The organism is Actibacterium ureilyticum, from assembly GCF_002285435.1.
In the GTDB taxonomy this organism is placed as follows: Bacteria; Pseudomonadota; Alphaproteobacteria; order Rhodobacterales; family Rhodobacteraceae; genus Actibacterium_C; species Actibacterium_C ureilyticum.
Window position 1 is genome coordinate 1 of the sequence record NZ_NSBT01000038.1, and the last position, 46,992, is coordinate 46,992.

44 protein-coding genes are annotated in these 46,992 nt (G+C 65.4%); 21 read left to right on the forward strand and 23 right to left on the reverse strand.

All coding sequences use genetic code 11. The features are described 5' to 3' along the window. Positions 1–645, forward strand: a 645-nt coding sequence (locus CLM60_RS19315; RefSeq protein WP_095590799.1) for a ferredoxin--NADP reductase, incomplete at its 5' end; no start/stop codon positions are given. A gap of 153 nt (positions 646–798) precedes the next feature. Here CLM60_RS19315 and CLM60_RS19320 read toward each other — a convergent pair. Beyond that, a complete protein-coding gene (locus CLM60_RS19320) occupies positions 799–1,638 on the reverse strand; it encodes a 2-dehydro-3-deoxygalactonokinase (protein ID WP_176473936.1) in 840 nt (279 codons plus the stop codon). 154 nt (positions 1,639–1,792) lie between these two features. Here CLM60_RS19320 and CLM60_RS19325 point away from each other — a divergent pair, with 154 nt between their 5' ends. Then, a complete protein-coding gene (locus tag CLM60_RS19325) occupies positions 1,793–2,230 on the forward strand; it encodes an RrF2 family transcriptional regulator (RefSeq protein WP_095590801.1) in 438 nt (145 codons plus the stop codon). A 5-nt stretch (positions 2,231–2,235) separates the two neighbouring features. On the opposite strand, the gene CLM60_RS19330 is transcribed toward CLM60_RS19325, so the two are convergent. The 3 genes from CLM60_RS19330 to xylF form a co-directional block, all read right to left on the reverse strand. Further along, the gene (locus CLM60_RS19330) at positions 2,236–3,018 is read right to left on the reverse strand and encodes an ATP-binding cassette domain-containing protein (protein ID WP_095590802.1); all 783 of its coding nucleotides are present in this window, start codon (positions 3,016–3,018) and stop codon (positions 2,236–2,238) included. Beyond that, a complete protein-coding gene (locus tag CLM60_RS19335) occupies positions 3,015–4,304 on the reverse strand; it encodes a sugar ABC transporter permease (RefSeq protein WP_095590803.1) in 1,290 nt (429 codons plus the stop codon). The genes CLM60_RS19330 and CLM60_RS19335 overlap by 4 nt, the downstream gene beginning before the upstream one ends. Before the next feature lie 79 nt (positions 4,305–4,383). Continuing rightward, a complete protein-coding gene (gene xylF / locus CLM60_RS19340; RefSeq protein WP_095590804.1) occupies positions 4,384–5,409 on the reverse strand; it encodes a D-xylose ABC transporter substrate-binding protein in 1,026 nt (341 codons plus the stop codon). A 235-nt stretch (positions 5,410–5,644) separates the two neighbouring features. On the opposite strand from xylF, the gene CLM60_RS19345 reads away from it, so the two are divergent. Both CLM60_RS19345 and CLM60_RS19350 read left to right on the forward strand, forming a co-directional pair. Then, the gene (locus CLM60_RS19345) at positions 5,645–6,847 is read left to right on the forward strand and encodes an ROK family protein (protein WP_095590805.1); all 1,203 of its coding nucleotides are present in this window, start codon (positions 5,645–5,647) and stop codon (positions 6,845–6,847) included. Then, the gene (locus tag CLM60_RS19350; protein ID WP_095590806.1) at positions 6,837–8,381 is read left to right on the forward strand and encodes a CRTAC1 family protein; all 1,545 of its coding nucleotides are present in this window, start codon (positions 6,837–6,839) and stop codon (positions 8,379–8,381) included. The genes CLM60_RS19345 and CLM60_RS19350 overlap by 11 nt, the downstream gene beginning before the upstream one ends. Here CLM60_RS19350 and CLM60_RS19355 read toward each other — a convergent pair. The 4 genes from CLM60_RS19355 to xylB are packed head-to-tail and all read right to left on the reverse strand — an operon-like array spanning position 8,378 to position 13,431. Further along, positions 8,378–9,679 carry a cytochrome-c peroxidase gene (locus CLM60_RS19355; RefSeq protein ID WP_095590807.1) on the reverse strand — a complete coding sequence of 434 codons (1,302 nt, stop codon included), beginning with the start codon at positions 9,677–9,679 and terminating at the stop codon, positions 8,378–8,380. The two genes, CLM60_RS19350 and CLM60_RS19355, sit on opposite strands and share 4 nt — an antisense overlap. Next, positions 9,676–10,617 carry an aldose epimerase family protein gene (locus tag CLM60_RS19360; RefSeq protein WP_141246563.1) on the reverse strand — a complete coding sequence of 314 codons (942 nt, stop codon included), beginning with the start codon at positions 10,615–10,617 and terminating at the stop codon, positions 9,676–9,678. Before CLM60_RS19360 ends, CLM60_RS19355 begins: the two co-directional genes overlap by 4 nt. A gap of 52 nt (positions 10,618–10,669) precedes the next feature. Continuing rightward, a complete protein-coding gene (xylA, locus tag CLM60_RS19365; RefSeq protein ID WP_095590809.1) occupies positions 10,670–11,983 on the reverse strand; it encodes a xylose isomerase in 1,314 nt (437 codons plus the stop codon). Beyond that, entirely contained in the window at positions 11,980–13,431 is a 1,452-nt protein-coding gene (gene xylB / locus CLM60_RS19370) for a xylulokinase (RefSeq protein ID WP_095590810.1), read from the reverse strand. The genes xylA and xylB overlap by 4 nt, the downstream gene beginning before the upstream one ends. A gap of 235 nt (positions 13,432–13,666) precedes the next feature. Here xylB and CLM60_RS19375 point away from each other — a divergent pair, with 235 nt between their 5' ends. Then, on the forward strand, positions 13,667–14,404 hold the full coding sequence (locus CLM60_RS19375; RefSeq protein ID WP_095590811.1) for a glutamine amidotransferase: 738 nt from the start codon (positions 13,667–13,669) through the stop codon (positions 14,402–14,404). Here the strand turns inward: CLM60_RS19375 and CLM60_RS19380 are convergent, their stop codons facing one another. From CLM60_RS19380 to aceE, 6 genes are read right to left on the reverse strand one after another with little or no spacing between them, the layout of a single operon-like run. Continuing rightward, positions 14,405–15,964, reverse strand: a complete 1,560-nt coding sequence (locus CLM60_RS19380) for an ATP-binding protein (protein WP_095590812.1) — start codon at positions 15,962–15,964, stop codon at positions 14,405–14,407. Continuing rightward, positions 15,961–16,647 carry a response regulator transcription factor gene (locus tag CLM60_RS19385; RefSeq protein ID WP_095590813.1) on the reverse strand — a complete coding sequence of 229 codons (687 nt, stop codon included), beginning with the start codon at positions 16,645–16,647 and terminating at the stop codon, positions 15,961–15,963. Before CLM60_RS19385 ends, CLM60_RS19380 begins: the two co-directional genes overlap by 4 nt. Further along, entirely contained in the window at positions 16,629–16,943 is a 315-nt protein-coding gene (locus tag CLM60_RS20760) for a hypothetical protein (RefSeq protein ID WP_141246564.1), read from the reverse strand. The genes CLM60_RS19385 and CLM60_RS20760 overlap by 19 nt, the downstream gene beginning before the upstream one ends. Positions 16,944–16,977: 34 nt before the next feature. Next, on the reverse strand, positions 16,978–18,720 hold the full coding sequence (gene lpdA / locus CLM60_RS19390; RefSeq protein WP_095590814.1) for a dihydrolipoyl dehydrogenase: 1,743 nt from the start codon (positions 18,718–18,720) through the stop codon (positions 16,978–16,980). A 13-nt stretch (positions 18,721–18,733) separates the two neighbouring features. After that, positions 18,734–19,993, reverse strand: a complete 1,260-nt coding sequence (locus CLM60_RS19395) for a dihydrolipoyllysine-residue acetyltransferase (protein ID WP_095590815.1) — start codon at positions 19,991–19,993, stop codon at positions 18,734–18,736. Positions 19,994–20,016: 23 nt separating this feature from the next. Next, on the reverse strand, positions 20,017–22,671 hold the full coding sequence (aceE, locus tag CLM60_RS19400) for a pyruvate dehydrogenase (acetyl-transferring), homodimeric type (protein ID WP_095590816.1): 2,655 nt from the start codon (positions 22,669–22,671) through the stop codon (positions 20,017–20,019). 260 nt (positions 22,672–22,931) lie between these two features. On the opposite strand from aceE, the gene hisD reads away from it, so the two are divergent. Together hisD and CLM60_RS19410 are read left to right on the forward strand one after the other, a co-directional pair. After that, positions 22,932–24,218 carry a histidinol dehydrogenase gene (hisD, locus tag CLM60_RS19405; RefSeq protein ID WP_095590837.1) on the forward strand — a complete coding sequence of 429 codons (1,287 nt, stop codon included), beginning with the start codon at positions 22,932–22,934 and terminating at the stop codon, positions 24,216–24,218. Between the two features lie 118 nt (positions 24,219–24,336). After that, the gene (locus tag CLM60_RS19410; protein ID WP_095590817.1) at positions 24,337–25,155 is read left to right on the forward strand and encodes a bifunctional allantoicase/(S)-ureidoglycine aminohydrolase; all 819 of its coding nucleotides are present in this window, start codon (positions 24,337–24,339) and stop codon (positions 25,153–25,155) included. Positions 25,156–25,235: 80 nt separating this feature from the next. Here CLM60_RS19410 and CLM60_RS19415 read toward each other — a convergent pair whose 3' ends face one another. Beyond that, positions 25,236–25,661: a VOC family protein gene (locus tag CLM60_RS19415; protein WP_095590818.1), complete on the reverse strand. Its 426-nt coding sequence runs from the start codon at positions 25,659–25,661 to the stop codon at positions 25,236–25,238. Between the two features lie 145 nt (positions 25,662–25,806). Here CLM60_RS19415 and CLM60_RS19420 point away from each other — a divergent pair, with 145 nt between their 5' ends. Then, positions 25,807–26,811 carry a type I glyceraldehyde-3-phosphate dehydrogenase gene (locus CLM60_RS19420; RefSeq protein ID WP_095590819.1) on the forward strand — a complete coding sequence of 335 codons (1,005 nt, stop codon included), beginning with the start codon at positions 25,807–25,809 and terminating at the stop codon, positions 26,809–26,811. Between the two features lie 16 nt (positions 26,812–26,827). Here CLM60_RS19420 and CLM60_RS19425 read toward each other — a convergent pair whose 3' ends face one another. From CLM60_RS19425 to puuE, 3 genes are read right to left on the reverse strand one after another with little or no spacing between them, the layout of a single operon-like run. Further along, positions 26,828–28,234, reverse strand: coding sequence for a uracil-xanthine permease family protein (locus CLM60_RS19425; RefSeq protein ID WP_095590820.1), 1,407 nt, complete (start codon positions 28,232–28,234; stop codon positions 26,828–26,830). Positions 28,235–28,291: 57 nt separating this feature from the next. Continuing rightward, entirely contained in the window at positions 28,292–28,786 is a 495-nt protein-coding gene (locus tag CLM60_RS19430) for an ureidoglycolate lyase (protein ID WP_095590821.1), read from the reverse strand. After that, positions 28,783–30,201, reverse strand: a complete 1,419-nt coding sequence (gene puuE, locus CLM60_RS19435) for an allantoinase PuuE (protein WP_095590822.1) — start codon at positions 30,199–30,201, stop codon at positions 28,783–28,785. Before puuE ends, CLM60_RS19430 begins: the two co-directional genes overlap by 4 nt. A 149-nt stretch (positions 30,202–30,350) precedes the next feature. Between puuE and uraH the strand changes: the two genes are divergently transcribed. Next, complete coding sequence (gene uraH / locus CLM60_RS19440) at positions 30,351–30,707, forward strand: hydroxyisourate hydrolase (protein ID WP_095590823.1); 357 nt, start codon at positions 30,351–30,353, stop codon at positions 30,705–30,707. On the opposite strand, the gene CLM60_RS19445 is transcribed toward uraH, so the two are convergent. Continuing rightward, positions 30,704–31,609 (reverse strand): LysR family transcriptional regulator, encoded by a 906-nt coding sequence (locus tag CLM60_RS19445; protein ID WP_095590824.1) that lies wholly within the window; start codon positions 31,607–31,609, stop codon positions 30,704–30,706. The two genes, uraH and CLM60_RS19445, sit on opposite strands and share 4 nt — an antisense overlap. A gap of 106 nt (positions 31,610–31,715) precedes the next feature. On the opposite strand from CLM60_RS19445, the gene CLM60_RS19450 reads away from it, so the two are divergent. Then, positions 31,716–32,951 carry a urate hydroxylase PuuD gene (locus CLM60_RS19450; RefSeq protein WP_095590825.1) on the forward strand — a complete coding sequence of 412 codons (1,236 nt, stop codon included), beginning with the start codon at positions 31,716–31,718 and terminating at the stop codon, positions 32,949–32,951. Here CLM60_RS19450 and CLM60_RS19455 read toward each other — a convergent pair. Beyond that, positions 32,948–34,060, reverse strand: a complete 1,113-nt coding sequence (locus CLM60_RS19455; RefSeq protein ID WP_095590826.1) for a CaiB/BaiF CoA transferase family protein — start codon at positions 34,058–34,060, stop codon at positions 32,948–32,950. The two genes, CLM60_RS19450 and CLM60_RS19455, sit on opposite strands and share 4 nt — an antisense overlap. 347 nt (positions 34,061–34,407) lie before the next feature. Here CLM60_RS19455 and CLM60_RS21030 point away from each other — a divergent pair, with 347 nt between their 5' ends. After that, positions 34,408–34,578 (forward strand): hypothetical protein, encoded by a 171-nt coding sequence (locus CLM60_RS21030; RefSeq protein WP_176473937.1) that lies wholly within the window; start codon positions 34,408–34,410, stop codon positions 34,576–34,578. A 205-nt stretch (positions 34,579–34,783) separates the two neighbouring features. On the opposite strand, the gene CLM60_RS19460 is transcribed toward CLM60_RS21030, so the two are convergent. Further along, entirely contained in the window at positions 34,784–34,987 is a 204-nt protein-coding gene (locus CLM60_RS19460; RefSeq protein WP_095590827.1) for a hypothetical protein, read from the reverse strand. 172 nt (positions 34,988–35,159) lie between these two features. Here CLM60_RS19460 and CLM60_RS19465 point away from each other — a divergent pair, with 172 nt between their 5' ends. The 8 genes from CLM60_RS19465 (at position 35,160) to CLM60_RS19500 (ending at position 43,118) form a co-directional block, all read left to right on the forward strand. Next, positions 35,160–36,743 (forward strand): sensor histidine kinase, encoded by a 1,584-nt coding sequence (locus CLM60_RS19465; protein ID WP_095590828.1) that lies wholly within the window; start codon positions 35,160–35,162, stop codon positions 36,741–36,743. Next, positions 36,740–37,417, forward strand: a complete 678-nt coding sequence (locus CLM60_RS19470) for a response regulator transcription factor (protein ID WP_095590829.1) — start codon at positions 36,740–36,742, stop codon at positions 37,415–37,417. The genes CLM60_RS19465 and CLM60_RS19470 overlap by 4 nt, the downstream gene beginning before the upstream one ends. Positions 37,418–37,538: 121 nt before the next feature. Continuing rightward, positions 37,539–37,634: a pyrroloquinoline quinone precursor peptide PqqA gene (gene pqqA, locus CLM60_RS19475; RefSeq protein ID WP_036561101.1), complete on the forward strand. Its 96-nt coding sequence runs from the start codon at positions 37,539–37,541 to the stop codon at positions 37,632–37,634. A 292-nt stretch (positions 37,635–37,926) separates the two neighbouring features. Beyond that, the gene (locus CLM60_RS19480; RefSeq protein ID WP_342745136.1) at positions 37,927–38,652 is read left to right on the forward strand and encodes a response regulator; all 726 of its coding nucleotides are present in this window, start codon (positions 37,927–37,929) and stop codon (positions 38,650–38,652) included. Positions 38,653–38,661: 9 nt separating this feature from the next. Further along, the gene (locus tag CLM60_RS19485; RefSeq protein WP_095590830.1) at positions 38,662–39,822 is read left to right on the forward strand and encodes an FIST N-terminal domain-containing protein; all 1,161 of its coding nucleotides are present in this window, start codon (positions 38,662–38,664) and stop codon (positions 39,820–39,822) included. After that, entirely contained in the window at positions 39,819–42,056 is a 2,238-nt protein-coding gene (locus CLM60_RS19490; protein ID WP_095590831.1) for a hybrid sensor histidine kinase/response regulator, read from the forward strand. The genes CLM60_RS19485 and CLM60_RS19490 overlap by 4 nt, the downstream gene beginning before the upstream one ends. 46 nt (positions 42,057–42,102) lie before the next feature. Then, positions 42,103–42,768 carry a hypothetical protein gene (locus CLM60_RS19495; RefSeq protein ID WP_095590832.1) on the forward strand — a complete coding sequence of 222 codons (666 nt, stop codon included), beginning with the start codon at positions 42,103–42,105 and terminating at the stop codon, positions 42,766–42,768. Continuing rightward, positions 42,765–43,118 (forward strand): hypothetical protein, encoded by a 354-nt coding sequence (locus CLM60_RS19500; RefSeq protein ID WP_095590833.1) that lies wholly within the window; start codon positions 42,765–42,767, stop codon positions 43,116–43,118. The genes CLM60_RS19495 and CLM60_RS19500 overlap by 4 nt, the downstream gene beginning before the upstream one ends. Before the next feature lie 4 nt (positions 43,119–43,122). Here CLM60_RS19500 and CLM60_RS19505 read toward each other — a convergent pair whose 3' ends face one another. Then, positions 43,123–43,923, reverse strand: a complete 801-nt coding sequence (locus CLM60_RS19505; protein ID WP_095590834.1) for a quinoprotein dehydrogenase-associated SoxYZ-like carrier — start codon at positions 43,921–43,923, stop codon at positions 43,123–43,125. Positions 43,924–44,050: 127 nt separating this feature from the next. Here CLM60_RS19505 and CLM60_RS19510 point away from each other — a divergent pair, with 127 nt between their 5' ends. After that, complete coding sequence (locus tag CLM60_RS19510) at positions 44,051–45,091, forward strand: quinoprotein relay system zinc metallohydrolase 2 (protein WP_095590835.1); 1,041 nt, start codon at positions 44,051–44,053, stop codon at positions 45,089–45,091. Between the two features lie 3 nt (positions 45,092–45,094). Here CLM60_RS19510 and CLM60_RS19515 read toward each other — a convergent pair whose 3' ends face one another. Next, positions 45,095–45,706, reverse strand: coding sequence for a hypothetical protein (locus tag CLM60_RS19515; RefSeq protein ID WP_245848538.1), 612 nt, complete (start codon positions 45,704–45,706; stop codon positions 45,095–45,097). A 157-nt stretch (positions 45,707–45,863) separates the two neighbouring features. Between CLM60_RS19515 and CLM60_RS19520 the strand changes: the two genes are divergently transcribed. Then, positions 45,864–46,991: an S-(hydroxymethyl)glutathione dehydrogenase/class III alcohol dehydrogenase gene (locus CLM60_RS19520; RefSeq protein WP_095590836.1), complete on the forward strand. Its 1,128-nt coding sequence runs from the start codon at positions 45,864–45,866 to the stop codon at positions 46,989–46,991. Position 46,992: the final 1 nt, after the last annotated feature.

Here is a 46,992-nt window from a genome sequence, read left to right on the forward strand (position 1 = left end):
AAACCGCTGCTCAGGGCCTATTCCATCGCCTCGCCTTCCTGGGATGAGGAGCTGGAATTCTACTCGATCAAGGTGCAAGACGGCCCGCTGACCAGCCGGTTGCAGCATATCCAGCCGGGCGATCAGATCATCCTGCGGCCCAAGCCCGTGGGGACGCTGGTCCATGACGCGCTGCTGCCGGGCAAGCGGCTGTGGCTCTTTGCCACTGGCACCGGGTTTGCGCCCTTCGCGAGCCTGCTGCGCGACCCGCAGACCTTTACCGATTATGACGAGGTGATCATCACCCACACCTGCCGCGAGGTCGGCGAGCTGGCCTATGGCGCGGCGCTGATCGACGAAATCCGCGGCGATGAGATGCTGGCCGAGCTGATCGGCGAGGGCTTCGCCGACAAGCTGCGGTACTATCCCACCACGACCCGCGAGCAGAGCCCCAAGATGGGCCGCATCACCGACCTGATGCGCGCGGGCGAGGTGTTCGCCGACCTGGGTGTCGCGCCACTGAGCCCGGAAACCGACCGCGCGATGGTCTGCGGCAACCTGGCCTTCAACCTGGAGATCAAGGAGCTGCTCGAAGGCTATGGCCTGACCGAGGGCGCCAATTCCAAGCCCGCCGAATACGTGGTCGAAAAGGCGTTTCTGGACTGACGGGCGGCAAGCCAGCGGGGGCCAGCCCCCGCACCCCCGGAGTATTGCCGCCAAGAAGAAGGGGGGCGGCGTTGCCTATTCATTGCTCCGAAAATACTCCGGGGTGAATGCCCGGAACGGGCAGAGGGGCAGCGCCCCTTTCGCCCGTTGGGATCAGTTCCGCAGTCGCATATAGGCGCCGGCAAACCCCTTGAGCAGCATCATGTCGGCATCGGTCGTGGTCACGGCCAGCCCCTGACCGTCCAGCGCGGCCTTGTAGAACACGGTTTCCGGGCCCACGCCAATCAGGGCGACCTGCTGGCCCAGCCAGTAGGGCCGGGTCGCGGCAAGTTCTGCGCCGACCAGGGCGCCCCAGAGACGGGCGCGGGCATTGGCCTCGGGCAGGTTGTGCTGCAGACCCTCGGCCCGGATCGAGGCGAGGCGCGCGGTCATGCGCTCGGGCTGGGACAGGGTGTCGCTGACGGATTGAAGGAAGTCGTCCTGATGATAGGTCGCGGTGGTCAGGCCCAGATTGGCCGCCTGGTCGCGGGCGATTTCGGTGGTGACGAAGGTCACGATGCTGACGACCTCGGCCGCGCTGATCTGGGCCCAGGTGGTGATCTCACCGGGCAGACAGATCACGCCGTCGAAATCGGGGTTCAGCGCCAGAAAGCCCGCGATCAGGGTTTCGGGGCCGCGTGTCAGATGCGCGGGGGCATCCTGTGCCAGCCCGGGGATGACGGCGCGGTTGATCCCATCGGACATGACCACCAACAGCGTGTCGGGCAGCGGTGTGCAGGGGGTCTTGCGATAGCTGTCGCCGGGCAGGCCCGAGGTGATCACCGGGACATGCGCCGCCGCGCCCATGCCCGACACCGCGCGGGCCAGGTCCGCCACGCCGCGCCCCGGCGCGGTTGCGGTTTTCAGCACCTTGCCCGCGCCATCGACGGCCCAGAGCCGGAAGCTGTTGTTGCGATAGGCCGCCCCGATCCAGGCCAGGTTTTCAAGTGTCATCCGAACATCCTTTTGCGCCCATCCGGCATACGCGGTTTCGGGCGCTGCCGAAAGGGGCCGCATCGTGGGGCGACATGATCTCGATCAAATTGCGGCGGCGGAAAATCATGTATTCCAGATGAACCAAAACGCGGCAACAGGGGGCGCTTGATCGATGCGTCTGACGACACGCACCAATATCGCCATGCGCGCCTTGATGTATTGCGCGGTCAATTCGGGGCGTATCGTGCGCAAATCCGATATCGCCACGGCGTGCAACACATCGGAAAACCACATGGCGCAGGTGATCAATGCGCTGTCGCGGCATGGGCTGCTGAAGACCACGCGGGGTCGTCATGGCGGTGTGACCCTGGACCGGCCGCCGGCCGAAATTTCGGTGGGGCAGGTGTTTCGCAAGCTTGAGGCGCACACGCCCTTTGCCGAGTGTTTCGCCGCGCAGGAGGACAACACCTGCCCGCTTCTGGGCTGCTGCAAGCTGCGCGATGCGTTGTCGGTGGCGCTGGGGGAATTCTATCGCTCGCTCGACAAGATCAGCCTGGCCGATCTGGTCAAGGACAACGCCCCGCTGGAAGAGGCGTTGCTGCTGCGCTAGCGGCGTCAGCCGGCCATCACCTCGCCCGTGATCGGGTTCTTGCCCAGGATGATCATGGCTAACAGGTCGTCATCGGTTACGTCGGCCACGTCGACGGTGCCCACAAGCTTGCCGTTCTTCATCACGCTGGCGCGGTCGCACAGCTTCATCACCTGATGCACGTCGTGGTCGATCAGGAAGATGCCCAGCCCCTCGGCCTTGAGCTGCTGGATCAGGTCGGCGACCATCTGGGTTTCGTGCGGGCCAAGGGCGGCGGTCGGTTCGTCCATGATCAGGATTCGGGCGTTGAAATAGACCGCGCGGGCAATCGCAACCGATTGCCGCTGCCCACCCGACAGGGCCGAGACCGGTGCGCTGAACTTCTGAAAGTTCGGGTTCAGGCGGTGCATGATCTTGCGAGTTTCGGCCTCCATCGCGTCGTCGTCGACAAAGCCCATCGGTGTGACCAGCTCGCGGCCCAGGAACAGGTTGCTGGCCGCGTCCAGATTGTCGGCCAGCGCCAGGGTCTGATAGATCGTTTCGATGTTATAGCGCCGCGCGTCGCGTGGGTTGTGGATCTCGGCCTTTTCGCCGTTGATCCGGATCACGCCGGTGTCGGGGGCATAGGCGCCCGACAGCATCTTGATCAGGGTCGATTTGCCAGCGCCGTTGTGGCCCAACAGGCCCACAACCTCGCCCGGGTACAGATCGACGGTGACGTGGTCGACCGCCTTGATCCCGCCAAACGAGATCGACATGTCGCGCATTTCGACCAGGGGTGTGCCCCGGTTTTCGACGGTCTGGGTCATACTTTCTCTCCGGTGCGTTTGCGGTACTGGATGTCGATCCAGACGGCCAGGACCAGAACGGCGCCCACGACGATGTTCTGGAACGGCGCGTCGACGCCCACCATGGCCATGCCCGATTGCAGGGATTGCATGATCAGTGCGCCCAGGATCGCACCATAGATGGTGCCGATCCCGCCCGCCAGCGCGGTGCCGCCGATGACGGCGGCGGCGATGACGCGCAGTTCGTCCAGCGTGCCGATATCGTTGGTGTGGTTGGCCAGACGCGCCTGCGCCACCATCGCCGACAGCGCGCACAAGACGCCCATCAGGGCGAAGATCTTGACCGTCAGCAGTCGGGTGTTGATGCCCGACAGTTCGGCCGCGTCGGGATTGCCGCCGGTGGCGAAGATATAGCGGCCCAACCGCGTGCGGCGCGCCAGGATGGTCATGGCAATGGCGATGATGATCAGGATCAGGACCGAGATCGGCAGGCCATAAACCTCGGTATAGCCATCGGGCAGAACCTCTCCCCGTGCCGCGAATTCGCGTTTCAGGCGGCCAAGCGGCACCTGATAGCTGTTCATGATCGCGACAAAGCCCAGTATCGCCACGACCGAGATCGCCATCAGCGCACCTTCGGCCCAAAGCGGCTTGACCGGGAAGGCATGCGCGATCTTGGCCCGGCGCGCACGCCAGATCGCCCAGATCGCGACGACCGAAAACAGCACGCCCGCGATCCACGAGGCGGTGGCGCCGATCGTGCCCTCGACCCCGCCGAGCAGCAGGAAATTCTTGTCCAGCGGGCCCAGTGTCTGACCGTCGGTCAGGTACCAGCCTACATTGCGCCAGACCAGCAGCCCGCCCAGCGTGACGATGAAGGCCGGGATGCGCTGATAGCCGATCAGCCACCCGTTGAAGGCCCCGATCACCGCGCCCGCCAGCAGGCCCGCCAGAACCGCCAGCGGCGCGATCAGCGGGTTGCCCAGGCCCAGAAATTGCGGCAGCAATTGCACCTGCATCACGCCCATGACGGCCGAACATGTTGCCAGCAGCGCGCCCACGGACAGGTCGATATGGCGGGTGACGATGACAAAGACCATGCCGGTGGCCATGATCGCGACCGACACCGTCTGGATCGTCAGGTTGAACAGGTTGCGCGGGGTCAGAAAGCGCCCGTCGGTGATCACGTTGAACACCAGGCAGATCGCGACAAAGGCGCCGATCATGCCCAGAAGACGGGTGTCGATCTCAAGTGACTTGAACAGCGAAGGCTTAGCCTGCGCGCTGGAAGGGGCCGATTTGGTCATGGAAGTGTCCCGATTGTCTCAGCCGGTGGACTGGCGGCTGGGTGGGGCGCCCCGCAAGCCGCAGGGCGCCCGGATCAGATCAGTTGCAGGGGGCGGGGCCGTTGCTGACGCCCTGGCACAGCGCGTCTTGTGCGATCCAGCCCGCATCGACGACCGCGGTCAGGTTGTCCCTGGTGATCGGCATCGGCGCCAGGAACTTCGCGGTCATGGTCGTCCCGGCGGGCGAGGTCCATTCGCCTGCGCCGTCGACATCGCCCATCGCGGTGCCACCGGCCAGTGCCACGGCGATTTCGCCCGCGGCCTTGCCCAGCTCGCGCGCGTCTTTCCAGACCGACACGGTCTGCGTGCCAAGCGCCACGCGGTTCAGCGCGGCGTGATCGCCATCCTGGCCCGACACGGGCACAACCATGCCCTGCGCGGCCAGCGCGGCCACGGCGCCACCGGCGGTGCCGTCATTCGACGCCACGACCGCATCGACGTTGTTGTCATTGGCGGTCAGGATCTGTTCCATGTTGCGCTGTGCGTTGGCGGGCAGCCAGGCGTCGGTATAGGCCTCGCCCACGATGGTGATGTCGCCCGCGTCGATCGCGGCTTGCAGCACTTCCTGCTGGCCGCCGCGCAGGAAATCGGCGTTCGGATCGGTGGGCGAGCCCTTGATCATCACGTAATTGCCGCTGGGCTGGGCTTCCAGCACCGCGCGGGCCTGCATCCGGCCGACCTCGACATTGTCGAAGGTCAGGTAAAAGGCGCGCGGATCCTCGATCAGACGGTCATAGGCGATGACCGGAATGCCTTCGTCCGCGGCGGCCTGAACGGCGGGGCCGATGGCGGCGGCGTCCTGGGCCAGCACGATCAGCGCGTCAACGCCCTGTGCCATCAGGCTTTCGATATCGGAAAGCTGCTTGGCCGACGACGATTGCGCATCGGCCGAGATATAGGCGGCGCCGGCGGCATCCAGCGCGCCCTTGATGGCGGCTTCGTCGGTTTTCCAGCGTTCTTCCTGAAAATTCGACCAGCTGACCCCGACGGTCATGTCCGCGGCAAAGGCGGCGCTGGTCATTGCGGCGCCGAACACGGCCGCGGCAATGGCGGTGAGACGTTTCATTATTTCCTCCCAACAGATGCCTCCGAGTCTTTCTCAGGGGATTCGGAGGCCGGTGGCAAAAGGCTATCACTAAATAATTTGCAAGTCTAATTAAATAATCCGATTCCGCTGGGTTACGCTGCAGTTGCAGCATGTAATTTGGCCCGTGGAAGGAATATCTTGATATTTTGATTTGCGTATTGAAATATTAAATCACACTTACTTCGGGCCATCAGCTTCGCTAGGGAGGAAGGCGATGGTGAATGATCAAAGAGAGAGCGGCCGCCGTCAGGTTTTCTCGGCAATTCGCAAGGCGGGGCGCGTGGCCCGTGTCGATCTGGCGCGGGAAACCGGCATCAGCCCGGCCACGGTCACGGCCATCACGGCCGAGCTTCTGCGCGAGGGGCTGATCGAGGAAACCGGCACGCCGGACCGATCCGACCTGCGCCGGGGCCGCCCGCGCGTCGACCTGAAGGTGCGCGGCGCGGCGCATGTGGTCGCGGGGATGAAGCTGTCGCATCTGGCGATCGCGACCGCCCTGATCGATTTCGAAGGCACGATGATCGCCGAACACACCTGCGCGTTGGACAAAAGCCGCCACAGCGCGGCAGAGCTGACCGCGCTGGTGGAGCGCGCGCTGGACGAAACCCTGTCCAAGGCCGGGCTGTCCCGCGATCAGCTGTCCGGCGTGGGGCTGGGCATGTCGGGCGTCGTCGATGCGATGGGCGGGCTGGTCCATTGGTCGCCCAGCGTGGCCGAACGGAACGTGCCGCTGCGCGACATGCTGGGCGCGCGGATCGATCTGCCGATCTTCATCGACAACGATGCCAACCTGGTCGCCATGGCCGAGCAGTATTTCGGCCACGGGCGCGGGGTCAGCGATTTCATCGTCGTGACCATCGAAAGCGGGGTTGGCATGGGCATCGTGATCAATAACGAGGTTTATCGCGGCGCGCGCGGTTGCGGCGCGGAATTCGGCCATACCAAGGTGCAGCTGGATGGCGCGCTGTGCCGTTGCGGGCAGCGCGGCTGCCTAGAGGCGTATGTCGCCGACTATGCCCTGCTGCGCGAGGCCGCGACCACCACCGATTTCGCCGACATCACCACCAGCAGCGCCAAGTTGCAGGCACTGGTCGAGGCCGCGCGCGGCGGCGACACCACGGCGCAGATGATCTTCGACCGGGCGGGGCGGATGTTCGCGATGGGCCTGGCGAATGTGGTCAATATCTTTGACCCGCAACTGATCATCCTGTCGGGCGAGCGGATGCAGTTCGACTACCTTTACGCCGATCAGGTGCTGGACAGCATCCGCCGGTCGATCATCCAGATCGACCTGCCCCCGCCGCAGATCGTGATCCACAAATGGGGCGATCTGATGTGGGCCAAGGGGGCGGCGGCCTTTGCCATCGACGGGGTGGCCGATATTGCGCTGCAGAACTTCTCGGGCAATGCGGCCTGAGCTTTGGGCCGGGCTGCTGATCGCCGCGCCCGCTCTGGCCGAACCGCGCTTCACCGACCGCGCCCCCGATCTGGGGATCGACCATGTCTATGATGGTGGGTGGACGCATTTCGTGGGCGGTGGCGTCGCCAGCTTCGATTGCGATGGCGATCTGCGGCCAGAGCTGTTTCTGGCGGGCGGGGTGAACCCGGCGACATTCCTGCGCAATACGTCTGACGCCAATGTCTCCTTTGCGGCCGACCCAGACGCGATCCCGGACCTGACAGGCGTTGTCGGGGCCTATCCGCTGGATATCGACAGCGACGGTTTGCTGGACCTGTTCGTGTTGCGTGTGGGGCCGAACCGGGTACTGCGCGGGTTGGGCGATTGCCGGTTCGCGGATGTGACCGACGCGCTTGGTCTGGATGGCGGCGACCGGTGGAGCACGGCGTTCACCGCCACATGGGAGCAGGGCAACACCCGGCCCACCCTGGCGGTTGGCAATTACGTCGACCGGACCGATCCCGATGGCCCGTTCGAGGCCTGCGATGTCAACCTGCTCTATCGACCCGAGGGGGGCGCCTATCCCGCGCCGCAGGATTTGACGCCGGGTTTCTGTCCGCTGTCCGCGCTGTTTTCCGATTGGGGCCGCAAGGGGCGGGCCGATCTGCGGCTCAGCAATGACCGGCATTATTATGTCCGTGGCGGGCAGGAGCAGATGTGGGCGATGGAGGCTTACCCGCGCCTTTATGGTCAAGCCGATGGCTGGCAGGATCACCAGCTTTGGGGCATGGGGATCGCCAGCCGTGATCTGACCGGCGATGGCCGGCCCGAAGTGTTTTTAAGCTCGATGGGTGATCAGCGCCTTCAGGGTCTGGGTGAGGGCGCGGGCCCGCATTTCGCCGACATGCCCTTTGCGATGGGCACCACGGCACACCGGCCTTTCATCGGCGATGACGGTCGCCCGTCGACAGGCTGGCATATCGCGTTCGGCGATGTGCAGAACGATGGCCGCGACGATGTGTTCATCGCAAAGGGCAATGTCGATCAGATGCCCGGCAACGCGATGGAGGACCCCAACAACCTGTTGCTGCGAACCGATGAGGGCCGCTTCGTTGAGGCCGCCGCCGAGGCCGGGATGGCCGACACGGCTCGCAGCCGGGGCGCGGTGCTGACCGATCTGAACCTGGACGGGCGGCTGGATCTGGTGGTGGTGAACCGGCGCGCGCCGGTGCGGATTTATGAGAACCTGACGCAGGCGACGGGGCACTGGCTGATGGTGTCGGTCACGCAAGCGGGCGTGAACAGTCAGGCGGTGGGCGCCTGGGTTGAGCTGGAGGTCGATGGCCGCGTGATGACGCGCGAGATCACCGTGGGCGGCGGCCATGCCAGCGGGCAGGCGGGGTTGCAGCATTTCGGCCTTGGCGCGGTGTCAGAGGCCAAGCTGCGGGTGATCTGGCCGGACGGGACCACCGGACCATGGTGGCCGGTGACGGCGGGTCACATCGTGACCCTGCATCGTGCCGCCGGGGGCGAGGTGCTGTCCGGGGACTAATCCAGCGGCAGGCCTGATGGCACCGCCGTCGGGACGCCCAACCGTCCGCGCGCGCCGCGCTCATCCGTCAGGCTGTGCAGAAAGGCCAGCAGATCGTCGATCTCGGCTTCGGTCAGGGCTTGCGGTGGCAACTCGTTCGCTTCGGCAATGGCCTGAAGCTCTGCCGCGTCGGACAGGATCTGAAAGTCCCCCGCGGCCTCGGTCAGGTCCGGCAGCACCGCCTGCGCCGGATCGTAGCCCATCAGCGAGGCGACCGGGTCCAGGTGGTGGCGCAGCACATCGCGCAGCGAGCCAAAGGCCCCGGCATGACCATAGGGCGCGGTCAGCGCGACATTGCGCAGCGACGGCGTGCGGAAGCGATAGGCATCCTCGGCCCGGCCGGTCACGCGCATCCGTCCAAGATCGCGGTGGTGGCTTTCGAAACGTTCGGCCTTGCCCGGGCCGATCTGCGGCATGGCGATGGCGTGGAAGTCGTGATCGGTCTGGAACCGGCCCGCGTGGCAGCTATCGCAGCCCGCCTTGCCGTAAAACAGCGCCATGCCCCGCGCCGCATCGTCGGGCAGGGGGGTGCCGTCGCGCAGGTGGCGATCGAACGGGCTGTCATCGGCGCGCCATTCGACGGCGATGAAGGCGGCGATCGCGTTGGCGATGTCGGGAAAGGTGGCCGCGCGTGCGCCGATGATCCCGTCAAACCGCGCCCGGTATTCCGGGATCGCGTCGACCCGTGCGGTGATGATGTCCCACGCGCCGCCGGGACCCGCAAGCTGCCCGGTGCGCACCGCCCGCGACACGTCGCTTTCGCCGTAATGCCCCGCCATCTCGTCCGGGGACAGGACGGGGAACATCGCCTGCGCCGACAGGACGGAGGCGAAGCCCGCCACCATGTCATCACCCAACGGCGTGCGGATGCCGTTCGGTTTCGCCGGGTCAGCCTCAAGCCGGCCATCGTGGAACATCACGGTGAACTCGTCCGCGCCCAGATTGAACAGCGCGGGCGCGTTGCGCGGGATGCGCTGTTCGGGGCGGTTGTCGTCCAGCGCCTTGCGCTTTGTCCCGACGCCCCGCGCCCCATCGCCCAGGCCCAGCGACAGCGCATCGGCGGTGGCGGCATCCGGGTGGTGGCAGGAGGCACAAGACACCGTGCCGCTGCCACTGAGCACAGGGTCATAGAACAGCAGATGCCCCAGCGCGACCTGCGCCGGGTCCTGCGCTGCAAAGACGGGCTCGGCCACGGGCAGCGGCCCGGCCAGCGCCGGGCTGGTCAGCAGGGACAGGATCAGGGTTGCGCGCGCGATCATGGGCCGATCTGGATGCGGGTTGTCTGACGATAGGGCTGGTCTGGTGTGCAGATGATCGACGGAAACCCGGGTTGGTTCAAGGCATCGGGGAACCCCTGCGGCTCCAGGCAAAACCCGCCAAAGGGGCGCAAGCCCTGCGCGGGGGCGCCGGGCAGTCCGCCGCCGGTGTAAAGCTGCATCCCCGGCTGGTCGGTCCAAAGCCGCAGGTGCAGGCCATTGGGCGCGGTGACCTCGGCCGCCGGGGCGCTGTCGCGGTCGGGGTCCAGCACCAGATTCACATCGGTGCCCTGCCGCATGCGGTCGGCGGTGGCGAAGCTGCGGGTTTGAGTTAAATCGTACCGCGTGCCCGCCACCGGTTCGATATGGCCCGTGGGGATCATCTGGGCATCGGTGGGGGTGTGGTCATGGGCGGCGATGCGGGCGCTGTGATCCCAGATCGCCCCGCCACCCATCAGGTTGTAATAATTGTGCTGCGCCAGATTGACCGGCGACGGCCGGTCGGGCCGCGCGGTCAGGTCGTATGTCAGCCCATCCACCCCCAGCCGGATCAGCGCCGTGATCGCGACCGCGCCGGGATAGCCATCCTCCAGATGGTCGATCCGGCAACTGGCGCGCAAGCCATGGCCGCCATCTGGGTCGAACTGCCAGTTCCGGTGGCCTGTGCCCGATTGCCCGCCATGCAGGTGATGGGGGGGCTCGTTCGCGTCCAGGTCATAGCGCCGCCCGTCCAGCGTGAAGCGCGCCCGGGCCGTGCGGTTGGCCACCCGGCCGGCGATGATCCCCAGATGTGGCGCGTTGGTCAGATAGCCCGTGGGATCGTCATGGCCCAGAACCACGGGCACCCGCGCGCCGCCCAGCGGCACGCGCCAGTCGCAGGTGGCGCAGCCATAGCTGAGCAGCGTCACCGTTTCATCACCGTGCCGCAGGGTTGCCTGCATCAGCGGCGAGCCGTCCGGGGCCGTCCCGATCTTGCGCAGCCCCGTCAAAGGCTCACACGAAGCGGTTGATCAGGTTTTCAAGGTATTCCTGCTTGCCCGACACCGGTTCGGGGCGCAGGTCCTTGGCCGCGACGCGTTCGGTGATCTGGTCCAGATCGCTGTCCCCGGCCAGCAGCGCCTGTGCTTCGGGGCTGTCCCACCCGGCATAGCGGTCGGCGACGAATTGCGGCAGCGTGCCATCCTCGATCATCGCGGCGGCGGCCTTCAGCCCGCGGGCGCAGATATCCATCCCGCCGATATGGGCGATCAGCAGATCCTCGGGGTCCAGCGACTGGCGCCGCAGCTTGGCGTCGAAATTGGTGCCGCCCGTGGTGAACCCGCCGCCCTGAAGGATGTGGTAATAGGCCAGCGCGGCCTCGGGCGTGTTGTTGGGGAACTGGTCGGTGTCCCAGCCCGACTGGTAATCGTTCCGGTTCATGTCGACCGACCCGAAGATGCCAAGCGCATTGGCCAGTGCGATCTCATGCTCGAAACTGTGCCCGGCCAGAATGGCATGGCCCTGTTCGATATTGACCTTGACCTCTGTTTCCAGCCCATGACGGCGCAGGAACCCATAGACCGTCGCGACATCGTAATCATACTGATGCTTGGTCGGCTCTTGCGGTTTGGGCTCGATCAGGATCGCCCCTTCGAAGCCGATCTTGTGCTTGTAATCGACCACCATGTTCAGCATCCGGCCCAGCTGCGCATCCTCGCGCGCCAGATCGGTGTTCAGCAAGGTCTCGTACCCCTCGCGCCCGCCCCACAGGACATAGTTCGCACCGCCCAGCCGGTGGGTCGCATCCATGCAGGTTTTGACCGTCGCAGCGGCAAAGGCAAAGACATCCGGATCGGGGTTTGTCGCGGCCCCGGCCATATAACGGCGGTGCGAGAACAGGTTCGCCGTCCCCCACAGCAGCTTGACGCCGGTTTCTTCCATCTTGCCAGCGAAGTAATCGGTGATCTCTTCCAGATTGCGGGTGTTTTCGGCAAAGCTTTCGCCTTCGGGCCGGACATCGGCGTCGTGAAAGCAGAAAAACGGGACATTCAGCGCGCTGAACATCTCGAACGCGACATCGGCCTTCAGCTTGGCCTGCGCCATCGTGTCGGCGGGAAACCAGGGCCGGTCGAAGGTCTGGCCGCCGAACGGATCGCCGCCCGGCCAGACGAAATTGTGCCAATAGCAGACGGCGAAGCGCAGGTGATCCTCCATCCGCATGCCCATGACGATTTCGTCGGGGTTATAGTGGCGGCAGGCCAGCGGGTTGGTGCTGTCCGCGCCCTCGAACGGGATGCGGGTGATGTCCTTGAAGAATCCGGTGCTCATAGCAGGCCTTTCATGGCGGGATAGGCGTTTTTGTAGCGGCGATAGGCGTCGTCATAGGCGCCGGTCAGGGTGCGGTCGGGTTCGATGTTGCGGGCGATGGGCGGGGGCGACATGATCTGCGCCGGGTCGTCGCCGGTGACGCCCGCCATGGCCAGCCGCGCCGCGCCCAGGGCCGCGCCGAAATCGCCCGCCTGCGGCAGGTCCAGCGGCAGGTCCAGCACCGTGGCCAGCGTGCGCACCCAGAATTCCGATTGCGCCCCGCCGCCGATGGCCAGCGGCTGGTGCAGCGCCGCACCGGTGGATTTCAGCGCCTGCAGGTTGTCGCGCAGGGCGAATGCCACGCCCTCCATCACCGCGCGGGTCATGTCGGCGGCATCGTGGCCGATATCCAGGTTCAGGAACGCGCCCCGAATGCGGCTGTCATTATGCGGTGTGCGCTCGCCAGATAGATAGGGCAGGAAGGTCAGGTCCGACGGCCCGGTGATCCGGTCGCCGGTCAGCGCCGAAAGTGCCGCGGGCTTCTGCCCGGTGATCCGCGCCAGCCAGTTCAGGCAGTCGGTCGCGGCCAGGATCACGCCCATCTGATACCAGGTGTCGGGCACCGCATGGCAGAATGTGTGTACGGCAGTTTCCGGCGCGGGGTGGAACCCGTCGCGCGCGGCCAGCAAAACGCCCGACGTGCCGAGCGAGACAAAACCCTGCCCCTCGCGCATGGCGCCCACGCCACAGGCCGCGACCGCGTTGTCGCCGCCCCCGCCCACGACCGCAACCGGGTGCGGGATGCCCCAGGCCTGCCGCAGCTCGTCGCGCAACTGTCCGGCGACGGCGCTGCCCTCGATCACGCGGGGCATCTGATCGCGCCGCATGTGGCCTGCCTCCAGCAGGGTGTCGGACCAGTCCCGCGCGCCCACATCCAGCCAGCTTGTCCCGGCGGCGTCCGACATTTCGGCCACACGCTCGCCGGTCAGCCACAGGCGCAGGTAGTCCTTGGGCAACAGCACGCAATCGACCTGTGCAAACAGCTCGGGTTCGTGGGTTTCCATCCACAGCAGCTTCGGCGCGGTGAACCCCGGAAAGACGATATTGCCCGACAGCGCGCGGACCTGGGGTTGCGCGTCCAGCGCGCCGGCCTCATCCGCGCAGCGGGTGTCGTTCCACAGGATCGCCGGGCGCAGGGGGGTGTCGTCCTTGCCCAGGCAAACCGCGCCGTGCATCTGTCCCGACAGCCCGATGCCGCGCAGGGCGGCAAGCTGTTGCGGGTGTGCCTGCGCCAGGGCGTCGATGGCGGTGCGACAGGCGTCGACCCAATCGCTGGGGGCCTGTTCGCTCCATCCCGGGTGGGGGTGGGCGATGGGATAGGTGGCCTCGGTCGATGCGATGGCGATGCCGTCTGCATACACCAGCGTTGCGCGCAACCCCGACGTGCCCAGATCAAGACCCAGATACATGATTCCTCCCTGATGTGGCGAGCATCTCACTTATAAATTCGATAGTCAAAATAAAAAACCGGAAGCTGCCGGGATTTGCTGTGTCATATGGGCCCGTCCGCACGAAATCGGATGGTTTAAGTCGAAATTTGAAATTTAAAGCCTCGGCCCTGCCAAGCGCGGCCGTGGCGGGCCGGTTGACGGGGGCGGTGGCCCCGGCAATATGCGCCTGCCACAGCGACGGAGCCCGCCCCGCATGAAGCCCTTTCTGATCCTGCAATTGCGCCCCGAGACCGAGGCCTCGGATGACGAATATCAGGCGTTTCTGGACAAGGGCGGGTTGGCGGCGGCCGACACCCACCGCATCCGTCTGGACCAGCAAACGGTACCGGACGATCTGGACCTGACCGCCTATTCCGGGGTGATCGTCGGCGGCGGGCCGGGTTGTGTCAGCGACGCGCCCCAGGACAAGACCGAGGCCGAGGCGCGGATTGAGGCCGCGATACTGGCGATGATGCCGCAGATCACCGCGCAGGATATTCCGTTCATGGGCTGCTGCTATGGCATCGGTATCCTGGCCCATCACCTGGGCGCGCCGGTGTCGAAAGAGATGTATGGCGAGCCGGTCGGGCCGGTCGCCTGTACCCTGACCGATGCCGGTCAAGCCGACCCGGTTCTGGACGGTCTGCCGGACGGGTTCAGCGCCTTTGTCGGCCATAAAGAGGCGGTGCAGACCCTGCCCGATGGCTGCGCGCATCTGATCGCGTCCGGCCCGTGCCCGTTCCAGATGATCCGCTTCGGTCAGAATGTCTATGCCACCCAATTCCACCCCGAGGCCGACAGCGAAGGCTTTGCGCTGCGCATCCGCATCTATCGCAACAAGGGGTATTTCCCGCCCGCGGATGCCGATCGGCTAATCGAGACCTGCCGCGCCGCCGATGTGCGGATGCCCGAGCGCATTCTGCGGAATTTCGTCGCGCGCTATGGCGCGTGATCAGCCAAAGGTCAGCACGAAACGGGCACCCTTGTCCGACGGTTCCAGCAGCAGGGTGCCGCCATTCTGTTCCAGGATCGCGGTGACGATCGACAGGCCGACGCCGGTGCCGCCGCTGTCGCGCCGCGTCGTGAAAAAGGGCGTCAGCACCTTGTCGCGGTTGCCCGCGCTGATCCCGCTGCCGTCGTCCTGAACGCTGAGCGTCCCGGCGGTCGCGTCGAAATTCAGCACCACCGACCGCGCCGAATGCTGCGCAGCATTCTGCAGCAATTGCGACAGCGCGGCCTGGGCCTGTGTGGCGGGCAGCGGCAGGGCGGCATCCCCGTCGCCCGCAACGGTCAGGGTCAGGCTGGGGTATTCTGAACGCAAGGATTCCCCTATCTTGTTCAAGGGGATGGTATCGCCGGTTGTGTCTTTCGTCTTGGCGCGGGCCAGGTCACGCAGGCGTTCCAGCAGGGTGTTCATCCGCTGTGCCTCGGACAGGATATTGGCCTGAAGCTTGTCGCGCCGCTCGGGCGAGACGGGCTCGTCGCTGCAATGCAGCAATTCCGCTGCGCCCATGATCGCGGTGACGGGCGATTTCATCTCATGCGTGACATGGGCGGTATAGGTTTCGATCGCCGCGCCGCGTTCGCTGAGCGTGCTGGCCATCGACAGGACGCTTTGCCCCAGATCGGCCAGTTCTTTCATCCCGTAATGATCCAGCGGTTCGGGCGCGGGCTTGCTGCCATTGGCCACGGCCCGGCTTTGCGCCATCAGCCCGCGGATCGGGCCGTAAAGCAGCCGCCAGAACAGCAGCCCCACCACCGACGCGCCGATCAGCATCACCAGCCCGATCACCGTCAGGCTGCCACGTTCCTGATACAGGTATTTGCGCAGATCCAGCGGGGTGCGCGACAGATAGACCGCCCCGATGACCCGGTTTTCGACAATCGCCGGGACCGCGACAAAAACGCGATAGGCCTCATCGCGGCTGATCGAGGCCAGCGGGTGCCGCTCGCCGCCGTCCGACCGGCGGCGCAGGGCGGATGTCGCGGTGCCCTGCAAGGCGGCGCTGACCTCGTCGATATGGGCATAGGACAGGTTCTCGTCCCCGCTGCTGGCAATGGCCTGGCCGCGATGATCCAGGACGATATACCCCGCCAGCGTCGATTTCTGCGCCTGCTTGACAAGCCGCGCCATATCCGGGGCGATCTGGGCGTGCGGCGCTGAAAGCGGCGCGTCCCCGGCAATGCCGTCGGGGCGGGGTGGCCAGACATCGTCGCGAAAGACGCTGAGCTGCGGGTCAAGCGGGTGATAGGTTTCCGCGCGCCGTGTCAGGGCGTCGCCGGTCAGCGCGTTGCCGATATCGGCCCCCTGCGCGGCGGTCTGAAAAGCAAAGGCATAGACCTCGGCCATCACGGCGCCCTGGGTCAGCAGGCTGTGTTCGGTTTCGCGCACGAACTGGTTGCTGGTCAGCCGCGCGGTCAGCGCGCCGATGATCGGCATGGTCACCAGAAACACGCAGACCACCGCCACCACAAGGGCCAGCGATGGCCGCCATTTCTGCCGGACGCTCACGCCTGGCACGTGCCCAGCTTGACCCCGACACCGCGCACCGTCTGGATGACATCGTCACAGCCCAACGCCAGCGCCTTTTGCCGGATATTGCGGATATGGCTGTCGACGGTACGGTCCGAAAGATAGGTGTTGTGCCCATAGACCAGGTCGATCAGCTGGTTGCGCGACAGCACGCGTTCGGGTGCGGACATCAGCGCCTTGAGCAGCGAAAACTCGATCGCGGTCAACTGCATCCGTTCATCGCCGATGGCGCATTCATGGCTTTCGGGCGCCATCGACAGCGCGCCGTGGTTCAGCTTGTGATCGGCACCGTTGCGGCCCTGTGCCCGCGCCAGGATCGCGCGGATGCGCAGCACCAGCTCGCGCGGGCTGAAGGGTTTCGAGACATAGTCATCGGCCCCCAGCTCGAACCCCAGAACGCGGTCGATCTCGTCATCGCGGGCGGTCAGGAACAGGATCGGCATCTGATGGCTGCGGCGCAGCACCTTGCAGGTTTCGAACCCGTCCAGCTCCGGCATGCCGATATCCAGCACCACGATGTCGGGCGTCCGCGCCGCGACCTCGCGCAGGGCAAGCTGGCCATTGCTGGCCTCGCGCACCATCATGCCGACATCCTCCAGCGCGAAGCGGATCACGTCACGGATATGGGCGTCGTCATCGACGATCAGGATTTCTGCGGACATTGGCCGGTCCTTTCTGCACGGTTGCCTGCCAAAGATCTGGACCGAAGTCTAGCGATCCCGCCTGCCTTGTCACGGGGCAAGGGCATGGCAAGCGAGATCGCCGGTTCGGCGGGGGCGCAAACCGGCAGGGTCGGTCCGACCCAGTCGATCCGGTCCGACAGCCACCAGCCGTCCGTTTTCAGCCTGTATGGAACGCTCATCTTTTCTTCTGCCTCTTTGTTGCTTGCCCACTGGTCTGACAGCGCAAGGTGCAGAAAGGTGCAGCCAATTTCGCAGATTTGGATGAGATGCTGCAAACTGCCGCCCCGCGTGTGGCGGGGCGGCATCGTGTCAGTGTTTCTTTTTCTTCGGCGGCATCAGGTCGGTGATCGTGCCCTCGAACATCTCGGCGGCGAAGTTCACGGTTTCCGACAGGGTCGGGTGCGGGTGGATCGTGTGGCCCAGATCGACCGCATCGGCCCCCATCTCGATCGCCAGCGCGACCTCGGCGATCAGGTCACCCGCGTTGGGCCCGACGATGCCCGCGCCAATCACACGGTCGGTGCTTTCGTCGAAGATGAGCTTCGTCAGCCCCTCGGACCGGCCCAGGCTCAGCGACCGGCCCGATGCCGCCCAGGGGAAGACGCCTTTGCCGACCTTCATGCCCTTGGCCTTGGCTTCGGTTTCCGTCACGCCGACCCATGCAACTTCGGGGTCGGTATAGGCGACCGACGGGATCACGCGCGCGTCAAAGAACCGCTTTTCGCCCGCCGCGACCTCGGCCGCGACCTTGCCCTCGTGCACGGCCTTGTGTGCCAGCATGGGCTGGCCCACCACATCGCCGATGGCAAAGATATGCGGCTGGCCGGTGCGCTGCTGGTTGTCGACGGCGATGAAGCCGCGTTCGTCCACCGCGACATCGGCTTTCTCGGCCGCGATCAGATGGCCATTGGGGCGCCGCCCGACGGCGACCAGCACCATGTCGAACGTGTCCGTCATCTCGCCATCGGGGCCCTCCATCGTGACCTTCAGGCCTTTTTTCTGCGCCTCGACCGCAGTCACTTTGGTCTTGGTGAAGATGTTTTCGTACCGCGCCTCGATCCGCTTATGCAGCGGTTTCACGATATCCTTGTCGGCACCGGGAATGATCTGGTCCATGAACTCCACGACCGTCACCTTGGATCCCAGCGCGTCATAGACGCAGCCCATTTCAAGCCCGATGATCCCGCCGCCCAGAACCAGCAGGCGCTTTGGCACCTCGCGCAGTTCCAGCGCACCGGTGCTGTCGATCACACGCGGATCGTCATGCGGGACGAAGGGCAGCTTCACCGGCTCGGACCCTGCCGCGATGATGCACTGGTCGAAGCTGACCTTGGTGATCCCGTCTTCGTCCTGAACCTCGATCATGTTGGGACCGGCGAACCGGCCATAGCCGTTGACGACCTGCACCTTGCGGCCCTTGGCCAGGCCCGACAGACCGCCGGTCAGCTGCTGGACCACGCTATCCTTCCAGCCACGCAAGCCGTCGATATCGACCTTGGGCTTGGAAAAGCTTATGCCGTGTGCGCCCATTTCCTCGGCCTCGGTGATCACCTTGGCCGCGTGCAGCAACGCCTTGGACGGGATACAGCCCACGTTCAGGCAGACACCGCCAAGATAGGGGTCCTTCTCGATCAGGACGACCTTCTTGCCCAGATCGGCCGCCCGGAAGGCGGCGGTATAGCCGCCGGGGCCGGACCCCAGAACGACCACTTCGCCATGCACGTCGCCGGGGCCGGTCGCGGTGCCCGTAGCTGTGACGGCAGCAGGGGCTGCCGGCGCAGCGGCGGCCGGGGCGGTCTCGATGGCCGCCTCGGCCGCACCGCCTTCGGCATCCAGTGACAGGATCACGGTGCCTTCCGACACCTTGTCGCCCTCGGCCACGGCGATGGATTTCACCACGCCTGCGGCGGGGCTGGGAACCTCCATCGTGGCCTTGTCGCTTTCCAGCTCGATCAGCGGATCTTCGGCGGCCACCCTGTCGCCCACGCTAACCAGAATGCCGATCACCGGCACCTCTGCGAAATCACCGATATCGGGAACCTTGATGTCCATCGCGCGGCCCCCCTTACAGCATCAGCCGGCGCACATCGCCGAGCAGGTGTTTCAACGTGGCGCAGAACCGCGCCGCCAGGGCCCCGTCAATGGCCCGGTGGTCATAGGACAGGCTGAGCGGCTGCATCAGCCGTGGCACGAACGCCTCGCCATCCCAGACCGGCGCCATCTTCGACCGTGTCAGGCCCAGGATCGCCACCTCGGGCGCGTTCACGATGGGGGTGAAGCTGGTCCCGCCGATCCCGCCCAGGCTGGATATCGTAAAACTCGCGCCCGACATCTCGTCGCCCTTCAGCTTGCCGTCGCGCGCCTTCGCGCTCAGCTCGCCCAGCTCTTTCGAGATCTCGATGATCCCCTTGCGGTCCGCGTCCTTGATCACCGGCACGACCAGCCCATTGGGCGTATCGGCCGCAAAACCGATGTTGAAGAAACCCTTCCTGATCAGCTTGTCACCATCGGGATGGATCGACGAGTTGACCTCCCAATGCGCCTTCAGCGCCGAAACGCTGGCCTTGATCATGAAGGACAGCAGCGTCACGCGATAGCCGTCCTGTTTCGCCTGGCCGTCCAGCTCACGGCGATAGGCGTCCAGATCGGTAATGTCGGCCTCTTCGTTATGCGTGACATGCGGGATGTTCAGCCAAGATCGGTGTAGCGCGGGGCCGGACAGCTTCTTGATCCGCGGCATCTCCACGTCTTCGACCGGGCCGAACTTGCTGAAATCCACCGCCGGGATCGGCGGGATGCCCATGCCACCCGACACCGCGCCGCCCGATGCGGCAGGCGCGGCTTGGGTTTTCAGGAAAGCGGTCACATCCTCGCGCAGGATCCGGCCCTTGCGGCCCGTACCGTTGACCTGGCTGAGGTCGATTTCCAGCTGCCGGGCAAAGGCGCGGACCGACGGGCTGGCATGGGCCTTGCCGAAGCCCGCGTCCGTGACCGGCGCCGGGGTGGGCGCCGCCGACGCAGCGGGTTCGGTTGGCGCTGCGGTTGCCGGGGCGGCCGCGTCCGGGGTGGCCTCGATGGCCGCCTCGGGCGCTGCTCCCTCCAGCACCAGCAAAAGCGCGCCCTTGGACACGGTATCGCCCTCGGCCACCTTGATCTCGACCACCTTGCCAGCGGCAGGGCTCGGAACCTCCATCGTGGCCTTGTCGCTTTCCAGCTCGACAATCGGGTCTTCTTCGGCGATCACATCGCCCACGCTGACCAGAATGCTGACCACCGGTACATCGGTGAAATCGCCGATATCGGGCACGTTCACGTCAATCGTCATTGTTCAATCTCCTCCTGTCCCGATCACACAAGGCGCGGGTTCGGCTTTGCGCCGTCAATGTCGTATTTGGCCAGCGCCGCTTGCAGGTCTTTCTTGGTCACCGCGCCTTCGCGATACAGATCGACCATTGCGGCGGCGGCGATATGGTTGGCATCCACCTCGAAGAACCGGCGCAGGTTCACCCGGCTGTCCGAGCGTCCGAACCCATCCGTCCCCAGCACCGAATAGCGTCCGGGCACGCAGGCGCGGATCTGTTCGGCATAGTTCTTCATGTAATCGGTGGCGGCGATGAACGGCCCCTTGGCGCCCGAAAGCGTTTCGGCGACGAAGGACGCGCGCTCTTCCCCCAGCGGGTTCAGCCGGTTGTGGCGCTGTACGTCCTGGCAATCGCGCGCCAATTCGTTGAAGCTGGTGGCCGACCAGATATCCGCTGTGACGCCGAAGTCCTCCTTCAGCATCTGGGCGGCCTTGATCGCCTGCATCAGGATCGTGCCCGAGCCGATCAGGTTCACGTGCTTCTTGCCGGGGCGCGCGGTTTTTTGCAGCCGGTACAGGCCCTTGATGATCCCCTCTTCCACGCCCATCGGCATGTCGGGATGGGCATAGTTTTCGTTCATCAGGGTCAGGTAGAAGAACACGTCTTCCTGATCCTGATACATCCGCTTCAGCCCGTGCTGGATGATCACCGCGACCTCGTATTGAAAGGTCGGGTCATAGCTGATGCAGTTGGGGATCGTCCCGGCCAGGATGTGGCTGTGGCCGTCCTCGTGCTGCAACCCTTCGCCGTTCAGCGTGGTGCGCCCGGCGGTGCCGCCTAGCATGAAGCCACGCGCGCGGCTGTCACCGGCGGCCCAGGCCAGATCGCCGATCCGCTGGAAGCCGAACATCGAGTAATAGATGAAGAACGGGATCATCGGCACGCCGTGGTTGGAATAAGACGTTGCCGCCGCGATCCAGTCGGCCATGGCGCCGGCTTCGTTGATGCCCTCTTGCAGAACCTGACCGTCGGTCGATTCCTTGTAGAACATCATCTGGTCGGCATCCTCGGGCGTGTATTTCTGCCCTTGCGGGTTATAGATCCCGACCGACCGAAACAGCCCCTCCATCCCGAAGGTGCGGCTTTCGTCCGGCACGATCGGGACCACCTGCTTGCCGACCTGCTTGTCACGCAACAGCGTGGTCAGGATGCGGACAAAGGCCATGGTGGTCGAAATCTCGCGCTCGCCCGTGCCCTTAAGCTGGGCCTCGAATTTCTCCAGCGGTGGGATCTCCAGCTTGGGCGCGTCGCTGAACCGCTGCGGAAACGCCCCGCCCAGCTCCTTGCGCCGTTCCAGAAGATAGGCTTTCTGCGCATTGTTCAGCGTGACGAAGGGCGCCTTGCCCACATCCTCGTCACTCACCGGGATCTTGAACCGGTCGCGAAAGGCGCGCAGCTGTTCCTCGTTCATCTTCTTTTGCTGGTGGGTGGTGTTCTGCCCCTCGCCCGCCTTGCCCATGCCGTGACCCTTGACGGTTTTCACCAGCAAACAGGTCGGCTGGCCCTTGGTCTCGGTCGCGCGCTTGAACGCGGTATAGACCTTTTGCGGGTCATGCCCGCCCCGGCGCAGCGCCCAGATCTGGTCGTCGGTCCAATCCTCGACCAACGCGGCGGTTTCGGGGTATTTGCCAAAGAAATGCTTGCGGATATAGGCGCCGTCCTTGGATTTGAACGTCTGGTAATCGCCGTCGACGGTTTCATCCATCAACTGGCGCAACCGTCCGCTGGTATCGTTTTCCAGCAGCTCGTCCCAGCCCTTGCCCCAAAGCAGCTTGATCACTTCCCAGCCCGCGCCGCGAAAGTCGCCCTCCAGCTCCTGCACGATCTTGTGGTTGCCGCGCACCGGGCCATCCAGCCGTTGCAGGTTGCAGTTGATGACGAAGATCAGGTTGTCCAAACCCTCGCGCACGGCCAGGTCGATGGCGCCACGGCTTTCGGGTTCGTCCATCTCTCCATCGCCCAGAAAGCACCAGACCTTGCGGTCGGCCATGTCGATCAGGCCGCGATTGTGCATGTATTTCATGAACCGCGCCTGATAGATCGCCATCAGCGGCCCCAGCCCCATGGAAACGGTCGGGAACTGCCAGTAATCGGGCATCAGCCACGGGTGCGGATAGGAGGACAGGCCGTTGCCCGCGACCTCGGACCGGAAGTTTTCCAGCTGTTCCTCGCTGATGCGACCTTCCATGAAGCTGCGGGCATAGATGCCGGGGATCACATGACCCTGAAAGAACACCAGGTCGCCGCCATGGATCGCCGACTTTGCGCGCCAGAAATGGTTTAACCCTATATCATACATCACGGCAGAGGACGCGAAGGACGCGATATGCCCGCCATATTCGCTGGAAACCTTGTTGCGGCGCACGACGGTGGCCATGGCGTTCCAGCGATTGATGGTGCGAATGCGCCATTCCATCTCGATATCGCCGGGGAAAGCCTCCTGATCGTCGGCCGGGATGGTGTTCTGATACGGGGTCGTGGCGGAAAACGGCAGATTGGCGCCCGCTGCGCGGGCTTGCGCCACGGCCTTGTCCAACAGGTAATGCGCGCGGGCCGGGCCGTCGCGTTCGATCACATCGGCAATGGCGTCCTGCCATTCCCGGGACTCGGTCGGGTCCAGGTCTTCGGGTGCTTGCGCCATGAAATCCTCCCTTGGAATTTGATGTTGGATATATAGTTTAATATTAAACCATTTGGCTATGCGGACACTGGCATATCAGCCATGCGCGTTGTGCAAGGCGTTCGGGCGCGGGATCTGTGGGGGAAAAACGACGCTTGTCGGTGGCTTTCGGCCGGGTGGCGCGGGAAAGATTGACAAGCCGCGCGGCGCTGGCATGTCTGAAAGGGTGACTTTCCCCTTGCCGCGCTGGCGGCAAGCATTTGACGCCATTGGACATTGTGATGACCGAAACCTATCTGAAACGCGCCCAGCCCCGCCCGGCCGAAGAGCAGCAGGCGTTGACCGAGCGGGTGGCCGGAATGCTGGACCAGATCGCCGCGACGGGCGAGGCGGCGGTTGCGGATTTCGCGCGTGCGCTGGACGGCTGGGACGGTGAAATCGTGCTGTCGCGTGCCGAACTGGACCGTGCGGCCGCCCGTGTGCCGGACCAGCTGCGCGACGATATCCGGTTCGCCCATCAGAACATCCGCCGATTCGCCGAGGCGCAGCGATCCACGCTGAACGACATGCAGGTCGAGCTGATGCCCGGCATGTGGGCCGGGCAGAAACAGATCCCGGTGACGGCGGCGGGCTGTTATGTGCCCGGCGGGCGGTACACGCATATCAGCAGCGCGCTGATGACGGTTACGACCGCGCGTGTGGCCGGGGTGTCGCAGGTGGTCGCGGCCTCGCCCCCGCGTCAGGGCGCGGGGATCCCCGATGCGGTGCTGTATGCGATGGACCTGGCCGGTGCCGATACGATCCTGGCGCTGGGTGGGGTGCAGGCGGTGGCGGCGATGGCGGGCGGGCTGTTCGGCACCCGCCCGGCCGATGTTCTGGCCGGGCCCGGCAATGCCTTTGTGGCCGAGGCCAAGCGGCAACTTTTCGGGGCGCATGGGATCGACATGTTCGCCGGGCCGACCGATGTGCTGATTGTGGCCGACAGCAGTGCCGATGCCGACACCGTGGCCTGGGACCTGATCAGCCAGGCCGAACATGGCCCCGACAGCCCGGTCTGGCTGGTCACCGACGACCGCGCGCTGGCCGAGGCTGTGCTGCGCCGCGCGCCGGAACTGGCCGCGCAGCTGCCCGAGGTGAATGCCGCCGCCGCTCGCACCGCCTGGGACGAGCGGGCCGAGGTCATTCTGTGCGCCGGGCGCGACGAGATGGCGGCGGTGGCCGACCGCTATGCGCCCGAGCATCTGCATGTTCAGGCGCGCGATCTGGATTGGTGGCTGGGGCGGTTGCGGGTCTATGGCGCGTTGTTTCTGGGGGCCGAGACCACCGTGGCCTTTGGCGACAAGGCGGCCGGTCCCAATCATGTGCTGCCGACCAGCGGCGCGGCGCGCTATACGGGCGGGCTGTCGGTGCAGAAATTCATCAAGACCGTGACGTGGCAGCGCTGTGACACCAGGGGCATGGTTCCCCTGGCCGAGGCGACCGCCCGGATCAGCCGGCTGGAGGGGATGGCCGGGCATGCAACGGCCGCAGAGCTGCGTCTGAAAAAGGGCACGGTGCCCGCCCAATAGGGTCGCGCGCCATTTTCACGAAAGCCCGACCAGAGCTTCAGCGATTCCCGAACGGGTTTCGGGTTGGCGCGCGCCACGCTTGCGCGTTTGATGCAGGCAGGAACAGGAGGGCAGCGCGATGACGGACCGCTCTTATCACGTGCCGGCGGGTGGCCTGCCGGGGCAGGACCAACTGACCACCGGCCGGGCGGTCTTTACCGAAAGCTATGCGATCATCCCGCGCGGGGTGCTCAGCGATATCGTGCTGAGCGCGTTGCCGCATTGGACCGGCGCGCGGTTCTGGGTGCTGGCGCGACCGCTGAGCGGGTTTGCCGAGACATTTTCGCAATATATCGCCCAGATCGCCCCCGGCGGTGGCAGCGACCGCCCCGAGACCGAGGCCGGGGTCGAGGCCGCGCTGTTCGTGGTGGGCGGTACGATCACCCTGCGCGTGGCGGGTAAGACCCATGAGATGGAGCCGGGCGGCTTCGCCTATCTGCCGCCGGATATCGACTGGTCCCTGCACAACAAGGGCGATGAGGTGGCCACGTTCCACTGGATCCGCAAGCGATACCAGATGGTCCACGGGGTCGAGGTGCCCGAGGTGATCATCGCCAATGAGCGCGACATCGCCCCGACCCCGATGCCCGATTGCGACGGCGCCTGGGCCACGACCCGTTTCGTCGATCCGATGGATCTGCGCCATGACATGCAAATTACCATCGTCACGCTGCAACCCGGCGCGTCGATCCCGTTCGAGGAAACCCATGTGATGGAGCATGGGCTTTACGTGTTGCAGGGCAAGGGGGTTTACCGGCTGAACCAGGACTGGGTCGAGGTCGAGGCGGGCGATTTCATGTGGTTGCGCGCGTTCTGCCCGCAGGGGTGCTATGCCGGTGGGCCGGAGCCGTTCCGTTATCTGCTGTACAAGGATGTGAACCGGCACATGAAAGTGTGACGGCGGGGGAGGGGCGCTGCCCCTCTGGGCCTGGCGGCCCATTCACCCCGGAGTATTTTCGCCAAGAAGAAGGGGGCGGTTCAGTAGCCGTTCCAGCGGAAGGCGCCATCGGGCGAGAGCGGCGCGAAGGGGTTGTGGGCGATTTCCCAGATATGACCGTCGAGGTCGCGGAAATAGCCGTGATAGCCGCCCCAGAAGGATTCGGTGGCGGGTTTCAGGATATCGGCCCCGGCCGTTTCGGCGCGGCGCATCAGGTCGTCGACCCCGGCGCGGTCGCGCAGGTTGTGGGCCAGCGTCGCGGCGCCCGTGCCCAGATCGGAGACCGGCAGGCCGATATCCTGTGCCAGTGCGTCGAGGGGGAAGAGCCCCAGCGTCTGACCGATCAGGTCGAAGGCTACGACGCCATCGGGGCTGTCGACGGGCGCCCAGCCCAGATCGCGATAGAACCGTGTCGCGCAGTCCAGGTCCCGCACGCCGAGGGTGATCAGGCTGATACGTTGGTCCATCGGGCTCCTCCGGTTTTTCGCGCCAATCGGAACATAGGGCGAACATATTGGCAAGTCCTCGGCGGTTGATTGGTACAATTCCGGTCTGGCATCGGCGGCGCGGGGGCGTAGTGTTCGGCAGGAGAGCCTGAATGGAGTGGTCCCGATGAGCGCGCAACCGATCCGTATTGCCCTGAACGGTTTTGGCCGGATCGGTCGGTCGATCCTGCGTATCCTGATGCAGGGGGCGGACGGGGTCGAGTTGGTGTTGATCAACGATATCGAGCCGCTGGAGACCTGTGCCTATCTGTTTCAGTATGACAGTGTCTTTGGCCCGTTTCCGGGGCCGGTTCGGGCGGGAGACGGCGCGCTGCATGTGGGCGGGCGGGCGATTCCGTTTCACGGGGTCGATGATTTGCGTGCGCTGGATCTGAGCGATGTGGATGCCGTTCTGGAATGCACCGGCATGGCGGGCACGCGGCAGGTTGCCGAGCGGGGATTGCAGGCCGGGGCGGGATCGGTGTTGATCTCGGGCCCGTCGGACGAGGCGGATATCACCATCGTCATGGGCGCGAATGAGGGCGCGTTGGGCGATCAGCGCATCGTGTCGAATGCCAGTTGCACCACCAACGCGCTGGCGCCGCTGGCGCGGGTGCTGGACGCGGCCTATGGCATCATCAGCGGGCAGATGACCACGGTGCATTGCTATACCGGCAGCCAGCCCACCGTGGACAAGCCGCGCGCCCAGCTGGAGCGCAGCCGTGCCGCCGCGCTGTCGATGGTGCCCACGACCACCAGCGCGCAGAAGCTGACGGGCCGGGTGCTGCCGCATCTGGCCGGCCGGATTGAGGCGCGGGCGATCCGGGTGCCGACGGCCAGCGTGTCGGCCATCGATCTGACGGTGCAGCTGCGTGAAAGCGTGACGGTGGCGGCGGTCAATGCGCTGTTGCGTGATGCGGCGGAAACATCGCCTGTCTTTGGGTGGATCGACCAGCCGCTGGTGTCGTCGGATTTGCGGATGCGGCCGGAATCGCTGGTTGTCAGCGGGCCCGAGACCTCGGTCTCGTCGGGGGGGCTTTTGCGGGTCTTCGGCTGGTATGACAACGAATGGGGCTTCAGCTGCCGGATGCTGGACATGGCCCGGCTGATGGGGGCAAGGGGCCGCCGGTAAGCGGCCCCGTTACCGGTTATTTGCCGCCGGACATGCCGCCCGAGATCTCGTCGGTCGCGGCGGGTTCCAGCGGGTCGGGCAGGATCAGGTTCAGAATGATCGCAATCGCCGCCGCCGGCAGCAGGCCCGAGGTCATCAGGATGCGCGCGGTATCGGGCAGGTGCTGCACCGCGCCCGGTTCCAGTTGCAGGCCCAGGCCAATGGACAGCGCAATGGCGAAGATCACCATGTTGCGGCGGTTCCAGGCGACCTCGGACAGCATCGAGATGCCCGCTGCGACCACCATGCCGAACATCACGATGACGCCGCCGCCCAGAACCTCGATCGGGACGGTGCGGATCACGCCGCCGACCTTGGGCACCAGCCCGCAGATGATCAGGAAGATTGCGCCGCAGGTGACCACATGGCGGCTCATGACGCCGGTCATCGCGATCAGGCCCACGTTCTGGCTGAACGAGGTGTTGGGGAAGCCGCCAAAAAGGCCCGCGATGGCGCTGCCCAGACCGTCGGCGAAGGTGGCGCCGCTGATCTCGGCCTCGGTCGCTTCGCGGCCCGCGCCGCCCTTGGTGATGCCCGACACGTCGCCCACGGTTTCCACAGCCGAGACAAAGGCCATCAGGCAGAAACCGACCACGGCGGCGATGCTGAATTCGAACCCGTATTTGAACGGCTGCGGCAGGGCAAAGGCGGCCGCGCGCGTCCACGAGGTCGCGATGGCGTCAAAGCTGAGCATGCCGGCGAACAGCGCATAGATATAGCCCGCGATCAGCCCCAGCAGCACGGCCGAGATCGACAGCATCCCGCCGGTGAAGAATTTCAGCCCCAGCGTGACAAAGATCACCACCAGCGCCGCGGACCAGTTCAGAAAGCTGCCGTATTCGGGCGTGCCGATGGCCGGCACCCCGCCCGCGGCGTATTGGATGCCGACCTTGACCAGCGCCAGCCCGATCATCGTCACCACCAGCCCCGTCACCAGCGGCGGCAGGGCAAAGCGTATCCTGCCGATGAAGAAACCCAGACAGGCATGGAACAGCCCGCCGATCACCACGCCGCCGAAGAGCGCGGCCAGCCCGTCGACTCCCTTGTCTGCTGCCAGCGGGATCATGATCGGCAGAAAGGCGAAGCTGGTGCCCTGCACGATGGGCAGCGCGGCGCCCACGGGGCCGATGGTGATCGTCTGCAACAGGGTGGCGACACCGGCAAACAGCATCGACATCTGGATCAGGTACAGCAATTCCGGGAAGTCGGGCGAGTTAGAGCCAAATCCGAACCCGGCCGCCCCGGCGACGATGATCGCCGGTGTGACATTCGACACGAACATGGCCAGCACATGCTGGATCCCCAGCGGGATCGCCTTGGCCAGTGCGGGGGTGTAATTCGGATCGCGCAGCTGTTCTGGCGTTCCAATCAGTGTTTCGGCCATGTCAGTTTCCCTCGTTCTGTTGGTCGTTGCGGTTGGGCGCACCTCTGTCGGGTGGGTTCAGTCCTGGCCCGGCAACACCCGATAGGGCGTGTCGAACCAGTGTTCTTCCAGGTTGGGGCCGGGACCGATGCGGTCGATCACGGCAAACAGGCCGGGGTCCTGCAACGGTGTCAGAACGCCGTGCCAGGTGCCACGCAACAGGTTGATGCCCTGACCCGGCGCTGTCAAAAACGCGCGCGGGGTTCCGGGGCAGCCTTGGTCGTCTGCTGAAACAATCACCAGAAACGCGCATTGGCTGAGCGGAATGAAGGCCTGGCTGCCATCGGGGTGACGTTCGACCATGTCCAGCCGATAGGGCAGGGTGCGCGGTTCGGCCTTGAACACGCTGATGCCCGCGCGCCCGTCGCCGAAATCCAGCCGCGCGCAGTCATGCCAGCGGCCGCAAAGCCCCTGATTGATGATCTTGTCCGGGACGCCCGTGGCCTCGAGCACATCGCCGAAGGGGGCGAAGGCTTCGGCCGTCAGGGGCGCGGGGATCAGCGTTTGCGTCATTCCCCGAACAGCGCCCGCAGGCGCAGCAGGGCGATCCGTTCGACCTGGCGGCAGGCCTCGTCGATCTCGGTCCGGGTGTCGTGATCCAGCCGGGATTGGAACGCGGTCAGGATCGACGCCTTGTCATGGTCACGTACGGCGATGATGAAGGGAAAGCCGTGCTTTTCGGCATAGGCGCTGTTCAGCCGCACGAAAGCCGACCGTTCGGGATCGGTCAGCGCGTCCAGACCGGCACTGGCCTGTTCTGCGGTCGAGGCATCGGTCAGCCGTTTCGCCGCTGCCAGCTTGCCCGCCAGATCGGGATGGGCGCGCAGCACCGACAGCCGTTCCTCGGGGCTGGCGCTGCGGAAGACACGCGCCAGGGCATTGGCGACGCCCGCGGCGCAATCATGGGCCGGTCCCAGTTCCAGATCGAAGGCCCGGTCCGCGATCCACGGAGAGTGCTCGTAGATACCGCCGAAGCGGCTGACGAACTCGGCCCGCTCCATCTGCGAGGGACGCGGCGCCGCGTTCGGCGGGTGGTGCTTGTGCCAGTGGCGTGCGATGTCGATGCGCCGGGCGACCCAGACATTGGAATGCGCGCGGACATAGTCCAGGAACCGGCGCAGCGCCATGATCCGGCCCGGTCGTCCGACCAGGCGGCAATGCAGCCCGACCGACAGCATCCTGGGCGCGCCGGCGCGGCCTTCGGCGTAAAGCGCATCGAAGCTGTCGCGCAGATAGATGAAGAACTGATCGCCCGTGTTGAACCCCTGTGGCGTGGCAAAGCGCATGTCGTTGCAGTCCAGCGTATAGGGCACGATCAGCTGATCGCGGCCGCCCACCCGCATCCAATAGGGCAGGTCATCGGCATAGGTATCGGCGACATAGTCGAACCCGCCCTCTTCGGCGGCCAGCGCGACGGTGTGATCCGAACAGCGCCCGGTATACCAGCCCGTGGGGCGTTCGCCCGTGACCTCGGTATGCAGGCGGATCGCCTCGATCATGTCATGGGCTTCATCCTCGGGGGTGAAATCCTTGTATTCGATCCATTTCAGCCCGTGGCTGGCGATCTCCCACCCGGCGTCCTGCATCGCGGCCACCTGTTCGGGGCTGCGCGCCAGCGCGCTTGCCACACCATAGACCGTGACCGGCATGCCGTATTCGGTGAACAGCCGGTGCAGCCGCCAGAACCCGGCCCGCGCCCCGTATTCATAGATCGATTCCATGTTCCAGTGCCGCTGCTCGGGCCAGGGCGCGGCGCCCACGATTTCGGACAGGAAAGCCTCGGACGCGGCATCGCCGTGCAGGACGCAATTCTCGCCGCCTTCTTCATAGTTGATGACAAATTGAACCGCGATCCGGGCATCGTCGGGCCATTTCGGATCGGGCGGGGTCGGGCCGTAGCCGCGCATGTCACGGGAATACCGTGTCACTGGGGTCTCCTTCGGGTTTTCCTATCTCTAGTGCAGTAAAGTGATCCGCATTATCCGAAAAAACCAGAAAGAGTTTTTGGGACGATGCCGCTGTTGGTCCGCGCGCCCTGACCCGATAAGCTGTGCCCGGCAGATCAGGGGAAAAGATCATGAGTGGATATCTGACGACACATGTCCTGGACACGGCCCGCGGCTGCCCGGCCGAGGGGATCAGGATCGCGCTTTACCGTGTGTCGGGCAATTCGCACAAGAAACTGGTCGAAACGGTCACCAATGCCGATGGGCGCACCGACACGCCGATCCTGCCCAAGGGTAAGTTCGCGCCGGGCCAGTACGAGCTGATCTTTTTCTGTGGCGATTATCTGGACGGTCACGCGCCGGGGCTGGGCGATCCGAAATTCCTGGACCAGATCCCGATCCGGTTCGGCGTCGACGATCCGGATGCGCATTACCACGTGCCGCTTTTGCTGTCGCCCTTTGGCTACAGCACCTATCGCGGCAGCTAGCCGCGCAGGGCGGGCGCAATCCGGTCGACCATGAAGTCGATCAGCAGCCGCGCCTTGGGGTCCTGACGGCGGCGGTGCATGTAAAGACAGGCCAGTTGCACCGGCACCGGCGGTTCGGCCTCGGCCACGGGCACCAGCCGCCCCGCGCGCAGGTGATCGGCGACCTCGAACACCGGTTTCAGGATGATGCCGTGCCCCTCCAGCGCCCAATCGGTCAGCACGTCGCCATCGTCGCTTTCGAACGGGCCCGACACGGCGAAGCGCCGCACGCCATCGGGCGTTTGCAGCGGCCACTGGAATTCCGGCGCACCGGGATAGCGCAGGTTCAGACAGGCATGGCGCTCGCGGATCAGGTCGTTGCCGGTCGCGGGCATGCCCGCGCGCGCGATGTAATCGGGCGCGGCGCACAGGATGCGCGGGCAATCGGCGATCTTGCGAATCCGCAGGTTCGAATCCTGTGGCACACCCAGAAAGAACGCCACATCCAGCCCCTCGGCCGCCAGGTCCAGCCGCCGGTCTGACAGGCGCAGCCGCAGGTCGATCAGCGGATAGGCCTGTTTGAAATCGGGGATCGCCGGTGCGATCAGCCGCCGCCCCAGCCCCAGCGGCGCCGCGATATAAAGCGTGCCACGGGGCGTGTCGGTGACATTCACGATCTCGGCCTCGGCCTGTTCCAGCGCATCCAGAATTCGGCACGCCCCGCGATAGAACAGCAGCCCCTGTTCGGTCGGTGTCAGCTTGCGCGTGGTGCGCTGAAAAAGCCGCACGTTCAGATGCTCTTCCAGTTGCGAGATCCGGGCTGAGGCCACAGCCGCCGAAATGCGCTGATCCCGCGCGGCGGCGGACATGCTGCCAAGCTCGTAGACGCGCACGAAGGTTTTGATATTGTCCAGATAGGCCATGCGCCATTCTTAGGAATTATTTGAAACAGCTCGGCTCTTTTCGCTGATACAGGCGAAAGTGGCAATGGGCTAGAGCATGCAGGACAGCGGCGGAACGAGGGCGACGATGCAGGATCTTGCGATCATCTGGGATTGGGTCGGGTTTGCCGTGCGCTGGCTGCATGTGGTCGCGGCGATGGCGTGGATTGGCTCGTCCTTCTATTTCATCGCGCTGGACCTGGGCCTGCGACAGGCGCCCGATCTGCCCAAGGGCGCCCATGGCGAGGAATGGCAGGTCCACGGTGGCGGCTTCTATCACATCCGCAAATACCTGGTCGCGCCCGCGCAGATGCCCGAGCATCTGACCTGGTTCAAATGGGAAAGCTACACCACCTGGCTGTCGGGTGCGGCTTTGTTGATGGTCGTCTATTGGGCGGGGGCCGAACTGTACCTGATTGACCTGACCAAGATGGATCTGGCCCCGTGGCAGGCGATCGCGATTTCCGCCGGGTCGCTGACGATCGGCTGGCTGGTCTATGACCTGCTGTGCAAATCCGGCCTGTCGGCGCGGCCCACGTTCCTGATGGTGCTGCTGTTCGTGTTGCTGGTGGCGATGGGCTGGGGCTATAACCAGATCTTCACCGGCCGGGCGATGATGCTGCATCTGGGCGCGTTCACCGCCACGATCATGACCGCGAACGTGTTTTTCATCATCATGCCGAACCAGCGCATCGTGGTCGCGGACCTGAAATCCGGGCGCACCCCTGACGCGAAATACGGCAAGATCGCCAAGCTGCGGTCGACGCATAACAACTATCTGACGCTGCCGGTCGTGTTCCTGATGCTGTCGAACCATTATCCGCTGGCCTTTGCCACCGAATGGAACTGGCTGATCGCCGGGCTGGTCTTTCTGATGGGGGTGACGATCCGGCATTATTTCAACACCCGCCACGCACGCAAGGGCTCGCCCAACTGGACCTGGGCGGTGACGGCGGTGCTGTTCATCTGCATCATGTGGCTGTCGACCGCGCCGCTGCGCCAGGACAGCGTCGAGGCGTCCGAGGCGCGCGCCCTGACCCCGACCGAGCAACGCTTTGCCGCCGCAGACGGGTTCGACGACGTGGCGGGTATCGTGCCGGGGCGCTGTTCGATGTGCCACGCGCGCGAGCCGTTCTATGACGGGATCCGCCGCGCGCCCAAGGGGATCGTGCTGGAGACCCCCGCCGATATCGCCCGCGCCGCGCGGCAGGTTTACCTGCAGGCCGGGGTCAGCCACGCGATGCCGCCCGCCAATGTGACCTATATGGAGCCGGACGAGCGTCAGGCGATCATCCGCTGGTATCGCGCCGCCGGGCGCGGCTAGTTGCCGGATTTCGGCAGGATCGGCGCGCTGCGCTCGACCGCCAGTTCGGCATCTGAAAACCGCCACGGGCCCCGCAGGCCCGGCACCCCCTCGGGCGCGATGCGCAGGCCCCGCGCGGCGATCTGCGGGTCCTCCAGCGCCTGACCCACGGTGTTGATCGGCCCGGCGGGCACGCCCTGTGCCTCCAACGCCTGCAACAGATCGGCGGCCTGCCATTTTGACAGGCGCTCGGCCAGTTGCGGCACCAGCGCATCGCGGTTGGCCACACGGTCGGGGTTGGTGGCAAAGCGCGGGTCGTCGGCCAGCGCGTCGCAGTCCAGAACCTTGCACAGCTTGCGGAACTGCCCGTCATTGCCCACGGCGATGATCACATGCCCGTCGGCCACATCGAACACCTGATAGGGCACGATGTTCGGGTGCGCGTTGCCCTGTCGCGTGGGCGACTGCCCGGTCGCCAGATAATTCATGGTCTGGTTGGCCAGCATCGCGGTGGCACAATCGAACAGCGACATGTCGATCTGTTGCCCGCGCCCGGTGCGGTGGCGCTGTTCGACCGCCGCCAGAATGCCGATGGTGCCATAAAGCCCGGTCACCACGTCCGTGACGGCAACGCCCACCTTTTGCGGCTGGCCGTCAGCGGCGCCGGTGATCGACATCAGTCCCGACATGCCCTGCAACAGGTAATCGTAACCCGCGCGTTCCGCATATGGTCCCGTCTGGCCGAACCCGGTGATCGAGCAATAGATCAGCCGCGGGTTCAGCGCCGACAGGCTGGCATAGTCCAGCCCGTATTTTGCCAGCCCGCCCAGCTTGAAATTCTCGATTAGGATATCGGCGTCCTGAACCAGATCGCGCACGATCTGCTGGCCCTCGGGCGTGCGGAAATCGGCCACGACCGACCGCTTGCCCCGGTTGCAGGCATAGAAATAGGCCGCTGTCCGGTCGCCGTCCCGCTCGATGAACGGTGGGCCCCAATGGCGGGTGTCATCCCCCTGGGGCGCTTCGACCTTGATCACCTCGGCGCCCAGATCGGCCAGGGCCTGTCCGACCCAGGGGCCGGCCAGTATGCGCGCCAGTTCCACGACCTTGAGGCCTTCGAGCGGTTTCATCGCGGTGCCTTCCCGTTTGTTGCAGGCGCGAACTTACGCCGCGTTTGCAAGGGCTTGCAACCGAATCCGCCCCGGGCGCCGCAGAATCGGCCTGGCCCGTCCGCCGCTTTGGGCGTCAGCCGAAATGTGGCGGGATTGTGTCACGGCTTATCGGCATTAACCAAAAAGCCTGTAAATCGACACTTTTGCCATTTCTGCAACTTAAGGTTGTCACAAAAATTGCCGCAAAATGGCGGAGTTCGGTCCAGATTCCGCCGTGAATCCGTCACGGTGTTTGCACAATCATGAAAGGGCGTAACGATTGCCGAAGTTTCAAAAATAATGAAACCCTCAGAGAGGAACTCGCCATGACCACGCTTCTGCAAAAAGCCCGCGAAGGACGCACCAATGCCCTGGCCACCCGTGTCAGCATCGGTTCGGATGTGGATGCACGTACCCGCCTTGTGGCCCCGCGCCGCCGCCCCGAGGCCGTGTTCACCTCGTGCCGCGGCAACGGCGTTCTGTCTTTCCCGCTGTAAGTCGGGCTCTGTCACGTCAATTCGTTTTGCCCGGCTGCGCGATTGGCCGGGCCATCCCAGCCGACAGCCATCATGCGTCGCGTGTCGCCAACGGTCAGGGAACAGGATTTCGCCGGATCGCCGGTCCGGCCCGCAGCGGTCGGGAATGAACCGCCGCTGACTGCATCAGATAGGGGCGCGGCCCGATGGGGGCGCCCAGACGCGCTCAGACGTCCTTTTCGCCGGGGGCGAATGTGCGGCACTTCCAGCTGGCGATGCGCCAGTTCTGATGGGTGCTGACCCATTTGGCCAATTCCGGCTGTGCCCCGCGCACACATTGCATCGGCGTCACGTCCGTAAACAGCAGGGACTGTTTTTCGCAGGTATCCGGTGCGAAAGACAGGCAGGCAACAAAAGCAAGCTCGATCATCTGAACCTCGTGTCAATGCATACGTACGTCTTAGTGCCGAGGATGCCGCAAGACAGTCTATCTTAGAACGGTTGGCGGCAAACGGGGAAAGGCGAAATCCGGATTTGATACGAATTGTCGCACAAAATGCGGGCAACTGCCTGGAAGTTGATCTTTCTGCGATGCAGCGAAGATGAGCGCGCGGCTGTCCCTGTTGCGGGTCCGGCTGGGCGCCGCGGCGGCCCTGATGGGTGCGGTGACGCTGGCCGCGACCCTGTTGACGGTGACCGGCATGGCGCGGATCGGCGACCGGATCGGGGCCTCGATCGCGGCGGAACGGCGGATCGACAGCTATGCCACCCTGTCGACGCAGGTGTCGCAATTCCTGGTCATCGCGCTCGAGGCGGCGCAGACCGGCCTGCCGCAATCCCAGCGCGCGACGCGCATCGACCGGCTGTCGCAGGACATATCGCGGTCCTTCGCGCAGCTGCGCCGCGACAATGCCGAAGCCGTCGCCGCGGTGGGGCAGCTGGGCCTGGATGCGCAATCCCGCACCGCGACCCGCAGCCTGTTGATCGCCCGGATGGAGGCGCATTTCGGATCGGCGCGCGATGCGCTCATGGCCTCGGACATGACGGCCGAACAGCTGACCGCGTTCCTGAATGCGTTTTCCAGCGGGTTCGACCCGCAGCTGAACGCCGCCGTCACCGGCGAATTGCGCAGCCGTGAACTGATAATTGCCGATATCGCCCGGCTGCGCGGGCAACTGGTGCGCTGGGCGCTGCTGTTGGGCGGTGTGGGCGCGGTTCTGGCGGCGGCGGTCTATTTCGGGCTGGTCGGGCCGCAATTCCGGCGGCTGGATCTGTTGGCGGGTGCCGCGCGGCGGATCGGCCGGGGCGATTTCGCGATTGCGCTGCCCGATGGCGCCCGGGACGAGATCGGCGGCCTGTTCCGCGAAACCAACCGCGCCGCCCATGCGCTGGCGCAGCGCAAGGCGCAGGTGGATGCCGAATGGGCCGGGCTGCGCGACACGATTGCCGACCGGACCGAGGCCCTGCGCCAGGCCAATGCCGAACTGTCGCAGATCGACGAGAACCGGCGCCGCTTCTTCGCCGATGTCAGCCACGAGCTGCGCACGCCGCTGACCGTCATCCTGATGGAGGCACAGCTGGCCCGCAAGGCGGCGGGCGATCGCAGCGCCGCGTTGGAAACCATCGAACGGCGGGCGCTGCGGATGGGGCGGCGGATCGACGATCTGCTGCGGGTGGCGCGGTCGGAAAGCGGCGCGCTGGAGCTGGAGACCGCGGCGTTCGACCTGTCCCAGGCGGTGCGCGAGGCGGTGGTCGATGCGCGCGATCTGGCCAACAGCGCCGGAATGCAGGTGACGCTGGACGCCGAAACGCCCGTGAGTGCGCTGGGCGATGCCAACTGGATGCGGCAGGTGGTGACGGGGCTGATCGACAATGCGGTGCGCCACGCACGCGCGGGCCAAGCCGTGCAGGTCACCGTGCGACAGGGCGCGGATGTGGCCCGGGTGCAGGTGACCGACAACGGGCCCGGCATCGCCGTCACACCGCCCGAAGCGGTGTTCGAACGGTTCCGCAAGGGCCGCCCGGGCGAGGGGTTCGGCATCGGTCTGGCCTTGGCGAAATGGGTGATGCAGGCCCAGGGCGGACAGATCGCGGTGCAAAGCCCGGTGCCCGACGCCGACCGGATCGGCGATGCGCCGGGCACGCGGATCACCCTCTGCCTGCCCTTGGTCGAGGGGGCGGCATGACCACGGCGCCGCGCATCCTGATCGTCGATGACGACGCCGAGATCACATCGGTTCTGTCCCGCGCGCTGGCGCTGGATGGGTATGACACGGTCATCGCTCATCGCATCGACGACGCCCTGCAGCGGTTTCGCGCGGGCGATCTGGCCGCCGCCATCGTCGATGTCATGATCGGCAGCGACAGCGGGCTGGACCTGGTGCGGCGCGTCCGGGCCGAGGGCAACGCGACCCCGATCCTGATGCTCAGCGCCCTGGCCGAGGTCGCAGACCGTGCCGCCGGGCTGGAGGCCGGGGCGAATGACTATGTCGTCAAACCGTTTTCCTTCGACGAGCTTCTGGCGCGGCTCAAGGTTCAGCTCAGCCGCCCGCAAAAGCCTCGCACGCGGCTGGAGCGCGCCCGTTGGGCGGTGGTCGCACCGGGGCGCGAGGTGGTGCTGACCCAGCGGGAATTCGCGCTGTTGTCGGCGCTGGCCGCGCAGCCGGGTCAGGTCCATGCGCGCGCCGATCTGTTCCAGACGCTTTGGGCCGGGGCGGGCGCCAGTTCCGAGAATGTCGTCGATGTCTATGTCGGGTATCTGCGGCGCAAGCTGGACCCGATGAGTGATTTCGGTTTCCAGATCAAGACGCTTAGAAATCGCGGATTTCAGCTGGATGGCACCCCACCGGTCTTGGATTAACGCGCTGTTTGAAAAAGGTTTTTATTTTTTCTTAGAAGCTTTGGTTTGACGCGGCGGCATGACTGCGCGACCGTCGGGGGGCCTTGGATGAAATTATGTCAGAACCAGAGGAGAGCCTGACATGGCATGGACCAAACCGGCCATCCGCGAAATCGAATGCGGGATGGAAATCAACATGTACGGACCCGACGCCGACGATCACGGCGTGCTGTTCTAAGTAATCCCTACCGCGCGCCGGTCCGGCGCGCACCGATCGACTGCCAGAGCCGCGAGCGTTTGTTCGCGGCTCTGATTCCATCCGGGCACCCGGATGGCGGCTTAATCCATAAGTGGTACAGACCTTTTGCCCGATTGCCGTGCGGGTCGGGTTGGCACAGGCTGACCCTGCAGGCACGCGTTGCCGGACAGGGCCCGCGCCGGCGGTGCGTGGCCGTCTGGCCCATCGGGCGCGCGACGGCCTTGCCAGATTCGATTTCTTGCTGTTACCCTCCCCGGCGGGAGGAACTGTCATGATGCATCAAACGGTCGGGGCGTCGCCTTGCCGGGTTGAAGCAGTGCTGGTGATTGATGACCACCCTCTTTACGGAGAGGCTCTGGCATCAGCACTTTTCAATCTGTTCGACGGCTGCCAGGTCAAAACTGCAACTACATTAAGCGATGGGCTGAAACAGCTTGGGTCGTCATTCCGGCCCGATCTGGTCATGCTGGATCTGAAGCTGCCCGACGCGACGGGGATCAGCGGCTTTCTTCAGCTGCGCGAGAAGCTGCCCGATGTGCCGATCCTGGTGATCTCGTCGCTGGCCACCGGGGACGTGATCGCGGCGGTGATGGCGGCGGGGGCGGCGGGATTCGTGCCCAAGGATCTGCCGGTGCAGAAGCTGCGCGATGCGCTGTGCACCATCCGCAAGGGCGAACAATACCTGCCGCGGGGCTATGACACCGCGCCCGAGGCCGACCCCGAGGGCGGGGACGAGTTTCAGCAGGCCAGCCGCAAGATCGCCGCGCTGACGCCACAGCAGATGCGGATCATGAAGCTGATCTGTGCGGGCAAGGCGAACAAGCAGATCGCGTACGAGATGTCGCTGGCCGAAGCGACGGTCAAGGCGCATATCACCGCCCTGTTGCGGCGGCTGGGGGCGCAGAACCGCACCCAGGCGGCGATGATGATGGAAAGCGCCCGGTTGGATCCACCGATGCCCGGCGCCGCGCCCGCCCGCGCGGTTCAGGCGCACTAGGCCGGTGGGATGCTGACCCGTCCGGGCCATCATTCCAACGTGATCAGCCCAGCGGTGTCGCATGCCAGCGACGCCGCGACCGCCGTGGCCGAGCTGGCCGCGCAGATCGACCCGGACGAGATCTGTTTCCTGCTGGTCTTTGTGCCGGTCGGGCTGGATCGGGACCGGCTGGCGGCCGAGATGCTGTCGCAATTCGCGGGCATCCCGGTTTTCGGCTGTACCGCGGCGGGGCAGATCACGCCCCAGGGGTATGACAGCAGCGCGCTTCTGGCGATCGGGTTCTCGCGCGCTCATTTCCGGTGCGCGTCGATGCTGATCTCGCCGCTGAAGCCGTTTTCGATCAAGGACGTGTCGGACCAGGCCCGCAAGCTGGCGGGGGATTTCCACAAGACCGCGCATTGGAACCGGCTTGGGCTGGTGCTGGCCGACGGGACCTCGAAACAAGAGGACATCCTGGCCGCCACCCTGGCCACGGCGCTGAACGACATCCCGGTCTTTGGCGGTTCGGCCAGTGACGGGCTGGAATTCCGCGAGACGCTGATCCTGCATGGTGGGCGGTTTCATCCCAATGCCGCGCTGCTGATCCTGCTGGATACGGATATGGAATTCCGCGGGCTGGGCTTCGATCACTTTCAGCCCACCGATACCCAGATGGTCGTGACCGATGCGGTGCCCGACGAACGGCTTGTGCTGGAAATCAACGGCACATCGGCGGCCCGGGAATATGCCCGGATGGTCGGCTGCGCGGTCGAGGATCTGTCGGCCGAGATCTTTGCCGAAAACCCGGTTCTGGTGCGCAACAACGCGCTTTACCATGTGCGCTCGATCAAAGAGGTCCATCCCGATGGCACGTTGTCGCTGATCTCGGCCATCGATGTGGGGCTGTTGCTGACGCTGGGCAAGGGACAGGAGATCCTGCGCACCCTGGCGGACGAGCTGTGCGTGACCGACGCCGCCGGCCATGCGCCGGAATTCATCCTTGGCTTCGACTGTATTCTTCGGCGGCTCGAGATCGACCAGAAACAGCTGGGCGCCGAGGTGTCGCAGCTGATGCGCCAGGCCCGCGTGCTGGGCTTCAACACCTATGGCGAACAGCATTGCGGCGTGCATGTGAACCAGACCTTTGTCGGCGTCGCGTTCTTTCCGCCGCAGCAGAGGGCGCTGCATTGATCGACCCCGACGATCCGCTGGAGCTTCAGGTTGCCAAGCAGGCCAAGATCATCCAGGCCCTTGTCAGCCGCGCCGGGCGCCAGAACGAGATCGGCGACAGCGGCTATGCCGCGTTCCAGTCGGCCATTGCCCTGCAGGGCGAGATCTGGGCCAAGACCCGCGATCTGGAACGGGCGTCGAACGAATTGCAGAGCCTGCGCGAGGAACGCAAGCGCACGCAGAAAAACCTGACCGACGCCCTGTCGGTAATGGAGGGCGGCTTTGCCCTGTTCGCCGACGGGCGGTTGCAGCTGTTCAACGAGCTGTTCCAGACCCTGTTGCCGGATCTCAGCGACCGTATTCGGCCCGGGTTGGACGTAACGGGGTATTTCGCGCTGTTGACCGGCAGCCGCCATCTGGTCAGCGGACAGGCCACGCTGCGCGCGGCGGGCGAACTGGCGCGGGCGCCACTGGCCGGAAGCGGCCGTCTGCCGACGCCGGTGATCGAACTGGACGGGGATCGCTGGTTCCAGCTCAGCCTGCAATCCAGCAGCTCTGACAGCCTGATCATCCTGCTGACCGAAATCACCGGCATCGTGCGCCAGAACCGGTCCGAGAAAGACACGCTGATCGACCGACAGGCCGATTACATGCAGGCCGCGTTCAACAACATGAGCGTGGGCATCGCCACCTTTTCCGCGCGCGGCACCTTGCGGGTGCATAACGACCGGTTCCGCGACCTGCTGCAGATCCCACGGCACCTGTTGCAGGCCGGGACGCGCTTTGCCCAGATCGTCGATTGCGTGCGCGATACCTGTCTGGCCGATCCCGATCAGATGGGCGGCATTCAGCGCTGGCGCGAGGTGCTGCAAAACGACGAGGCCGTGCGCGAACGCCTGACCCATGTGTCGGGCGCGATCCTGGACATTCACCTGGACCGGATGCCCGACCGGGGGTTTCTGGTGAACATCACCGATGCCACGCTCGAGGCGCGCACGACCCAGTTGCTGGAACAGCGCGTGCGCGAACGGACATCGGAACTGACCGAGGCCAACCGCCGCCTGACCGAACAAAGCCGCAAACAGGCCCGTGTCGAAGAAGAGCTGCGCCTGGCCAAGGAAACGGCCGAGGCGGCGGTCTCGTCCAAGACGCGGTTCCTGGCGGCGGCCAGCCACGATCTGTTGCAGCCGGTGAATGCCGCGAAGCTGCTGATCTCGACCCTGTCGGACCAGTCGCGCGGCAGCGCGGTGGCGGGGCTGGTCGAGCGGCTCGAAGGATCGTTCAACTCGATCGAGACATTGCTGCACGCGCTGCTGGACATCTCGCGGCTGGAAAGCACCGGCACCGATCTGTCGCCCAGCGAATTCTGCCTGGGCCCGCTGATGCGCACGGTGATCGAGGACCAGTTGCCCATGGCGCAGAAAAAAGGGGTCCGGCTGGATGTCGTGCCCTCGTCGCTATGGGTGCGCTCGGACCAGCGCTATCTGATGCGGTCGGTGCAGAACCTGGTGGTGAACGCCATTCAATACACCGAAAACGGCCGGGTTCTGGTCGGCTGCCGGCGGTGCGGCGATGCTGTCCGGCTGGAGGTGTGGGACACCGGCATCGGCATTTCGCTGAAGGATCAGAAACGCGTGTTCGATGAATTCACCCGCGCCGACAACGTGCCGCCGGGATCGGGCATGGGGCTGGGCCTGTCGATTGTGGACCGCACCTGTCGTCATCTGGGCCACACGGTGCGGGTCCGGTCCAAACCGGGCGTCGGGTCGATCTTTTCCATCGAAATGGCGGTGGTGGTGGCCGCGCGTCAGGATCCCCCGCGCCCCGAGGCCACGCAGCCCGCGACCGAGGATGGCTGCGACGGGCGGCTGGTGCTGGTGATCGAAAACGACCCCGATGTATTGTTCGCCACGGTGCAAAAGCTGGAAAGCTGGGGCGCCAGCGTGTTCGGCACGCGCGCAACCGACGAGGCGTTGCAGATCGTGCGCGATATCGGCATCGCGCCGGATATCATCCTGGCCGACTATCAGCTGGACGGCACCGATACCGGGGTCAAGGCGATCTGCGGGGTGCGCCAGACCGCCGGGGTCGAGGTGCCCGCCGTGCTGATCACCGCCAACCGCAACCCCGAACTGGCGACGATGGCGCAGCATCACGGCTTCAGCGTGATGACCAAACCGGTGGACCTGACCCGGCTGCGGCGCCAGATCGCGGGGGTGCCCGGCCAGTCCGGCACCGACAAAAGTATCGAATGACACCAACCGGGCGCGGCCTAGACTTTGCCGCAAGAGGAGGATCGCGATGAAAATCATGCTCGCCATTGCCTGTGCCGCAAGCCTGTGGGTCGCCCCAGTCGCGGCGGGCACAACCGGGGCCCAGGAAACCTATGACCTGCTGTTTCGCGACGGCACGCTGGATGCGTTGCCCCGGGAAAGCCGTCTGGTCTATGCCCGCGATGTCACCAACAGCCGCGCGCCCGACAATGCCGAGCGCAATACCGGGCGGATCGAGCTGACGATTGATGGCAGCGACGACATGGCCCGGCTGCGGTTCCATCAGGGCGAGTCGTTTCGCAACATGGGCAGCTTTCCCGCCAGCGTCGGCAACCCGATGATCATGGTCTTTGTCGAAAGCGTGGTGCGCGACATGGCCGAAACCGCGGGTGGCAGCCCGTTTTATATCCGCAACCGCGTGAAAGAGGCGCTGGTCCGCCCGGCCGAGACCGAAGAGGTCAGCATCGAATATGGCGGTGCGACCATCGCGGGCCAATCCGTCACCCTGCATCCTTTCGACGGCGATCCGAACGCCGCGCGCATGTCGGGCTTTGGCGATCTGGCGCTGACGGTGACCATGTCCGACCAGGTGCCGGGCTGGTATCATTCGCTGCGCGCGCAGGTGCCGGGCGATGACGGTACGCCGCTCTATCAATCCACCACCACCTTCGACACGGTCGAGGCCGGTCAATGATCCGCGCGGCGCTGGTGCTGGGGCTGATGGCGGGTGCGGCCGCCGCGCAAAGCGTGGAACAGCGCCTGAACGACTATCCCACCGCCGCGCGCGCCGATTATGTCTTTGGCTGCATGGCGGTGAACGGGCGCGGGCGGGACGTGCTGGAAAAATGCGCCTGTTCGATCGACACCATCGCGTCGATCCTGCCCTATGACGCCTATATGCAGGCCGAAACCGTTCTGTCGCTGCGGCTGACGGGGGGCGAGCGCATGTCGATCTTTCGCACCGCCGCGTCGGCCAATGCGCTGGTGGCCGACCTGCGCCGCGCCCAGGCCGAGGCCGAGATCATCTGTTTTCAGGGCCAGTAGGCGCTCAGCTTTCGGCGTCCTTCGGCAGGGTCCGTTCAAAGACATTGCCCTCGGTATCGCGCGCCCGCACGGTCAGCGCCGGGGCGCCGTTATCGGTATAGGAAAACCGAAACACCGGGTTTTCACTGACCGAGATGCCGCCGGTCATGGTGAACAGCAGATCGTCGCCCTGCCGCACCTCGAGCTCGTCGATGAAATGGGCGTTGATGAACAGCTGGGTGATCTGATCGCGTTGCAGGCCCGAGTAATTGGGATGCCGGATCATGATCTGCGCATCGCGGCGCGGGGTCGACTGGTTGTCGGCGCCGAAATGTTTCAGCTGCATCTGCCCCATGGATGCCAGCGCCAGTTCCGGGTCGCGCGTGGCCGGGGCCGAACACCCGCCCGAGGCCTTGACGAACCGCCCGGTCATGAAGGTGCCATCGGGCGTGTCGGCCAGCACCCGCACGTTGGAATACTGGTTGACGCGCACCCGCATCTCCAGCTCCAGCGGGGCCATGGCGGGGCCGAATGCGAACTCGGCGGCCAGCGGGGCGGGGTTTTCGTCGATCACCACCTTGGCGCCGGTGATCGTGGCGGTGCCGTCGGTCTGGCGGATCACCAGCGGGACCGTCGCGGCGTCATGCGCGCGATAGGGCGCGTCGACCCGCAGCAGCCCGCTGCCGTCCTGAAGCGTGGTGTCGCCGGTGATGTCGTATTGCAGATCCTGCCAGGTCGGGCTGTCGGTCAGAGGGTTCTCGACCCCCTGTGACAGGGCGGGTCCGGCCAACAGCGCGGCTAGGGCCAACAGGCGGAATTCCTTCATGACGCGCCTCCTCTCGCAGCATGACAGGGGTGTATTATATGCCGAAAAGGGCCGATTTTCCCTATAATCTTTTGTCTGTGTTCCGTTCACGATCCCGTGCGGGGACAGTGCGGGCAAAGGATCTAAGATGTTCGAAGCCCTGCTTTCCCTTTGTCTGGCCGCCGATCCGTCCGCCTGCCGCGACACGCTGCTGCCGGGGATCGTGGCCACAAGCCACGCGGCCTGTGTCGACGCGCTGGCCAGCCGCCCGCCGGATGCGCCCCCCGCCGGGACCGTGGCGCAGGGCGCGCCGTTCTGCGCCCCCGCGCAGCCGGGTCTGTCGCTGGTTCAGGTCGCGCCGGGCGTCTTTGTTCATATGGGCCAGATCGCCGAGCCCGATGCCGCGAATGGCGGCGATGTCGCCAATCTGGGCGTCGTGATCGGTGACCGGTCGGTCGCGGTGATCGACGCGGGCAGCGCCCGCTGGGTGGCCGAGGATTTGCGGCGCGCGATCCGCGCCCGCACGGATCTGCCGGTCAGCCACCTGATCCTGACGCATATGCATCCCGACCACGTTCTGGGCGCGGCATTCTTTGCCGATGCCGGGGCGACGGTGGTGGGGCACGCGGGGCTGGATCGCGCGCTGGCGGACCGTCAGCAGAACTATTCCGAAAGCCTGTCGCGCCTGCTGGGGGCGGATCGGTTTCTGGGCAGCGGGACCGCCCCGGTCGATGTCGCGGTGACGGACCGCGCGGAACTGGATCTGGGAGGGCGCGTGCTGCAGCTGCGGGCCTGGCCGCGCGCCCATACCCGCACGGATCTGACGGTTTTCGATGCCCAGACGGGGGTGTTTTTTGCCGGGGACCTGGTGTTCGAACGCCATATCCCGGCGCTGGACGGATCGCTGCGCGGCTGGCAGGCGGTGCTGGCGCAGATGGCCGATCTGCCGGTCACGGCGCTGGTGCCCGGTCATGGCGGGCCGGTGCTGGACTGGCCGGATGGCGCGGCGCCGATGCTGCGCTATCTGGATGTGCTGGTCGCCGATACCAGGACCGCGCTGGATCAGGGCGAGCGGCTGGGCGATGCGGTCGGCCAGATCGCCGCGTCCGAGGCGCCGCATTGGGCGCTTTTCGATGCGTTCAATGCGCGCAATGCCACCGTGGCTTTTACCGAGCTGGAATGGGAATGACCCCTAGCCGCCGGTCGCCTGGATCAGCATCTGCGCCACGCCGAACAGCCGCTTTTCCAGCAATACCGGCGTTTCGCAGACATAGGTCAGCGAGCGTTGGCGATCCTGATAGATCCGCTCGTCCCAGTCGATCTGCGCCTCGATCTCGTCGGCGGCATCGTAATCGGGCGGCTCGGCGGCCAGCGCCGCATCGAAGCTCTGGCGCTTGGCCTCGATCTGTTCCGAAAGCCGGATCTGTTCCAGCGAATAGTCCCCGATCCCCCTGATGATCGCCGTGCGCGTGCGCGACAGCCGGGTAAAGACCCGGTCGAACACCTGACCCAACAGCGCGGGATCGGACCCGTGGCTGGTGACGAACCGGTCGATCTCTGGCTGGATCTCGGCAAGCTCCAGCCGGCGCAGCGACAGCCGCTCGGACAGGTCGCGCACATCGTCCAGCGTCGCCGCGTCCAGGGTCATCTCGGTGATCGGATGCGGCCACATCAGCCCGGGCGACAGGGTTTCGACCTTGCGCTGGACACAAGGCCAGGTCGGGTCGGAAAAATCGGCGGCCCAGCCGGCCGCGCCCATCGCCAAACACAGCCCCGCGCCGCGCAGCAGATCCGCCAGCCGCATGATTCCCTCCGTTGCCTTTGCCCGCATCGGTCCAGTTGGCGCGGCGGGCGTCAAACGGACAATACCAACCATTGTATGCGTTGTCGCGGGGACGCGGCCCGACCCATACTTCGGGGTGAAGACGGCAAAAGCTGCCTGTCCAAGGGAGGATTACGATTTGCGTACACGCGCTGCGGTCGCGCTCGAAGCGGGCAAGCCGCTTGAAGTCATGGAAATCAACCTGCAGGGTCCCCAGCCTGGCGAGGTTCTGGTCGAGATCAAGGCGACGGGGATTTGTCATACGGATGAATTCACGCTGTCGGGCGCCGACCCCGAGGGGGTGTTCCCGGCGATCCTGGGCCATGAGGGCGCAGGCGTGGTGTTGGAGGTTGGTGCGGGTGTGACCAGCGTCGCGCCGGGCGACCATGTGATCCCGCTTTATACGCCGGAATGCCGGGCCTGCCCGTCCTGCCTGAGCCAGAAAACCAACCTGTGTACAGCGATCCGCTCGACCCAGGGGCAGGGGCTGATGCCCGACGGGACCTCGCGGTTCTCAACCCTCGATGGCGACCCGATCCTGCATTACATGGGCTGCTCGACCTTCGCCAATCACACGGTCCTGCCCGAGATCGCGGTGGCCAAGGTGCGGCCCGACGCGCCCTTCGACAAGATCTGTTACATCGGCTGCGGCGTGACCACGGGCATCGGCGCGGTGATCAACACCGCCAAGGTCGAAATCGGCGCCAAGGCGGTGGTGTTCGGGCTGGGCGGCATCGGTCTGAACGTGCTGCAGGGGCTGCGGCTGGCAGGCGCGGACATGATCATCGGCGTCGATCTGAACGACGACAAGAAGGCCATGGCCGAGCATTTCGGGATGACGCATTTCATCAACCCGAAGAATTGCGAGAACGTGGTGCAAGAGATCGTGGAGCTGACCAAGACGCCCTTCGATCAGATCGGCGGGGCGGATTATTCGTTCGACTGCACCGGCAATGTGAAGGTGATGCGCGACGCGCTGGAATGCACCCATCGCGGCTGGGGCCAGTCGATCATCATCGGCGTGGCGCCCGCAGGGGCCGAGATCGCGACGCGCCCGTTCCAGCTGGTGACGGGGCGGGTGTGGAAAGGCACCGCCTTTGGCGGCGCGCGGGGCCGGACGGATGTGCCGCAGATCGTCGACTGGTACATGGATGGCAAGATCGAGATCGACCCGATGATCACCCACACCCTGAGCCTCGACGACATCAACAAGGGCTTCGACCTGATGCATGCGGGCGAATCCATCCGAAGCGTCGTGGTGTATTGAT

Coding starts and splice junctions, on each gene's coding strand:
- xylA (WP_095590809.1), bottom strand. CDS start 11,983: ATGAGCACCGGATTCTTCAAGGACATCACCCGCATCCCGTTCGAGGGC.
- CLM60_RS19505 (WP_095590834.1), bottom strand. CDS start 43,923: ATGAAGGAATTCCGCCTGTTGGCCCTAGCCGCGCTGTTGGCCGGACCC.
- pqqA (WP_036561101.1), top strand. CDS start 37,539: ATGGCATGGACCAAACCGGCCATCCGCGAAATCGAATGCGGGATGGAA.
- CLM60_RS21030 (WP_176473937.1), top strand. CDS start 34,408: ATGACCACGCTTCTGCAAAAAGCCCGCGAAGGACGCACCAATGCCCTG.
- CLM60_RS19360 (WP_141246563.1), bottom strand. CDS start 10,617: ATGCAGGCAACCCTGCGGCACGGTGATGAAACGGTGACGCTGCTCAGC.
- CLM60_RS19335 (WP_095590803.1), bottom strand. CDS start 4,304: ATGACCAAATCGGCCCCTTCCAGCGCGCAGGCTAAGCCTTCGCTGTTC.
- CLM60_RS19355 (WP_095590807.1), bottom strand. CDS start 9,679: ATGATCGCGCGCGCAACCCTGATCCTGTCCCTGCTGACCAGCCCGGCG.
- xylB (WP_095590810.1), bottom strand. CDS start 13,431: ATGTATCTGGGTCTTGATCTGGGCACGTCGGGGTTGCGCGCAACGCTG.
- CLM60_RS19325 (WP_095590801.1), top strand. CDS start 1,793: ATGCGTCTGACGACACGCACCAATATCGCCATGCGCGCCTTGATGTAT.
- CLM60_RS19515 (WP_245848538.1), bottom strand. CDS start 45,706: ATGCGGCTGGCGGATCTGCTGCGCGGCGCGGGGCTGTGTTTGGCGATG.
- CLM60_RS19415 (WP_095590818.1), bottom strand. CDS start 25,661: ATGGACCAACGTATCAGCCTGATCACCCTCGGCGTGCGGGACCTGGAC.
- xylF (WP_095590804.1), bottom strand. CDS start 5,409: ATGAAACGTCTCACCGCCATTGCCGCGGCCGTGTTCGGCGCCGCAATG.
- CLM60_RS19480 (WP_342745136.1), top strand. CDS start 37,927: ATGATGCATCAAACGGTCGGGGCGTCGCCTTGCCGGGTTGAAGCAGTG.
- CLM60_RS19345 (WP_095590805.1), top strand. CDS start 5,645: ATGGTGAATGATCAAAGAGAGAGCGGCCGCCGTCAGGTTTTCTCGGCA.
- CLM60_RS19350 (WP_095590806.1), top strand. CDS start 6,837: ATGCGGCCTGAGCTTTGGGCCGGGCTGCTGATCGCCGCGCCCGCTCTG.
- CLM60_RS19375 (WP_095590811.1), top strand. CDS start 13,667: ATGAAGCCCTTTCTGATCCTGCAATTGCGCCCCGAGACCGAGGCCTCG.
- CLM60_RS19470 (WP_095590829.1), top strand. CDS start 36,740: ATGACCACGGCGCCGCGCATCCTGATCGTCGATGACGACGCCGAGATC.
- lpdA (WP_095590814.1), bottom strand. CDS start 18,720: ATGGACATCAAGGTTCCCGATATCGGTGATTTCGCAGAGGTGCCGGTG.
- uraH (WP_095590823.1), top strand. CDS start 30,351: ATGAGTGGATATCTGACGACACATGTCCTGGACACGGCCCGCGGCTGC.
- CLM60_RS19395 (WP_095590815.1), bottom strand. CDS start 19,993: ATGACGATTGACGTGAACGTGCCCGATATCGGCGATTTCACCGATGTA.
- CLM60_RS19455 (WP_095590826.1), bottom strand. CDS start 34,060: ATGAAACCGCTCGAAGGCCTCAAGGTCGTGGAACTGGCGCGCATACTG.
- CLM60_RS19500 (WP_095590833.1), top strand. CDS start 42,765: ATGATCCGCGCGGCGCTGGTGCTGGGGCTGATGGCGGGTGCGGCCGCC.
- hisD (WP_095590837.1), top strand. CDS start 22,932: ATGACCGAAACCTATCTGAAACGCGCCCAGCCCCGCCCGGCCGAAGAG.
- CLM60_RS19485 (WP_095590830.1), top strand. CDS start 38,662: ATGCTGACCCGTCCGGGCCATCATTCCAACGTGATCAGCCCAGCGGTG.
- CLM60_RS19385 (WP_095590813.1), bottom strand. CDS start 16,647: ATGTCCGCAGAAATCCTGATCGTCGATGACGACGCCCATATCCGTGAC.
- CLM60_RS19495 (WP_095590832.1), top strand. CDS start 42,103: ATGAAAATCATGCTCGCCATTGCCTGTGCCGCAAGCCTGTGGGTCGCC.
- CLM60_RS19460 (WP_095590827.1), bottom strand. CDS start 34,987: ATGATCGAGCTTGCTTTTGTTGCCTGCCTGTCTTTCGCACCGGATACC.
- CLM60_RS19320 (WP_176473936.1), bottom strand. CDS start 1,638: ATGACACTTGAAAACCTGGCCTGGATCGGGGCGGCCTATCGCAACAAC.
- CLM60_RS19410 (WP_095590817.1), top strand. CDS start 24,337: ATGACGGACCGCTCTTATCACGTGCCGGCGGGTGGCCTGCCGGGGCAG.
- CLM60_RS19450 (WP_095590825.1), top strand. CDS start 31,716: ATGCAGGATCTTGCGATCATCTGGGATTGGGTCGGGTTTGCCGTGCGC.
- CLM60_RS19330 (WP_095590802.1), bottom strand. CDS start 3,018: ATGACCCAGACCGTCGAAAACCGGGGCACACCCCTGGTCGAAATGCGC.
- CLM60_RS19420 (WP_095590819.1), top strand. CDS start 25,807: ATGAGCGCGCAACCGATCCGTATTGCCCTGAACGGTTTTGGCCGGATC.
- CLM60_RS19510 (WP_095590835.1), top strand. CDS start 44,051: ATGTTCGAAGCCCTGCTTTCCCTTTGTCTGGCCGCCGATCCGTCCGCC.
- CLM60_RS19425 (WP_095590820.1), bottom strand. CDS start 28,234: ATGGCCGAAACACTGATTGGAACGCCAGAACAGCTGCGCGATCCGAAT.
- CLM60_RS19430 (WP_095590821.1), bottom strand. CDS start 28,786: ATGACGCAAACGCTGATCCCCGCGCCCCTGACGGCCGAAGCCTTCGCC.
- aceE (WP_095590816.1), bottom strand. CDS start 22,671: ATGGCGCAAGCACCCGAAGACCTGGACCCGACCGAGTCCCGGGAATGG.
- CLM60_RS19445 (WP_095590824.1), bottom strand. CDS start 31,609: ATGGCCTATCTGGACAATATCAAAACCTTCGTGCGCGTCTACGAGCTT.
- CLM60_RS19465 (WP_095590828.1), top strand. CDS start 35,160: ATGAGCGCGCGGCTGTCCCTGTTGCGGGTCCGGCTGGGCGCCGCGGCG.